The 57671-nt window shown below is 41.4% G+C and carries 50 protein-coding genes and 1 pseudogene (1 of these 51 running past the window's edge); 17 read left to right on the top strand and 34 right to left on the bottom strand.

Features of this window, described 5'->3' with window-relative positions:
• From AOC35_RS00240 to AOC35_RS15450, 12 genes are all read right to left on the bottom strand, one after another.
• Positions 1-118: the start of a polysaccharide pyruvyl transferase family protein gene (locus AOC35_RS00240; RefSeq protein WP_108645217.1), read on the bottom strand. It extends 1010 nt beyond the left edge of the window; 118 of the gene's 1128 nt are visible here — the first part of the coding sequence; the start codon lies at positions 116-118; the stop codon falls past the left edge of the window.
• Positions 115-834: a transaldolase gene (locus tag AOC35_RS00235; RefSeq protein ID WP_108645216.1), complete on the bottom strand. Its 720-nt coding sequence runs from the start codon at positions 832-834 to the stop codon at positions 115-117. Before AOC35_RS00235 ends, AOC35_RS00240 begins: the two co-directional genes overlap by 4 nt.
• Positions 831-1397: a D-glycero-alpha-D-manno-heptose-1,7-bisphosphate 7-phosphatase gene (locus AOC35_RS00230; protein WP_108648641.1), complete on the bottom strand. Its 567-nt coding sequence runs from the start codon at positions 1395-1397 to the stop codon at positions 831-833. Before AOC35_RS00230 ends, AOC35_RS00235 begins: the two co-directional genes overlap by 4 nt.
• Positions 1398-1402: 5 nt before the next feature.
• Positions 1403-2092: an SIS domain-containing protein gene (locus AOC35_RS00225; protein ID WP_108645215.1), complete on the bottom strand. Its 690-nt coding sequence runs from the start codon at positions 2090-2092 to the stop codon at positions 1403-1405.
• A gap of 444 nt (positions 2093-2536) precedes the next feature.
• The gene (locus AOC35_RS00220) at positions 2537-3229 is read right to left on the bottom strand and encodes a nucleotidyltransferase family protein (protein WP_108645214.1); all 693 of its coding nucleotides are present in this window, start codon (positions 3227-3229) and stop codon (positions 2537-2539) included.
• 5 nt (positions 3230-3234) lie between these two features.
• Positions 3235-4215: a GHMP family kinase ATP-binding protein gene (locus AOC35_RS00215; protein ID WP_108645213.1), complete on the bottom strand. Its 981-nt coding sequence runs from the start codon at positions 4213-4215 to the stop codon at positions 3235-3237.
• Positions 4199-5194: a Gfo/Idh/MocA family protein gene (locus tag AOC35_RS00210; protein WP_108645212.1), complete on the bottom strand. Its 996-nt coding sequence runs from the start codon at positions 5192-5194 to the stop codon at positions 4199-4201. The genes AOC35_RS00215 and AOC35_RS00210 overlap by 17 nt, the downstream gene beginning before the upstream one ends.
• A complete protein-coding gene (locus AOC35_RS00205) occupies positions 5191-6069 on the bottom strand; it encodes an SDR family NAD(P)-dependent oxidoreductase (protein ID WP_108645211.1) in 879 nt (292 codons plus the stop codon). Before AOC35_RS00205 ends, AOC35_RS00210 begins: the two co-directional genes overlap by 4 nt.
• Entirely contained in the window at positions 6066-7028 is a 963-nt protein-coding gene (locus AOC35_RS00200; RefSeq protein WP_108645210.1) for an NAD-dependent epimerase/dehydratase family protein, read from the bottom strand. Before AOC35_RS00200 ends, AOC35_RS00205 begins: the two co-directional genes overlap by 4 nt.
• Positions 7021-7398 (bottom strand): GtrA family protein, encoded by a 378-nt coding sequence (locus AOC35_RS00195; RefSeq protein WP_159077396.1) that lies wholly within the window; start codon positions 7396-7398, stop codon positions 7021-7023. The genes AOC35_RS00200 and AOC35_RS00195 overlap by 8 nt, the downstream gene beginning before the upstream one ends.
• Positions 7399-7442: 44 nt before the next feature.
• A complete protein-coding gene (locus AOC35_RS00190) occupies positions 7443-8417 on the bottom strand; it encodes a glycosyltransferase family 2 protein (protein ID WP_108645208.1) in 975 nt (324 codons plus the stop codon).
• Positions 8414-9301 (bottom strand): hypothetical protein, encoded by an 888-nt coding sequence (locus AOC35_RS15450; protein ID WP_159077395.1) that lies wholly within the window; start codon positions 9299-9301, stop codon positions 8414-8416. The genes AOC35_RS00190 and AOC35_RS15450 overlap by 4 nt, the downstream gene beginning before the upstream one ends.
• A gap of 679 nt (positions 9302-9980) precedes the next feature.
• Here AOC35_RS15450 and AOC35_RS15445 point away from each other — a divergent pair.
• On the top strand, positions 9981-10136 hold the full coding sequence (locus AOC35_RS15445; RefSeq protein ID WP_159077394.1) for a hypothetical protein: 156 nt from the start codon (positions 9981-9983) through the stop codon (positions 10134-10136).
• Positions 10137-10220: 84 nt separating this feature from the next.
• A complete protein-coding gene (locus AOC35_RS15440; protein WP_159077393.1) occupies positions 10221-10445 on the top strand; it encodes a hypothetical protein in 225 nt (74 codons plus the stop codon).
• Between the two features lie 36 nt (positions 10446-10481).
• Here the strand turns inward: AOC35_RS15440 and AOC35_RS15435 are convergent, their stop codons facing one another.
• The 6 genes from AOC35_RS15435 to AOC35_RS00160 all read right to left on the bottom strand — a co-directional run bounded on the left by AOC35_RS15435 (position 10482) and on the right by AOC35_RS00160 (position 19575).
• Positions 10482-10757, bottom strand: a complete 276-nt coding sequence (locus AOC35_RS15435; protein WP_159077392.1) for a hypothetical protein — start codon at positions 10755-10757, stop codon at positions 10482-10484.
• A gap of 551 nt (positions 10758-11308) precedes the next feature.
• Positions 11309-11713, bottom strand: a complete 405-nt coding sequence (locus AOC35_RS00180) for a toxin-antitoxin system YwqK family antitoxin (protein WP_108645206.1) — start codon at positions 11711-11713, stop codon at positions 11309-11311.
• Positions 11710-13446, bottom strand: a complete 1737-nt coding sequence (locus AOC35_RS15885; RefSeq protein ID WP_425440635.1) for a glycosyltransferase — start codon at positions 13444-13446, stop codon at positions 11710-11712. The genes AOC35_RS00180 and AOC35_RS15885 overlap by 4 nt, the downstream gene beginning before the upstream one ends.
• Before the next feature lie 385 nt (positions 13447-13831).
• The gene (locus tag AOC35_RS00170; protein ID WP_108645205.1) at positions 13832-15253 is read right to left on the bottom strand and encodes an efflux transporter outer membrane subunit; all 1422 of its coding nucleotides are present in this window, start codon (positions 15251-15253) and stop codon (positions 13832-13834) included.
• A complete protein-coding gene (locus AOC35_RS00165; protein WP_108645204.1) occupies positions 15250-16389 on the bottom strand; it encodes an efflux RND transporter periplasmic adaptor subunit in 1140 nt (379 codons plus the stop codon). The genes AOC35_RS00170 and AOC35_RS00165 overlap by 4 nt, the downstream gene beginning before the upstream one ends.
• A 21-nt stretch (positions 16390-16410) precedes the next feature.
• Complete coding sequence (locus tag AOC35_RS00160) at positions 16411-19575, bottom strand: efflux RND transporter permease subunit (RefSeq protein ID WP_108645203.1); 3165 nt, start codon at positions 19573-19575, stop codon at positions 16411-16413.
• Between the two features lie 1159 nt (positions 19576-20734).
• On the opposite strand from AOC35_RS00160, the gene AOC35_RS00155 reads away from it, so the two are divergent.
• Both AOC35_RS00155 and AOC35_RS00150 read left to right on the top strand, forming a co-directional pair.
• On the top strand, positions 20735-21106 hold the full coding sequence (locus AOC35_RS00155; RefSeq protein WP_245898376.1) for a type II toxin-antitoxin system RelB/DinJ family antitoxin: 372 nt from the start codon (positions 20735-20737) through the stop codon (positions 21104-21106).
• Positions 21093-21374, top strand: a complete 282-nt coding sequence (locus AOC35_RS00150) for a type II toxin-antitoxin system YafQ family toxin (RefSeq protein ID WP_108645201.1) — start codon at positions 21093-21095, stop codon at positions 21372-21374. Before AOC35_RS00155 ends, AOC35_RS00150 begins: the two co-directional genes overlap by 14 nt.
• A 322-nt stretch (positions 21375-21696) precedes the next feature.
• Here the strand turns inward: AOC35_RS00150 and AOC35_RS00145 are convergent, their stop codons facing one another.
• Complete coding sequence (locus tag AOC35_RS00145; protein WP_108645200.1) at positions 21697-22671, bottom strand: Bug family tripartite tricarboxylate transporter substrate binding protein; 975 nt, start codon at positions 22669-22671, stop codon at positions 21697-21699.
• A gap of 32 nt (positions 22672-22703) precedes the next feature.
• The gene (locus tag AOC35_RS00140; RefSeq protein ID WP_108645199.1) at positions 22704-23681 is read right to left on the bottom strand and encodes a Bug family tripartite tricarboxylate transporter substrate binding protein; all 978 of its coding nucleotides are present in this window, start codon (positions 23679-23681) and stop codon (positions 22704-22706) included.
• 222 nt (positions 23682-23903) lie between these two features.
• Here AOC35_RS00140 and AOC35_RS00135 point away from each other — a divergent pair, with 222 nt between their 5' ends.
• Positions 23904-25583, top strand: a complete 1680-nt coding sequence (locus AOC35_RS00135; protein WP_159077390.1) for a GMC family oxidoreductase — start codon at positions 23904-23906, stop codon at positions 25581-25583.
• A 16-nt stretch (positions 25584-25599) separates the two neighbouring features.
• On the opposite strand, the gene AOC35_RS00130 is transcribed toward AOC35_RS00135, so the two are convergent.
• Positions 25600-26711 (bottom strand): IS3 family transposase gene (locus tag AOC35_RS00130; RefSeq protein ID WP_108645197.1). Its coding sequence is split into 2 segments (ribosomal slippage): positions 25600-26450 and positions 26450-26711, totalling 1113 coding nucleotides; the frame shifts between segments, so codons are not numbered across the junction.
• A gap of 283 nt (positions 26712-26994) precedes the next feature.
• Between AOC35_RS00130 and AOC35_RS00125 the strand changes: the two genes are divergently transcribed.
• The 4 genes from AOC35_RS00125 to AOC35_RS00110 all read left to right on the top strand — a co-directional run bounded on the left by AOC35_RS00125 (position 26995) and on the right by AOC35_RS00110 (position 29540).
• On the top strand, positions 26995-28176 hold the full coding sequence (locus tag AOC35_RS00125) for an IS481 family transposase (RefSeq protein WP_108645196.1): 1182 nt from the start codon (positions 26995-26997) through the stop codon (positions 28174-28176).
• 731 nt (positions 28177-28907) lie between these two features.
• Complete coding sequence (locus AOC35_RS00120) at positions 28908-29162, top strand: DUF4258 domain-containing protein (protein WP_108645195.1); 255 nt, start codon at positions 28908-28910, stop codon at positions 29160-29162.
• 3 nt (positions 29163-29165) lie between these two features.
• Positions 29166-29357, top strand: coding sequence for a DUF2283 domain-containing protein (locus AOC35_RS00115; RefSeq protein ID WP_108645194.1), 192 nt, complete (start codon positions 29166-29168; stop codon positions 29355-29357).
• 6 nt (positions 29358-29363) lie between these two features.
• On the top strand, positions 29364-29540 hold the full coding sequence (locus tag AOC35_RS00110; protein ID WP_108645193.1) for a BrnA antitoxin family protein: 177 nt from the start codon (positions 29364-29366) through the stop codon (positions 29538-29540).
• A 456-nt stretch (positions 29541-29996) separates the two neighbouring features.
• Here the strand turns inward: AOC35_RS00110 and AOC35_RS00105 are convergent, their stop codons facing one another.
• Together AOC35_RS00105 and AOC35_RS00100 are read right to left on the bottom strand one after the other, a co-directional pair.
• Positions 29997-30863, bottom strand: a complete 867-nt coding sequence (locus AOC35_RS00105; RefSeq protein ID WP_108645192.1) for an N-acyl homoserine lactonase family protein — start codon at positions 30861-30863, stop codon at positions 29997-29999.
• Between the two features lie 21 nt (positions 30864-30884).
• The gene (locus tag AOC35_RS00100; RefSeq protein WP_108645191.1) at positions 30885-31283 is read right to left on the bottom strand and encodes a cupin domain-containing protein; all 399 of its coding nucleotides are present in this window, start codon (positions 31281-31283) and stop codon (positions 30885-30887) included.
• 227 nt (positions 31284-31510) lie between these two features.
• Between AOC35_RS00100 and AOC35_RS00095 the strand changes: the two genes are divergently transcribed.
• Positions 31511-32947: an MBL fold metallo-hydrolase gene (locus tag AOC35_RS00095; protein ID WP_108645190.1), complete on the top strand. Its 1437-nt coding sequence runs from the start codon at positions 31511-31513 to the stop codon at positions 32945-32947.
• Positions 32948-33069: 122 nt separating this feature from the next.
• Here AOC35_RS00095 and AOC35_RS00090 read toward each other — a convergent pair whose 3' ends face one another.
• Genes AOC35_RS00090 through AOC35_RS00080 form a run of 3 tightly spaced genes read right to left on the bottom strand, consistent with a single transcriptional unit; the run spans position 33070 to position 35349 of the window.
• Entirely contained in the window at positions 33070-33330 is a 261-nt protein-coding gene (locus tag AOC35_RS00090) for a cupin domain-containing protein (protein ID WP_108645189.1), read from the bottom strand.
• Positions 33321-33809, bottom strand: a complete 489-nt coding sequence (locus AOC35_RS00085; protein ID WP_108645188.1) for a cupin domain-containing protein — start codon at positions 33807-33809, stop codon at positions 33321-33323. The genes AOC35_RS00090 and AOC35_RS00085 overlap by 10 nt, the downstream gene beginning before the upstream one ends.
• A gap of 37 nt (positions 33810-33846) precedes the next feature.
• Positions 33847-35349: an MmgE/PrpD family protein gene (locus AOC35_RS00080; protein ID WP_245898375.1), complete on the bottom strand. Its 1503-nt coding sequence runs from the start codon at positions 35347-35349 to the stop codon at positions 33847-33849.
• 140 nt (positions 35350-35489) lie between these two features.
• Here AOC35_RS00080 and AOC35_RS00075 point away from each other — a divergent pair, with 140 nt between their 5' ends.
• Genes AOC35_RS00075 through AOC35_RS00065 form a run of 3 tightly spaced genes read left to right on the top strand, consistent with a single transcriptional unit; the run spans position 35490 to position 38630 of the window.
• On the top strand, positions 35490-36443 hold the full coding sequence (locus AOC35_RS00075) for an IS30 family transposase (protein WP_108645187.1): 954 nt from the start codon (positions 35490-35492) through the stop codon (positions 36441-36443).
• 38 nt (positions 36444-36481) lie between these two features.
• Positions 36482-37336 carry an ABC transporter permease gene (locus AOC35_RS00070; protein ID WP_108645186.1) on the top strand — a complete coding sequence of 285 codons (855 nt, stop codon included), beginning with the start codon at positions 36482-36484 and terminating at the stop codon, positions 37334-37336.
• Positions 37326-38630: an ABC transporter ATP-binding protein gene (locus AOC35_RS00065; protein WP_108645185.1), complete on the top strand. Its 1305-nt coding sequence runs from the start codon at positions 37326-37328 to the stop codon at positions 38628-38630. Before AOC35_RS00070 ends, AOC35_RS00065 begins: the two co-directional genes overlap by 11 nt.
• Before the next feature lie 75 nt (positions 38631-38705).
• On the opposite strand, the gene AOC35_RS00060 is transcribed toward AOC35_RS00065, so the two are convergent.
• Complete coding sequence (locus tag AOC35_RS00060; RefSeq protein WP_108645184.1) at positions 38706-39638, bottom strand: glycosyltransferase family 2 protein; 933 nt, start codon at positions 39636-39638, stop codon at positions 38706-38708.
• 6 nt (positions 39639-39644) lie between these two features.
• On the bottom strand, positions 39645-41747 hold the full coding sequence (locus AOC35_RS00055) for a methyltransferase domain-containing protein (protein ID WP_108645183.1): 2103 nt from the start codon (positions 41745-41747) through the stop codon (positions 39645-39647).
• Between the two features lie 227 nt (positions 41748-41974).
• Here AOC35_RS00055 and AOC35_RS00050 point away from each other — a divergent pair.
• Positions 41975-43182, top strand: a protein-coding gene (locus tag AOC35_RS00050) for an IS3 family transposase (RefSeq protein WP_425440617.1) whose coding sequence is annotated in 2 segments (ribosomal slippage) — positions 41975-42299 and positions 42299-43182 — 1209 coding nt in all. Because the reading frame shifts where the segments join, the coding sequence is not laid out codon by codon here.
• A 151-nt stretch (positions 43183-43333) separates the two neighbouring features.
• Positions 43334-44287 (top strand): IS30 family transposase, encoded by a 954-nt coding sequence (locus AOC35_RS00045; protein WP_108645181.1) that lies wholly within the window; start codon positions 43334-43336, stop codon positions 44285-44287.
• A 184-nt stretch (positions 44288-44471) separates the two neighbouring features.
• Here the strand turns inward: AOC35_RS00045 and AOC35_RS00040 are convergent, their stop codons facing one another.
• Positions 44472-47969: a rhamnosyltransferase WsaF family glycosyltransferase gene (locus AOC35_RS00040; protein WP_159077389.1), complete on the bottom strand. Its 3498-nt coding sequence runs from the start codon at positions 47967-47969 to the stop codon at positions 44472-44474.
• 249 nt (positions 47970-48218) lie between these two features.
• Here AOC35_RS00040 and AOC35_RS00035 point away from each other — a divergent pair, with 249 nt between their 5' ends.
• On the top strand, positions 48219-49313 hold the full coding sequence (locus AOC35_RS00035; RefSeq protein WP_159077388.1) for an acyltransferase family protein: 1095 nt from the start codon (positions 48219-48221) through the stop codon (positions 49311-49313).
• Positions 49314-49527: 214 nt separating this feature from the next.
• Here AOC35_RS00035 and tnpC read toward each other — a convergent pair whose 3' ends face one another.
• Both tnpC and AOC35_RS00025 read right to left on the bottom strand, forming a co-directional pair.
• Entirely contained in the window at positions 49528-51099 is a 1572-nt protein-coding gene (tnpC, locus tag AOC35_RS00030; RefSeq protein WP_108645178.1) for an IS66 family transposase, read from the bottom strand.
• A gap of 42 nt (positions 51100-51141) precedes the next feature.
• Positions 51142-52209 (bottom strand): IS30 family transposase, encoded by a 1068-nt coding sequence (locus AOC35_RS00025; protein ID WP_108645177.1) that lies wholly within the window; start codon positions 52207-52209, stop codon positions 51142-51144.
• Between the two features lie 146 nt (positions 52210-52355).
• Here AOC35_RS00025 and AOC35_RS00020 point away from each other — a divergent pair, with 146 nt between their 5' ends.
• Positions 52356-53150 (top strand): class I SAM-dependent methyltransferase, encoded by a 795-nt coding sequence (locus AOC35_RS00020; protein ID WP_108645176.1) that lies wholly within the window; start codon positions 52356-52358, stop codon positions 53148-53150.
• Positions 53151-53176: 26 nt separating this feature from the next.
• Here the strand turns inward: AOC35_RS00020 and AOC35_RS00015 are convergent, their stop codons facing one another.
• The 3 genes and pseudogenes from AOC35_RS00015 to AOC35_RS00005 all read right to left on the bottom strand — a co-directional run.
• Positions 53177-54754, bottom strand: a complete 1578-nt coding sequence (locus AOC35_RS00015; RefSeq protein ID WP_108645175.1) for a methyltransferase domain-containing protein — start codon at positions 54752-54754, stop codon at positions 53177-53179.
• Between the two features lie 33 nt (positions 54755-54787).
• Entirely contained in the window at positions 54788-56983 is a 2196-nt protein-coding gene (locus tag AOC35_RS00010) for a beta strand repeat-containing protein (RefSeq protein WP_108645174.1), read from the bottom strand.
• Positions 56984-57365: 382 nt separating this feature from the next.
• Positions 57366-57671, bottom strand: a pseudogene (locus tag AOC35_RS00005) (hypothetical protein); the annotation flags it as partial.

The raw sequence follows: 57671 nt of genomic DNA, 5'->3' as shown, positions 1-57671 counted from the left end.
AGTCATCACCCAAATTACCAGCACCCCAGAAGTCAGTTCCTATTAGAATTTTGCATGGGCGAAATTTATCCCTGCACAGGGCATCATCGGTCCTACGCATGATCGATGTTGCAGTCATAAGGAATAGCCAGCAGTGACAGCATCTCGGTGGAACATGCGCACAGTTTCCAAGGAGTATTCATCTAAATCAAGTCCAAGTAGATTGAGCTTCTGGAGAATGTCATTAGTAGCTGTGATGGCATGACAGCCTATCGCTCCTGCCTGGAAGATATTGAGTAATTCTCGGGGGCTTGCCCAGATCAGTTCGCATTCGGGGCGCTTGCGCATAATCTCAAGCGCTTCTTCCATCAAGGGAACTGGATCTCGACCTGTGTCGGCGATCCTTCCCGCAAAGATTGAAATAAAGCTCGGCACGCCAGGAACAAGTGCCGCCACAATATCGCGGACCTGATTTAGCGTCATCACAGCAGTGATATTTAACCGAATTCCTGCATCAGAGAGTTCGTTCACCAAGTTTGCCGTGGACTCGCGTCGGGTATTAGTCACAGGAATTTTAACGAAAACGTTTGATCCCCAACTCGCGATTTCAAGCGCCTGTCGCTTCATTTCGCTAAAGTCGTCGGCAAAAACCTCAATAGAAAGAGGCTTATCCCGGATCGTTAACAGTATCTCCTGACAAAACGCCCGGTAGTCTGTGACGCCCGCTTTTTTCATTAGGGTCGGATTAGTGGTCAGGCCCTGAATGGACGGTCTCGCATACATCGCGAGCATTTGCTCCTTATCGGCACCGTCGGCAAACAGCTTTAGAGGAATTTTTGAGGTTAGGTCAATCATTGGTGGTTAATTATGAAGTGTGCGGCTTCCAACAGAGAGGTGGTCCGCCAATCCCAGGATTTTGGCTGTTCTTCGTCGTAGCCATAGTCAATAAAAATAGTACGACACCCAGCAGCCTGGCCTGCTGCTATATCGCGCCAACGATCACCCACCATGAAGCTTTGGAGTAAATAGATGTTATGGTCCTGAGCAGCCTGACGCAGTAGACCCCAGCCGGGCTTGCGGCAATCGCAGCCATCCGCGGTATCGTGAAAGCAAATGCAAAAGTCGTCAAGTGGCAATTGCCGACCCAACTGTTCATGAATAGCTTCGACCATTGAACGGGATTGATTACCTCGCGCCACATCCGGCTGGTTAGTTACTACTATCAACAGGAAACCAGCTGCCTTAAGCTGCGATAGTGCCTCAGCGACCCCAGGAAGCACCGAGACTTCCGTCAAGTTTTTTGGTGGGTAGGGTTTACCCTGAAGTACAAAGGCCTTGTTAATCACTCCGTCCCGGTCCAGAAAAACCGCCCTGCGGCCTCCACCAACATTTACATTTGAAAAGTCAGTTTGTCGCACAATCGTCAAACCGTTGGCCCCTGTTTAGAGGGTGATCCGGGCGATACCGTTATTTTTATCTCTTCTGACATCCTAGGAGTCAATTCTGTGCTGAGAGACGTGTTTACACTTTCCCACTTGCCATGGATTAATCTCAATTCAGGGTGAGTTACTAATAGATGCCAGACAACCGCCTGGAAGGCCTCCGAATGAGCCGTAACAGTCTCCGGATTGACCGTCGGGATAATCACACAAACATCAGCAACGGTGGCTGCAAATCCGCCATCGCGGCCAAGCACGCCCGTAATACGAGCCTGCACGGATTTAGCATATTGCAATGCAAGCACTATATTGGGACTGATGTTTTGCTCTAGACTGCCTCCGCCCACAGACATCACGAAGATCGCGTCTCTCGGCCCTAGACGACTGATCTTGAGCCACTCTACAAAAACGCTAGACCAACCTTCATCGTTAGTGCGCGCGGTTAGCTCAGCAACGTTATCAGTCGGTGTGTATGCTTCGATACCAGCTATTTTTCGGAAGTCATTGACCGCATGCGAGCAGTTTGCTGCACTGCCTCCAACTCCAATAAAGAAAACTCGACCACCTTGGTCACGTACCTCTCGCAACAACAACGCCATTGCCTCGATACATTGGACGTCAAGTTGCCGAGTGATAGCAAGAGCCTCTTCGAGGTATTGTTGTACATAGCTCATTGTGCGTATGAAGTCTGAAAGATAATCGATTATATTCTTATTTATGCCATTTTATTGAAAAATTGAGTAGTAAAAAAGAAGTTTATTTTTCTCAATAGTTGTGATTTTTATTTTTTTCGAGTTTATCTAGTAATGTTATCTTCTCGATATACGTACCGATTTAAGCCTACAAAAAATATAAACAACTTCGAGTGAAACCGCCATTAAGATTAATCAGCAGGAGGGTTAAAAGCGTGTTGCGTTGAAACTTTTTGATATTGCACAATAATCAAGTATTGATGAATGTATTCATTGGGCAAGCCAAAAAATGTTCGGATCCCCAGCAAACTCAACCAAACCTTTTTATTCAATTAGCAGTCAAGTCTATCGACCTAACGAACACTAGAATGACGAATATCACAAGAGCCTCTCCGAAGAATTGTTGAAGATAGCTCATTGTGCATTTCAAGTCTGAAAATAATTGATTGTATCTTGCAGCCCGTTCGGTGAGCCGATCTCATAAAAGCGGGTACTTACTTCGTGGCCGGCCAGCTTCCCCTCAAGTGACAGGTTGTGAAATAAATCGGCGAGGTCGAATGGCTCACCCGGTTGCCGATCAATGAAAAGCTCGGAAGATAATACGGATAGACCGTAGTCGATATGGCGCATATGAGGATTGGTAGCGTTTTTGCGGTAGGCAACTAGCTTACTACCGGAAAATTCGACATTACTGCGATCCCAGCGACCTGCATTTTCTAGCACAGTCATGAGCGCTGGCTGCCGGGCCTGCATAAATGCTTGCGCCACTTGTTTGTAATCGATGGGTAAAAAGGAGTCGCCATACTGCACAAAAAAACACTCCCCCAGTAATGGCAGGGCCTGATTCAGCGCGCCACCTGTCCCAAGGAGATGATTACCGTCCGAGGAGTAAAGAATCTCAAGACCGAAGGCGCTGCCATCCCCTACGACATCGCGGATTTGCTCGCCCAGATGACCAACACAAAGTACCACCCGTTCGATGCCCTGATTCCGAAAATAGTCAAGCTGATGCAAAATGAAGGGGCGCCCAGCCACATCCAGTAAAGACTTAGGACAACGGTCGGTTAATGGGGCCATGCGAGTTGCTAGACCACCCGCTAACAATGCGACATTAAACATCGGATTTAGGACAGTACAATCTTCGTGCCCTCGAAATCGAATCGGAAGCGGACCTCCTCAAGGCCTGCGCCCTGCATCGCAAGACGAAGCCGTAGGGTATCCTCAGCGTAGAACATTAGGAACCCACCTCCACCCGCACCCACCAGCTTGCCACCAATGGCTCCATTTGCACAACCTAGTTCGTACCAAGCGTCAATCTGTGGATTGCTCATGCCCCCGAAGCGCTTCTTCTTGTGCTCCCAGTGCTCACTCATCAACTTGCCAAATAGCAAAGGGTCTCCCGCCTCTAGGGCTACCTTGGAGCGAAGACCGAGCTCCTTGGTGAAGTGAAGATTTTCAAGTATTTCTGTATCTTGCTGCGTGGTACGTTCAAGTTGGTCACTGAGGATCGAGCCTGCGCGACGAGAGAACCCAGTGAAGAACAGAAGCAATCGATCTTCAAGCTCGTGGACGGTACTTTCACTAATGCCAAGGGGCGTGGCAAGAACTTGACCCTGACGGTTGAATTCAAAGCAAGTTAAACCACCTAAAGCTGCGATGTACTGATCTTGCTTGCCAACCGGTTCTGCCAGACGCTCAATTTCGATATGACAGGCCTGTTCCGCCAATTCAAGCGGATGGATATAGTGCTTACGGTGCGCATAAAGAGCCTTCAGCAGGGCAGTTGTGAAGCTGCCAGATGACCCCAACCCAGTACCGGCCGGGATATCTGCGAGCGTAGTAATTTCTATCTGCTGAGTGTCCATGCCGGCTACAACCAAAGCCTCACGGATGATGGGATGACGTACTTCATTTATAAACTGAACGTGCTCCATCTGCGAGTACTTTAGGTAAATTCCCGGCTGAAAGGGACGCATGACCGTGGCATAGACATACTTATCGATTGCAGCAGAGATGACCAGCCCACCATATTCGCTGTAGTAAGAGGGTAGGTCGGTACCACCACCGCCCAAGGTGATTCGCAATGGGCTACGGGCGATAATCATAACCAGACTCTCTATAAATAGACTCGATGATGGAAAGACATGCTTGTGCATCGTGCAACGAAGCTGAAGGATCCCGTCCAGTGTTTATGTCTTCATAAAACTCACGCATTTCAATAGCCCAGGAGTCGTCCTGCATAGGGTACTCCCAGGCGGTTGTTTCTGGAGGCCCCATCTGAGCTAGCATACGATACCAGGTAATACGTTCCACTCCGTAACTTCCACCCAGTCCAGATAGATCGAGCTTCCCCATGCGTCCGTAAATTTCCATGGAGAAAAGGTTCTTCCACTCTGTGCATGAAGCGTGAAGGAAGGCAGTTTTGTCGGAGTCTGTCCGTAGTAGGAGGAATGCATTGTCATCCACCGGCATATCCCAGAAGAATGTATGTGCGAAACCGCTAACGCGTGTGAAGTCTCCCAAGAAGTATCGGGATAAATCAATCAGGTGTGGCCCCTGATCGATCAGCTCGCCTCCACCTGACAAGGCAGGGTCCGCCCGCCATTCCTTTTCGTAACCGAGTCGGCCGCCGTGACCATAGCGGGCACGAATGAACATTAACTCACCAATAGCATCGCTATCGATGAGTTCACGAGCTTTTCGCATTGAGCGGTGATACCGGTGATTAAAGCCAACACGAACCTTGACACGGGTATTCTTAAGTGCCGCCAGAACCGTCTCTATTTCTAAGACTGAACGGGCAACTGGCTTTTCGACGAGGACATGCTTTCCTGCGGCAATCGCTGCTAGGGTTATCTCGCTAAGTCCGTCGTGCCGTGTTGAGACGATGACTATATCCACCTCAGCTAATTCTAGGACTTGACGCCAGTCATCAACTGCAAGCGCGCCATGTAATGAAGCTAGCTCGATGGCACGCTTCAGATCTAAGTCAGCGCAAGCGACCAATCTACCTTCTGGTCCAAGAACTGCTGCCCGCTTTGCACCGATTAATCCGCAACCCACGATGGCAACACCAAATGTCATCGGTCCCCCCAATCTAAACCACGGTCTTTTGCAATGATTCGACGAAGGGTGTAGACATCGCTTTCAGCCAAGGTCGACACATGTTCGGGCAAGTTACGCCAGTTGTCCCACACGGCGCTAATTAGGCGACCTGAGATCCCTCGACTAGCATCCGAGCCAAGAAAAACAGCTAGTTCTGCCGCCTCTCGCAAGTCGGCACCGCCTGTATCTTTCTGCTGTCTGGCTCGAGCGAAATAGGCTGCCCCTACTTTCTCTGGACCTGCGGCAATGACTTCGTCGAGCATGCGCGTGTTTAAGGCTCCAGGCGCCAAGGCGTTGATCTCAACCCCAGTCCCCTCCAACTCACGTGCAAGAGTCTCCACGAAACGCACTATGGCAGCTTTGGACACTGCGTAGGCACTGATTCCGGGCATAGGGCTGTTAGCTCCTCCACCAGACAATTGAACAATCCTACCCCAACCCTGTATTTTCATTGCTGGAACAACCGCTCTAGTCAACAACACTGACCCCATTAAATTAATCTCGAGTGCATGAACCCACTCATGCCAATCTACCGACTCAATTGGACCCATTGGGCCTTGTATAGCTGCGTTGTTTACCAAAACATCGATGCGACCAAAACGTTGCAGGACTTCCGTCTGCAGACGTGTAACGTCAGCCTGTTGCGCTACATCTGCGACGATGCCTATAACATCTTGGTAGTCGTCCAAGTTCGAGCGAAGTACCTCGGTAGCGGCTACCGTCAGATCGAAGGTTCGTGCGCACAAAGCCACTGATGCGCCAGCTGCAAGGTATTGGCGGGCGATTTCAAACCCTAGCCCGCGGCTTCCACCAGTGATCAGAGCTATCCTTCCACGTAATGGCTTCTCTATCATAGCCGGGACTCCAACACCCATTCGTTAGCACGCAGGAATTCTACAGTCCGAATTACACCCAAGCTGATGCTAATCGAAGGAGACCAGCCCAATGCTCGGATGCGCTGTGTATCAAGGTAGATAAATGGGTTATCGCCGACCCAACCACGAGAACCGCCAGTGTAATGGCGAGTTGGCTGGACGCCAAGGGTATTGCAGATCCAATCAATCGAGTCGTTGACCTCGCAATAGTCGTCAACTCCCAAATTAAAGATATTGACCTTTTCAGTCGCTTTATTCATTCCTAGCAGAATAGCGTCTATGCAGTCCTGCACGTAAAGATAACTTTTTCGTTGCCGACCATCACCCAAGATACGCAAGTTAGTAGGATCAGTTTTTAATTGTCTGTAGAAGTCGAACACGTGACCGTGAGTGTAACGCTCACCGAGGATTGATACAAAACGATAAATCCATGACTGAAACCCATAGGCCTCGCAGTAAGCGGCAATCATTCCTTCGCAAGCGAGTTTAGAGGCACCATATAGCGAGGTCTGGACTGGAAAAGGAGCATCCTCTGGTGTTGGAATGATCTGTGCCTCCCCATATACAGAGCCTGTTGAGGAGAATGCAATTCGCTGAATTTTCTGGGCCCGCATTGCTTCCAAGACATTGAATGTAGCAATCGTATTTTGATGGAGGTCGCGACCAGGGTGGCTGGGACCGAATCGGACGTCTGCATTAGCGGCTAGATGAACGACGCAGTCTCCTCCTTTGAAGGCTGCTTGCGTTGCAGCGGCGTCCAACAGGTCGATTTCGCAAAGGTGGAAATTTGGAAAGCTCAAGGCGCCCTCCAGGAAGCGACGCTGACCAGTAGAAAAATTATCAATTCCAGTGACCCGGTGGCCTGTGGCGAGAAGGCGGTCGACAAGTTGGCTACCAATGAAGCCTGCACAACCAGTGATGATATAGTGCTTACTCATGGCAACTCCTTGAGGACCTGAAAATCCAGTAACGCGAGGCCAAAAATCCGAAACTCGTCGTAGTGAGAATCGCACAGGCCACCACAAGGTTCAGACCAATTGTTGTGTTCTGTGTGAGCAGGCTCACCACTACAACTGTGAGGACATAATTCAACACAGCGACAGTCATGTATCGTAAAAGTTCGGTCACTGACCAATTGCCTTTTTGACCGAAGGTGTAGCGACGATTGACAAGAAAGTGGAATACTACCGAGCAGATATAGCCAACAGAAATTGAGAGCATAACGGGCAACTTGACCCAGATGGTCAATGTATGGACTATCGCGAAATAGATTCCAGCTGCCGAGCCGCCGACACATAAAAAACGCATCAGTTGCCCACTGATTATTTGACCTGAGGATGCTAGAGGAAATGTCATCTTTCAGATTCATCGCGGGTCGGTCCCTGACCGATGTTAAGCTTCTTATCCACGATATACATGGGCCTACGCTTAACCTCATCATAAATACGGCCTATGTATTCACCAATTAGACCAAGCGAAAGAAGCTGAACTCCAGAAAAAAAAGTTACCACTAAAACCGTGGTCGGAAGTCCAGCTGTCAGCGGAACTCCAATGAAGTGCTGGAATACGTACCAAGCGCCGAGCAGAAAACTAAAGCTCGCCAGAATGAAACCAGCAACCGACATCAATTGCAAAGGCCTACTACTAAAACTGATAATCCCATTGAGACCGATTTTCACCGAACCCGTAAGCCGGTTGTACTTACCATGCCCGCTAAAACGGGGATCGCGGTCATATTCGATTGAGGTTTGTCGGAAACCGATATGGGCGACCAAGCCACGCAGGAACCCATGTGACTCAGGCATCAAACGTAGTTCTTCAATTACTCTCCGGGTCATGATACGAAAATCACCGGCATTCCTTGGAATCTGAACGTCACTTAGGCTATTAATTACTTTGTAACCTAGATGAGCAATCAATCGCTTTACGATAGTCTCTCCTGCACGCGATCGCCTCACCGCGTAGACGACTTCATAACCCTCTGCGAGCTTTGCATACATGGGTTCAATTGTCTCTGGAGGGTCTTGCAGGTCAACGTCGATCACCACGCAATGACGTCCCAAACAATGAAGAATTCCTCCGATTGTCGCTGCAGGTTGTCCGAAACGACGTGAATATGTGATCAGCTTTATCCGTGGATTGCGTAATATTTCACGACCGATTACTTCCTCCGTTCGGTCAGGACTAGGGTCAAGTGAGAAAATAATCTCATAGCTAACACTCATTTTTTCGAGGACCGCCTCAGTCCGTTGAAGGAACGGCAGAATATTAGCCTCTTCAGCGTAGACCGGAACAACAATGGAAATATCTACTTCTGTCTGTGTCATGGTAATTGGTCCTTGGAAAATCCGATGTACTTGATCAACCCACTTGTAGGACGACTGTCGCCATTAGGCAGAATCTGCCATTGATCAAAAATCAATTCAATCCGGCGACTCCCGCTTCCCGCTTTAATCTGAGCACTCAACTCATAATCACCCAGACCAAGCTTCTTCTGCGCTACGATTTCACCATCTACTCGAATGGTAAGTAGGCACTCGAAACTCTGATCATTGATCATTGGAATCATACCACGGAGGGTGAGCTTATTCTTGACCTTCACGTCAGCAGGGGCGAGTACAACAAAGACATGCTCAGAAGCCCAACCATCCTCGTAGATACCGGAGTACTGTAATCCTGAGTGCCCAAGATCAGAGGGGAACCTAGACAGTGAAGTCGGTGGTACCATCGCTGCCGCTTGCTCCTTAGATATCAGTGAGACATCCCGCGCAAAAGCGGTTAGGTAGCGACTGTCTAACGCGACATCCTTACCATACAGCCCAGAAATTAGGTTGGTAGGCGGGTGCGGAAACTTAAGACCATCACGCCCCATATCTAGATGAAAAAAAGCTAAGTCATCAACCATTATCGGTTCCAACGGTTCTGTCAAGATTCGTCCACTTCCCCGACCAACGAATCGAACTACCTGCTGGCTCTGTCCATGAACAATCGGCTCAGGCAACGCCGAGTCATACTGCCTGAGTACACTGTCGGTCAACTCAATCAATAGTCTCGGCCGATCGGTTACCCCCATGGCTAGTAAGAGCATGTGACGACCCACACCCGCCATTTGACGGCCTGGAAACATCGGGTCGGCTTCCATTTGATAAAAAGCAATCGAGTTCTTACGCTTTCTCGCTAAATAGTAGTGAGCCCCGAGCGAGGAATCCACGAAAATTAGGTGGTTATTAGGTTGAGTCTCGATTCGAAAAGCCTCCGACGAGCTCGGCTTTCCGAACCGGTTGAAGAGGCTGAATTCTGGTGAATTCATAATGAGGGTACGACCATGGAGCGATGCAGCCGCCTGTGGCAAAGAAAATTGGTTAGTCAGACCATCAGTCAATGTAATCTGGCGGCGGGCGACAAGTTTTGCATGCTCCTCCAGGCTTTTACTCCAGAAATCACCGTATCCATTAGCCCTGGCGAACTCTCCTAATCGGTCACCGCCCCAATAATATTCCTTCGATGGAAAAATTAGACTAGTGTTCTGGGTATAGAGAGATTGAATCTTGGCAAGTACCACGTTTGAAGAGTCGGAATAAAATCCCTCTGGGTGTGCACCTTCATGGTCTTTCATGAAGGTATTGAATTGACTAGCTAGAGCGTTCTGCGAGGCGAAGGGAATCTCAGTCAGCGTACCTGTAGTATTACCCGTACTTCGGAGGACGTATGCATATTGGCTTGGTATCTGCGCCACAAAAATCAGGCTAATGGCGGCCAAACTTTTACGGACTGGCGCACTGGCTATCGCGCAGGCAATAACTCCAGCGATGACAGGCTGTAGATACATCGCTAGTTTGTAGAGCCCAAAATCGTTACCGCGGTAAAACAATATACCGCCTAGAAGTAACATGACCATAGCCATGAAAGCTACAGACGAAGATTGCCGCAGTTGGCGAACGATGCACAAAATTAGACCAATGCAGAGCACAATGCCAACTAAGATAGCCGCTGACATCCAAGGCTCAGGAACCAGAAAGCCGATCGGGAGCAAGCCCCAAAAATAACCAATGCCACTTGGTATCAAGTAGAACGGAAAATACAGTGTACCTGGGTCGTTCGCCTCTAGTCCTTGAATAGACTGTCCCAGCATGAAACGCAGAACAATAAGTAAGTACCGATTGAACACCAAGATGAGGCATGCTAGCGCCAGTGCAGTTAGCCACATGCGTTGTAACGTAACGGTAGCGCCCACTCGTCTAGCCCACCAAACAGCAGCCCCGGCCCAGCAAAGCCAACTCAGTAGCAGAAAAGGCAGTACCTCTGGGTACCATATAAGCAAACCCGCAACCAACAGTCCAATCCCAACGTGCTGAGCAGTTTCACGGCGCCAACGAGTGCTAGCAGATTGGCTAAGTAGCGTCAGCGCTGACATCATCAACCCTAGCCCTCCAACTTGAGCGATCAGCTGATAAAGGGTTCCTAGTGATGACAGCGGGGAGAAAACCATCCATGCCATGGTAAGGTAGACGGCTAAGCGTCGCTTGCGGCGTATCCGCATTGAGAGCATACCTTTCAGGCCGGTTACGCCAGCTACAACAGCCCCTGATGAAGCAATCAGCACCAGATGTAATGCGAGGATGAGAGGCATAAAAATCTGATGACCATTGAGGCCGGTGACACCCCAAACTGTGGCTAGCATCAACTCAGATCCTGGACGAGCACCCGCCGCCACATGCATGTACCAATAGGCTAGGGAGTAGTTCTTACCAGTCAGATAGGTCGGCAGGTCAGGCAGGTTTGTATATCCGTTTTGTAGGAATCGTTGGGCAGCTAAGACATAGTTGGCCATGTCATCATTACCAAAACTGATCCAGTTAAAACCGAACCGTACTATCGGCCAGCCGGTAAGCGCCAAGGCGACTAACATTAGAATCCCCGGTACCCGCAAGTCGCGCCAAGGCACATTGGGTCGGCGCCATGCCAGAAAGACAATCGCCATAAGAGCTAGGCACACTACAAGGGGCAGTGCAAAGGAGACGACAGGCAGGCCCGACCGACTGAGAAAAAAAACGGACAACAGTAATACAACAAGGCCCAATGAAGGACTAAGTAGGGTGCGCTGCAAACCAGCTCGGCCAAGACCCAGAGCACTTGAAACCGCAAAACCAAGCAGGCTCCAATACAGTAGAACTGCCAGCGTGAGAGAAAATGCAATCATTAAACAGTATCAAGCGAATTATTTGGGGGTTCCGCTCGAATGCCATTCGTTGACCTTGCCCATCAAGCTCCCCATCACAAAGGTGGCTTCACTCATTTTTTTGCCATTCTCGTACCAGTTAGTGCTGACACCGTTGAGAACGCCCGAGGTATAACTTGCCTCGGATTTTGGTTGGCCATTTTCAAAATAGGAAATACTTTTACCATCTAGCAACCCAGCCTTGTAAATTGCCTCGCCTTTTCTATTGCCATTTTGATAATTTTCTATGGATTGACCATCAAGTAAGCCGTCCTTGATCTTTGCTTCGCTGCGCAGTTGGCCCATCAGGTAATATGTGCGGACTGTTTCTGTAGTCTGCTCTCTCCCTTTGCAACCAAAAAGAATCAGTGCGGCCAAGCACAGGATGAGGGCGAGCTTTTTCATTGTTTTAATCCTAGTCGGTTTCTCAGTCGGTATAGTATATCGTGCAGGATGTGATGGAGCAAGAATCGAGCGAGCGCAGCTCGAATTTCGGTGTAACCTGGTGTTCGCCCGTGTAGACGATTTCTAATTCGAGTCATTTCCTTGAAGCCGAGATCATCGATGGAGGCAGAAGTCTTTTGCTCAGAGTGAACTCGGAAAGCGCCTAGAAAACGGGGCAGATGTGCGAACTTAGCTCCAACCTCTTGGAACCTAACTAGCAGGTCCCAGTCCATTGCGAATTGAAAAGATTCATCCACATTAGCACCTACCCGATCCCATAGTTCGCGCCGCCAAAAAAGAGTTTCCTGTGGAACGTAGTCCGCCCATTGTAGCGCTCGACCGTCGTGCCCAGGAAGAATCCAACGCCCTATTTCCTGACCATTTTCATCGATTAGCAAACGGTTACCGTAAACCACATCCACATCCGGATGGCGGGTAAAGTAATCACCGACATACGCCAGCGATCCAGGTAAGAGAAGATCATCTGAGTTAAGCCACCCCATAATCTCGCCATCGGCACGAGCAAATCCAAGATTGATTGCATGGGCCTGACCGCGGTCAGGAGCCGATATCCAACCCGCAAGCTTTTGTTCATACTTGCGGAGGATTTCCAAGGTGTTATCTGTCGAGCCACCATCTTGAACAAAGTAGCTTAACGCAGGATACCCTTGGTCTAGGACGCTACGCATCGTGAACTCAATGAACTGGCCCTGCTGGTAGCTGGGTGTTATCAAGAGTATACGGGGAGGAGATATCGGCCGAGAACTCTTAAAGTAATGAGGAGGCACCGACAGATCGCGAGGTTGGTATTGGCGCAGATTACCTAGTCGAGGTCGTAGGAGGTCTTTTGCTCTTTTACACCAAGCGACTCCAGTTCGCAAAGCGGGAAGTACCAAACTTAATGGATAGTATGCTTGCCGGTAGGCATCCAAAGCGCGCCCTTGCTCGAGGATAGTTCGTTCCTTATCAAAAAGCCCTGCTTCGAGAAGCTCAATTTCCCTCTGATGTGCAAGGCGTAGCCTATTCGACTCCTCCAAATGTGCCTGCTCCAAACGTGCAGTCTCTGACAGGATCCACTTACGTATATAGAAAGTGGGGCAATGTGAACTGCCGGCATAATCGAGCTCTTGCACCGGTAGGTTCTGGAAATCATCTCGAACATAGAAGCGATCGATCCCGTTCGAGTAGGTTAAGCGATACCCACTTGATAGTAACAAATACTCCCATCGTTCGTACCCATCAGTCGCCCATGGCCCTGGAGTGACCAGCTTAAGTGAGCGCATCGCATCGACGATCACTACTTTAGGCTTATAGAGCCTAAGATCCATGGACCGCAGTACTTCCTCTTCAAATCCATCGGCGTGAACCACCAGCAAATCAACGGGACCTGATGCCTTCGCAAGAACCTCATTTCCAGTAAGGATCTCGACTAAACGCTTTTCTATCGTTGCGTCGCTATCCTGTAGAACAGATTGACCACTTTCCAGAAACTCCGGCTTAGCGTGCATAGCTCCTACCGCACAATGTAGATTAGTATCTTCAGGTCGCGCCTCCAAGAAAAGCTGATATCTATCGTATCTAGGCTCAACGTTTATACCCCGCCAACCGGACAGGTATAAAGCATTAGTATGGGATAGGATGACTGGATGGGCGGCACCAATGTCGATATATTGACCTTGATGTGAGGGGCCCATTATCCTGCTCAGGATCGCATCCAACATAGAGCACTCACTCCCGCCCATTGCTCCATAATGCATACAATTTTTCCTCTTAAGAGCGGCCAACTAAGCCACAGTAGTCAACTCAATTTAAACTCAATGACCATCAAGTTTATTTTCCACTGATAAACGATGAATTTTAGACTCGCGAATTTTACTGGTCAAGTTCGTATTTTAAACGACCAAATTGTCCCCTCACTAGGATATTAAATGGGTCATAGCACTTTGAACTGACCCATAAAGGTTGGACAGTTTAATTAGGATAGCAGAAGGGATTGATTTCGGTAATTAACCCGACTCAATCCCTAGAGTATTAGATTATACGATGGCTAATTATCTTATAAGGCAAAGATGAGGAATTTTACCACCCACCACCAAGAGCTTTAACCAAGCCAACCGAACTAATTAATTGCGAGGCTTTAAGTTGTGTGGCGGCTCTGGCAATACTTAATTGGTTTTGTTCAGTTAAAAGAAGATTGTTAACATTGTCTAAGCCGGCTTGATAGCGGATTTGAGAAATTTTCAAGGCTCGATTTTGACTAGCTAGTGCCTCCTCTTGTAATGCTCTGGCTTTAGTTATTTGCTCAAGATTGCCAAGAGCATCCTGAGTTTCTTGAAAGGCGGACAGTATTGTCTGACGATAAGTAGCGACTGAAGTTCGGTAATTTGCTTTAGCTAAATTTACACCCCCCTCTAAACGACCGCCATCAAATAATGTTTGGGTAGCCTGAAGTCCAATGGACCAAATCATAGAAGGGATACTCAAAAGATCCTGAATAGCTGTGGCCTCATAGCCCAAATAAGTGGGCGCTAGTATTAAACTAGGATAATAGGCGGCTTTAGACACACCTATTTGGGCATTAGCGGATATCATCGCTCTCTCTGCAGAAGCAATATCTGGCCTTCTTTCAAGAAGAACACTTGGTAAAACAGCTGGTATGACTGGTACGACTGAAGGTAATTTTCCACTTGGAAGTTGGAAAGATGGTGCAGGGACACCAACCATGGTTGCAATGGCGTCTTCTTGAACTCTTCGCTGTCCATTAAGTAATTCAATCTGCGCCATGGTCACTTTAAGTGTACTATTTTGCAAATTAACCTCGGCTGAATTTGCTAGTCCTTCCTCATGACGTTTTTTAATGAAGTTTAAACTTTTTAATTGAATTTGCTGTATCTCATTAAGAACTTGTAACTCCTCATCCGATTGTCGAATAGCAAAATAGAGTTGGGCTAATTGAGCAGTCATTACAAGTTTGACATTTTCAAAGTCATATTGAGATTGTTCTGCGACTGCTTTAGCAGACTCAACATCGCGACGAATTTTTCCTAGCCAATCAAACTCATAGGAAACGGAAACGATTGGCTTTAAATCCCATTGGGTCGTTGTTTGATTTGGGGTTGCATAATTTGTCAATGGGCGATTGGCGGAGATTTTTCCATCCGACCCAACCACCCCAATTTGTACAACCGGTAATCTAGCAGCCGATCTTGTCTCTAGTCCTGCACTCGCCTGATCAATACGATTTAAAGCAATTGCGATGGTTTGATTACTAACAAGTGCTTGCTGTTCTAACTGATTTAATGTTGTGTCATTGTAAATTTCCCACCAAGAACTTTTTGCGACATTATCTTTCGGCTGCGCTAGCTGCCATGAAATGTCTTTTTTTTCACTAATCGTTTTCCAATTACTGGGTGGTACAAACTCAGGTCGAACATAATCAGGGCCGATTGTACAAGCACCCAACACAATTGATAATAAACTGACGCTAGTGAGACGTTTCATTTCACAGATTTATTTTCTGATGTATTTTGTACAACAACTTTTTGACCATCTAGTATGGAATCAGGTGGATTCATAATGATTTCATCCTCAGGGCTGATACCACTTTTAATCTCAACATTTTGTCCATAATCAATTCCTAATACAACTTTTTTTCGTTTTACAACACCATTATTCACTACAGCAACATTAATACCATTCACAGCAAATAATAATGTTTTTGTTGGTATAACGATGCGATGGTCGTTGCGAAGTTTAAAGTTCACCTCTACATAAAGTCCAGGAAGGAGAGATGTTTTTTCAGGCAATAATATTTCTACTTGCATCGTGCGCGTAGATGTATCAACTGCTGATGCAATTTTTGACACTATAGCTTTAATTTTTGCATCAGGATTTTCATTTAGTGAGACTTCAACCGGCGTACCAACGGTGACGAGGTCTGACATGTTCTGTGGAACATAGGCATACAGTTTTAATTGCTTATTTTGCGAAATGGAAAAAAGGGAAGATGCCACACCCGAATTTCCTGAATTTACTAAGTCACCAACATTGATATTTCGTTTTGTAATGATGCCATCAAAAGGGGCTCTGACCTCTCGGAATTCAAACTGCTTTTGAAGTCTTTTTAGAACCGCATCTGTTTGTCGAAAGGCATTTAGTTTTTCATCAAATTCTTGCTGTGAGACAGCGTCCTGTTCACGCAAATTTTTCCAACGTTCGTAGGCTTTTTTTGCTAATTCATAGTTCGTGCTAGCTTCCTCTACTTGTTTTTCTACCTCTGGAATATCAAGTTCGGCCAGTAAATCGCCTTTTTTCACGGTAGTACCAATATCTTTGAACCATTTTTTTACGTAACCATTGGCGCGTGCATAGATTTGTGCCTCATTAATACCTTGAACAGTACTAGGTAGAGTAATACCAAAATTATTTGCATCTTTATTGATTTTGGTTGTTTGTACATAAACGATTGAATTCGTTTCTGCACGTATAACCAGTTGTTTTTGGTGCTGAGCTTTTAAAAAGAAATGGATCATTAGTCCAGCTATAAGAAGAAGTATTACACCGAATAAGGTGACTTTTACTTTTCTAAAGGAGGATTTGTGATCTTGGGGATTGATCTCAAATTGATTTGGTTGCATATCGTTAATGTAAAGGTCTATTTAAGGTTGTTTCTTTAAAGCGAAACGGTTGTGGATAGCTCCAAATACAACAGGAACAAAAAATAAGGTGGATATGGTTGCGAATAATAATCCTCCAATGACAGCACGACCCAGTGGCGCATTCTGTTCGGAACCTTCTCCAAAGCCAATTGCCATCGGAATCATGCCTAGAATCATTGCAATTGCCGTCATAAGAACGGGTCTTAAGCGCGTTCTACCTGCCTCTAATGCAGCTTCTAATGGAGCGTATCCTTCATCTAATTTTTGTTTAGCGAAGGAGACTACTAGAATACTGTTAGCTGTAGCTACACCCATTGTCATAATGGCACCTGTCAGCGCAGGAACACTTAAGTTTGTTCCACTGAGAAGAAGCATCCAAGCAATCCCAGCCAATGCAGCAGGTAATGCACTAATAATAATTAACGGATCAATCCACGACTGAAAATTAACAACAATCAGTAGATAAACTAAAACCATCGCACCAATAATACCAACCATCAAACCAAGGTAGGATGTTTCCATTGTTTTAATTTGGCCACGAATAATAATTTTTGTACCTTTTGGCAATTGACCTGATTCTTCATCCACAATTTTTTGTACATCCCGTGCGACGGAACCTAAATCCCTTCCACGTGTGTTTACATATAAGTTTATGACCGGAAGAATATCGTAACGATCTACCACCATAAATTCTTGTTCTGGAATTGGTGTTACCAAATTACCCAATAATTGTGGAGAACCAATTGCTTTCTGAGTTACTGAGGCATTGGCAACATTTCCCACTGGTAATTGAAGTAAATCATCCATGGACTGAATTTTATGCTGAGGAGTTTGAAGTGATAAGACATAAGCAATTTGGTTGGCTGGGTTTAGCCAAAAAATAGGTGCGGTTGAGGTATTACCTGCAAGCGGTAACAGAATGCCTTGAGCAACATCAGTGGGGCTGATTCCAACATTTTGTAATCTGGTTCGATTCATAACCATTTTGATCGTTGGGGCATCCCCACGTTCTTGAATATGCACATCTGCTGCACCAGGTACCGCATTAATCTTACTTTGAAGACGGGCTGCAATGAGGGCATTTTCTCGTAAACTTTTACCTTTAATTTGTATATCGATCGCAGCAGGAATACCAAAGTTAAGAATTTGTGTCACGATGTCTGCGGATAAAATATAAAATTCATTGCCAGGAAATCGTTGGCGAAGCTCCGGTAACAACTTAACTACATACTCTTCAGTTGGGCGATGCCCATCTTTTAATGAAATTAAAATATCTGCATCAAGAGGTCCAATGGTGCCGGAGTTACTATAGGATAAATTAATGCCACTATATGGCAATCCTATGTTGTCAATGGTTACATCGAGGTCACTTGGTGGAATCACTTCTTTGATAACATCCCTGACCTCAGCCACAATCGCTGAAGTTTTTTCAATTCGCGTTCCGCTGGTTGCACGCATATGCAATTTAATTTGTCCGGAATCAATTTGAGGAAATAAGTCACGACCTAAAATAAAGAAAATTCCAAAAGATAAAACACAGAAACTTAAAAATGCCACGGCAAATTGAGTTCGATGAGCCAATACGGAACTCAAGACATTTGAGTATGCATTGCGGAAAATCTCAAATTGATCATTAAATTTGTGGTGCAATTTTGTAATGAATCTGCTGATAAGACCCTCATTCTCTGACTTGGCGAGCATCATAATCGCTAAAGTAGGTACTAATGTTCTTGATAAGAAATAAGAAGCCAACATCGCAAAGATGACAGCCTCTGCTAATGGAACAAATAAGAATTTTGCTACACCCTGTAAAAAAAACATAGGTACAAATACGATGCAAATACAAATGGTTGAAACAAAAGCCGGAATTGCAATTTCACCAGCTCCATCCAAAATTGCCTGGTAAAGTTCTTTGCCCATATGTAGATGACGTTCAATATTTTCGATGGTGACTGTTGCATCATCGACGAGAATACCTACCGCTAAAGCTAAACCACCCAAAGTCATAATATTGATGGTTTCACCAAGACTGTGAAGAATAATGATTGATGTGAAAATAGATAATGGAATCGAAATAGAAATGATAGCGGTAGTACGCCAATTTCCTAGGAAAAGCAACAACATCAAGGCTGTTAAACCTGCAGCAATCAAGGCTTCATGAATCACTCCATTAATAGCGGTATTCACAAAAATGGACTGGTCAAATAGATATTTCACATCAATATTAGGGGGGGCAAGATCCATTACTGAAGGTAAGAAGGCCTTAATACCACTTACTACTGAAAGTGTGGAAGCACCACCATTTTTTAAAATAGAAATAATGACCCCAGATTGCCCATCTTGATGAACAATATTCGTTTGTGGTGAATAACCATCTCGAACATGAGCTACTTCTTTTAAAAAGGTTGTGGAACCATTTAGTGTTTTTACTGGGATATCGTTTAATTCTTTTACAGTACTGGGAGAGGCATTCAATCCAATCGAAAATTCACTTTCACCAAATTTAACGGTACCTGAAGGAAGGGTTAAATTTTGAAGATTAACTGCATTAATAATATCGTTAGGGATTAAACCTTTTGCTGTAAGTGCTAATGGGTCAATATCCACCGAAACTAATCGAACTTTGCCGCCATAAGGATTTGGAATGGAAGTACCCGGAATAGTGACTAATTGAGGACGAATTACGTTAACTGCGGTATCGTAGAGTTTTTCATCTGGCAGGTCTTTACTAGATATGCCAATTTGTAATACAGGGATACTCGATGCCGTATATTTAATAATCAACGGAGATTGAACACCTGGAGGCATATTTTTGATGACCGATTGACTTACGGCTGTGATTTGAGAAATCGCCAAATCAATATTTACATTCGGTTGAAAATACACTTTAACAATCGACAAACCTGCCAAAGATTGCGATTCTATATGCTCTATATCATTAACGGTAGTGGTAATAGCTCGCTCATGCGTTTGAGCTATTCGATTCGCCATTAATTCTGCTGGTAAGCCGTTATAGGACCAAATAATACTGACTACAGGGATATTGATATCAGGCAAAACGTCAACGGCGGTTCGCATCACGGCTAGAGGGGTTGCTATTAGGATGAGAATAGACATCACAATAAATGTGTAACGTCTTTCAAGGGCTAATCTTACAATCCACATAGTTAATTTTCGCTAAATTTCTATCATCGCAAATTAAATTCTGACGTACTTAATACGTTTGTTGAATTTTCTCTGTATTTTAAGTATTCAATTACAACTTGCGACAGTTTACTCTTTTTAAACTGCTATTTATAAAATTAGCTTTTTTCTTAGGATTGGCAAGCCTTGAATCCACCCTGTTCAAACGACGTTGAATGATGAGTTATCCCACGAATCAGAATTAGTACGGCTCAATGAAAATTATCTTCTAATTGCAAGCGCAAGATTTGAGCACGGTGTTGATAGCTAACTGACCAAATTATTTGTTCAACGAAATTTGTACCTAGAACAACAAAACTTACTCAATCTTCAGCTTGCAAAAATCATCAATTTAATCAACTTGTATAAATCTCTTTGTGGCGACATTTACTTAGAAGAAACCACTAAAGAATAATTTTCATCACCGTATTATTACGATATACCCGGTTGGCACTGGCACTCTTTAAAAGATTAACTAAATGATCACCCATCAATATCAGCAACTGGATATTGTCGAACAACTTTGAAATTTGATTGTGATGGTGTAAAGCTTGTTGATTATCAAGATTATTACTAAATAAATAGAAATTTTGATGCCTAAAATGTATTCCCCCCTCTGACACGAATAGAAGATACTCTTCCAGTGTTAGCACTGACCGTTACAGAAGCCTCAGAACAAAGTCTAAAGTATATGCCCGGTACATTGTGTAATCAATGCACCGGGCCATACCATTTTTTATTGGTGGGCCGTCAGGGACTTGAACCCCGGACCAAAGGATTATGCTTACTACTACAGCTTTCACTGCCTGTTTCCAGTTTGTAGTCTGGACTGTCTCTTGTCTTTACGACCTACCCGTACAGTCTCTACACCTTCCTCTTATCGCTAAGAGGCTTGGCTCGGGATTACCACGCTTTACAGCACAGGCTTCCCCGAATTTGAGTAGTTCTACATGCCAGCAGAGCTAACTTGCTCACATGCAACCCATTCACTGTCGACCATGGCTTGTGCTTTAGGTCGACCGTACTTAAGTCCTCTGCTCTAACCAACTGAGCTAACGGCCCGAAACTTTTCGGGTAATACGCAATACTAAACTACTTTTTTACAACTAAAACCACACAAAAGCGCCATTTACTACACACCATGAAAAACCCTTCGGTGTGGAGTTGGTATGTAGTGATTTTTTATATTAATTTATTCTGTTTGTGCTACAATGTAGCTCAGATAGATAGTAATCAAAAGGATAAGCACATGACTGCAAACGCTGTTGTACGAGCCAGAATTAGCGAAGATATCAAAGAGGAAGCGACTGCTGTTTTAGCTGCCATGGGCCTTACTCCGTCTGATGCCTTTCGAATCATGATGACCAAAGTAGCTAAAGAAAAATCTTTACCTTTTGAGCCACTTATCCCAAATGAAGAAACTATTGAAGCCATGAAAGAAGCGAGAAAAGGAAAACTTAAATCCTTTACTTCTATTAATGACTTGATGGCTGACCTGAATGAGAAAGATTGAAAATACCGGGCAGTTTAAACGGGACTATAAAAGAGAAGCAAAAGGTAATCATAGAAAGACCTTAGCCAGCGACTTAGAAGCTGTTCTCAAATTATTAATTGCTGACGAGAAACTTCCTGCAAAATATTTTGATCACCCCCTGGTCGGTGATTGTAAAGATCACAGAGATTGCCATATCAAACCTGATCTCGTGCTTATCTATAGAATACCGGACGAAGACACATTACAACTAGTTCGCTTAGGATCTCATAGCGAACTAGGCATTTAAGAGTCGAGGGTTAATTTCGTGGTTTTGCATTTGGACTAACAGGTTAGTATTAATTTGTACTTAAATAAAATAAAACCCTCACCATTTCTAGTGACGGTTTATTTACTGGTGGGCCGTCAGGGAGTTGAACCTATCAATTCTTCTAGTTATATACTTTGACCTATAGGCATTTTTAATCCTTTTAGAGATAGACTATCAAAAATTTCTCTCTTTGAAAGGGATACTGAAAATTAGGTCAGCTCACTTTTTGCAAACAAGTTCAAAACTAACGTTTCAGCATAAACAACCTAAGTCACCCAATAAATTAGGGTGGCTAAATTCTTTATTCTGGCTTCATCGATGTGTCATTTACTAATTTTCCCCATTTAGCAATGTCACTGATCCAAAAATTATGGAAATCGAGGTTATGACGACTATCTGGAATTAATCCTAATTCTTCTAGCTTTTTACTTACATTTGGCATCTTAATAATATTAGATATTTCACTACCTAACTTTTGTGCGATTGCAGCATCTGTTCCAATGGGTGCAAAGATCGCATGCCAAGTTACCATTTCATAATCCTGTATCCCTAATTCTGAAATTGGCTTCACTCCTGGTAAGGCGTTCATTTCAGTTTTACTACTTACTCCTAGCGCTTTTAATCTTCCTGCTTGTATTATTTGCTGAGCAGGTGGAATGAGTTCAAATGCAAAATCTAATTGGCCACCAACTAAATCTGTTAATACAGGTGCCCCACCTTTATAGGAAATGTGTTGTGCTTTAGTTTTTGTGGTGTTTAACAAAATTTCAGCTGCGAGATGCCCAACACTCCCGGTTCCACTGCTCCCATAATTTAATAAGCCGGGTCTGGCTTTCAATTCTTTTACTATATCTAATACCGAGTTAAAACGACTATTCGAAGGCACCAAGAGAACAGTTGGGCCAATATCAATTAATGAAATTGCAACAAAGTCTTTCGTTGGGTTATACCCCATGTTTTTTGTTAAATATATATTGGTTGCATGTGTAGTCGTATTGCCTAAAAGCAGGGTATAGCCATCAGGCGGTGCTTTAGCAACGTATTGAGAGCCTATTGATCCTGATACTCCGGGTTTATTTTCAATAAAAACTTTCTGGCCTAAGCGCTCTGAAAGAATTGGGGCAATGATTCTTGCTACAGTATCTACACCACCCCCTGGGGGATAAGGAACTATGAGAGAAATAGGCCTACTTGGATAGGTATTCTGTGTATATGCACTAAAGGAAAATATTGAAAATAAAGTAGCAATCAATATTTTTAAGATTTTTCTCTTCATAGGATATTCCTCCTAGTCAATTGATCAATTACTTAGTCAGCCTTAATCGCCGAATCTCGAACAACTTTTAGCAAGCTAGATTGATTTTCTTTAAAAAAAGTAGTTAACTCTTCAGCGGAACTACCGATAGCAATTTGTCCATATTGGTCATAGGTGAATTTAGCTTGTTGGTTATTAACTGACTGAATAAAAGCATTTTGTAATTTATCAATGACTTGCTTTGGTGTATTAACTGGTGCAACAATCGCCACAAAAGTTTGCACATTAATTTGTGGATATCCTAGTTCCTCAAACGTTGGTACATTCGGAAGGCTTTCTAATCTTTTCTTACCCGTAATGGCTATCGCTTTAAGCTTGCCACTTTGTACCATGGGAATTAATGCTGATCCAGACATCATGGCACTGACTTCATTACTCAAAATCGCCGTAGTGCTCGGCACTGAACCTTTATAGGGGACATGCGTAATTTGCATACCTAATACTGTTCGCATTTGCTCAAATGCTATATGTCCTGCACTCGCCATACCAGGTGACCCATAATTGGCTTGATTAGGGTGCGTTTTAATGAACTGGATAAATTCTGGTAAATTTTTAACGGGTAAAGCGCTTGGTATAGCTAAAATCATTGGTGTAACGCTAATCAATGACACGGGTAAAAAATCCTTGAAAACATCGTAGTTTGATGATGGATTTAAAACTGGATTAACTAAAAAAGCCGGGTCAACCATTCCTAGGGTGTAACCATCTGGCTTTGCGTTGGCGGTGGCTTTCGTGGCAATCAGAGTGCCTCCCCCAGCTTGATTCTCAACTAATACTGACTGCCCTAGAATATCTGACATTCTTTTTTGTATTGCTCTTACAGCTAAATCAGCACCTCCGCCAGGTGGGTAGGGAACAATAATTTTAATAGAGCGGCTTGGAAATTCATCTGCAAAAGTTGATGTACCTATGAGCGATAAAAAACCGCTACAAAGAATTTTAATTAGGGAATAAGTAAAAGTTGTCTTCATAGGCTATTTCATTTTTATAGTCAATCAATCTCAATACAAGACAAGCATAATATCAACAATGCGTATTGGGAAAGTTTGTATTTAGTCTCATTTTATAAAGAATACTACTTGTTTTGAAGGAATTTCCAAACTATCATTAAATACTCTATTTATCTTATCATTACAATAAAAAATCAGTAGTTATACCGATGAGAAATAATGAAAGAGACAAGGCTGCACCATATGAATACATTTGACTATATTATTGTCGGCGGCGGAGCTTCTGGCTGTGTGCTCGCTAATCGACTCTCTGAACAATCTCGTCACAACATATTACTCATTGAAGCTGGTGATGATATTTATCCAGGTAAAGAACCAGCAGATATTTTGTCTATTTATCCAATGTCGTACTTCAATCCCAACTATAAATGGCAAAACATAAGGGGGTACTGGAAAACTCCATCTACATCACAGCCATCTTTTATTGAACAAGGTAAAGTTTTAGGGGGAAGCTCATCCATCATGGGGATGGTCGCACTCCGAGGTGTACCAGATGATTTTAATGAATGGAAAAAATATGGCTTAAAGAACTGGGGCTGGGATGACGTTCTCCCTTATTTTAATAAATCTGAAAATGATCTCGATTTTAAAAATGAATTCCACGGTAATCATGGTCCCACCAATATCTTTAGAAATGAAATGGATGACTGGCCACCACTTGCGAAAGCAGGTCTTCATTTTGCTAATGCAAATGGAATCCCTTATATAGCTGATGCAAATGGTGATTTTCGAGATGGTTATTGCTCCGTTCCCATTGCTGCTAGTCACAACCAGAGATCTTCCACTGCTATATGTTATCTCAATTCAAGTGTTAGAAAAAGAAATAATCTAACCGTTCTTTGTAACACAAGCGTTCTGGAATTGGTTTTTGAGGGTAAAAAAGTAAAGGGGGTTAAAGCCCTCAAAGACAAAAATACGCTCGAGTTTTTTGCTCATGAAACGATTCTTACTTTGGGTGCGCTCCAAAGTCCAACACTCTTATTAAAATCAGGAATTGGCCCTTCCGCAGTTGTAGAAGCAGCAGGTATAGAAGTCCGCCATCATCTTCCAGGTGTTGGACAAAATCTTCAAAACCATCCTGCAGTATATATTTGCGGACTTTTACTTCCTAACTCTCGCCAAAAAATTAAAGGGCAAAGTCACAACAACACGGCGTTTCGATTTTCTTCAAATTATGAGGATTGTGATCAATCAGACATGTATATTACTATCCAGAGTAAATCTGCCTGGCACTCTTTAGGTCAACAAGTAGCGAATTTCTCAACAGCACTTCATAAGCCGAAATCTAGGGGCACGATAGAGTTATCCAAGGATGGAAATAGGAATCCAATCATTAGCTTTAACTTCTTAAATGACCCTAGGGATCTTCAAAGAATGTCATTTGGCCTACAAAAATGTTTAAGCATTATTTTCTCGAAAGATATTTTTCCTCATTTACGCCATGTTTTTCCAGTCAATAGAAATGCATTCATTCGTCAATTAAATCAAAAAAATACCAAGAATTACTGGATAACTTCTTTATTCGCAAACCTCCTTGATATTGCTCCTTTTGCGACAAAAATAATCTGCAGTCAACTTTCAGCGGATAAGGTAGATTTTCAAGAGTTAATGAGAAATAGTTCCCTTTTAAAAGAGTTTGCTCTTAAAAATGTTGGTGGGTTAGCGCACAATGTTGGCACCTGTAGGATGGGCGTTCAGAATGATCAAAATGCTGTAGTCGATGAAGCTGGAAAAGTTTTCGGTATCCAAGGGTTAAGAATTGCGGATGCTTCTATTATGCCCACAGTTCCATCAGGTAATACTTTTTTATCCACCATCATGCTTGCTGAAAAAATTGCTGATGGAATAAAATCGAATAATTAGGATGTAATACCCCCAATTAAGTAGACAATCCTCGATGAGAAAATTCTGCTTGTTGTCGATATTGTATAGGTGACAACTTCCCTAGTGCTGCATGAGGACGATCCTCGTTATAAATCTTGATCCATTGCTCAGTGATGTCCTTGACTTGGTTAAGATTTTCAAACAAGTGGGCACTGAGTACTTCATGACGATAGGTGCGGTTAAATCGTTCTATAAATGCATTTTGCTGTGGCTTTCCTGGTTGGATAAATTTCAGTTCAATCCCTTTCGATTCGCACCAACCCATAAAGACGGCAGATCTTAATTCACTTCCGTTATCTAAACGAATGGCTTTGGGGAGTCCATAAATCTCTTCTAATTGTTCAAGAGTTCGGACAACGCGAGCTGCCGGTAAACTCAAATCAATCTCGATTGCTAATACTTCTCGGTTAGATTCATCAATAACATTCAAGGTTCTAAAGGCCCTGCCGTAATACAAGGTGTCATACATAAAATCTAGCGCCCAAATGGTGTTAGCCTCAGTCGGCGCAACAAGAGGTTCCTTGATGATCTTAGGAAGCCTCTTCTTTGTTCTTCTGGGTAAGTTCAAGCCCATCTCCTTGTAAACACGCCATACACGTTTATGATTCCAGGTAACACCTTGATTACGAAGATAGGCAAAACATAGCCCAAAACCCCAACGGCCATTTTTACCAACTACTTGATTTAAGCAGTCGATGATCGGCTGATCCTTCTCGTGGCTCGTTTGAGGTCGTTTATAAAACGTAGCCCGCGACAGACCAACGGCCGAGCATGCCACACGAACCGGTAAACCTTCTTCGCCAACTAAGTAATCTGCAGCTTCTCTTTTACCCGTTGGCGTTAGAGCTTTTTTTCAATAAGATTCTTGAGTGCTCGGTTATCTCTAGAAAGCTCAGCAACCATCGTTTTATATTCAGATAACTGCTGCTCTAAATCTTTCATCCGCTTCAACTCAGACGCCTCTAGGCCACTGTATTTTGAGCGCCACTTATAAAAGGTGCCTTGACTGATCCCATGTGTTCTTAAAATATCTGCAATCGGAATGCCGCCTTCAGACTCTTTCAAGATACTTACTATTTGGCTTTCGCTAAACCTTGATTTCTTCATACAACCTCCTGTTATTAATATGCCATAAATAACAGAAAATTCAACTTCTAAATGGTTTACTTTTTAGGGGGTACTACAGGTCAGCCTATGAGATATCATCAAATTTAATCCCAAGCATGTCACCCCCTTATATTTCAATAATAATTTATCAACCACTTCTTTAGATTATCAGTAAAACCAAAACCCCCACTATTTCTAGTGAGGGTTTGTATGACCTGAGACATACTTTACACTTTATACCGGACACATACTTTACAGTTTTAGGCATAAGGAGGGCCAACTTATGCCATGGAATGAAAGTACGAAGATGGATGAAAAGCTTAAATTTGTGTCTCGTTTTTTAGATGGGGAGAAGATTTCTCGACTGTGTGAAGAGTTTGGTATTTCTCGAGTGACCGGTCATAAAATAATTGATCGTTATAAAGAGTCAGGGTTAGATGGGTTTAATGACCGCAGTCGAAAACCTTCTCGACAAGCAAATCGACTGCCATTTCAAGTCGAACAATTGATAGTTAATCTCAAAAAAGAGTTTCCAAACTGGGGTGCCCCAAAGATTAGAGAACGAATCCACACCCATTACTCAGAGATAACTTTACCCGCAAAAAGTACCGTCCATGCAGTACTTGACCGACATGGATTAGTAAGGAAGAAGCGTCAAAGGCGCCATCCTAAGTTAGAAGGAACAGCCCTGTTTGATGCTCAGCTACCCAATGCTTTGTGGTGTACCGATTACAAAGGTGAGTTCATGATGGGTAATAAGAAGTACTGCTACCCTCTGACCGTCACGGATTATTCCACCAGGTTCTTGATCTGCTGCGAGGGGTTAGAGAGTACTCAACAAGATCAAGCTTTTACCGTGTTTGAACGATTATTTATAGAATATGGCTTACCAAATAGTATTCGCTCCGATAATGGCGTGCCGTTTGCTAGCGCAAACGCACTCTATGGTCTGAGCAGTTTGTCGGTATGGTGGTTGCGTTTAGGAATTGGTATTGAACGCATTAAGCCTGGTAATCCCCAGCAAAATGGGCGACATGAGCGGATGCATCTGACGCTGAAACAAGCTACCACCAAACCACCTGGGATGAACCTTCTCCAACAACAAGATAAATTCGAAGACTTCATCCAAGAGTACAACTATGAACGCCCCCATCATGCCCTAGGGATGAAGAGACCGGCTGATTTATATCAGCCATCCACTAGAAAATATGAAGGACTGCCAGATGTTGCCTATCCCTTCCATGACAAGACCGTTACGGTAACAACGTGTGGTCGAATCTGTTTAGATAACAAGAAGATCCATCTCAGTACCGTCTTTGCCGGACATGATGTAGGACTTCGACAGGTGGAAGAAGAAGTATGGTTGGTGAGTTTTATGGATTACGATATAGGTTACTTTGATATGGAATCTCGAAAAGTGAGTGCTATTGAGAATCCTTTTGGTCCCAAAGTAATCGGGATGTGATCGGAAAAAGTGTAAAGTATGTGCCCGGTACATTGTGTAAACAATGTGACCGGGTCATACCGTTTTTTATTGGTGGGCCGTCAGGGACTTGAACCCCGGACCAAAGGATTATGCTTACTACTACAGTTTTCACTGCCTGTTTCCAGTTTGTAGTCTGGACTGTCTCTTGTCTTTACGACCTACCCGTACAGTCTCTACACCTTCCTCTTATCGCTAAGAGGCTTGGCTCGGGATTACCACGCTTTACAGCACAGGCTTCCCCGAATTTGAGTAGTTCTACATGCCAGCAGAGCTAACTTGCTCACATGCAACCCATTCACTGTCGACCATGGCTTGTGCTTTAGGTCGACCGTACTTAAGTCCTCTGCTCTAACCAACTGAGCTAACGGCCCGAAACTTTTCGGGTAATACGCAATTCTCAACTTCTTTTTTACTTCAAAACCACACAAAACCGCTATTTACTACACACCATGAAAAACCTTACGGTGTGTAGTTGGTGTGTAGTGTTTTTTCAGCACCTCTACCACCACTAAACTATTGAAATCATTAAGATTTCTACTTCAAGACCCCATGGTTAAGTCCATTATGAGAGCAGAAGTCCTAAATAGAACTCCATAGTATGGAGCGCTATAAGCGGTCATTACTGGTGTGTAAGTAAATGTGCAAGCAAAGTCTATATCCACTTAAAAAGTAGGTTTGCATTAGTAATTATTGTTGTTACAATAATTGCTATGTTCAGCAATCGGTTTAACCGCGCCATCGTTATTACAAAACACGCCCAACTGAGAATGGTCGAACGTGGAATTTCAGATGCTGATCTATTTGACATTGTTGAGACTGGCTCGACAAAATTCAGAGATGAAAATCATCTGTGGGTGTACAAGCTCATGGCTAATAGATATGATAACTTAATTTGTGCAGTACTTGTACTTGAACATTCTGTCATTATTAAAACCGTAATGCATCACTTTACCGTAGAGGAATAAATCATGAAGGCTACTTATTTTGATGATGATGACACGTTAGTAATTCATTTATCAGAAAAACCCATAACTAGGGAAGTTTCCCAGGACTGGAATACACATATTAGTTATGCTGCAGATGGAACTACTGTTGAAATAGTAATTTTGGAAGCGAAAGCACATGGTATGCTTCCCGCAGAAATGATTCGTGCAGCTTAAAATTGTATGGAACTTAAAAACAAAAGGCGAGTTGGCAGACCTGCATTGGAGTCTACTAAAATTTCTACCACCATTCGTCTTTCTCCCGAAGTTATAGAAAACTTTAAGGCTGCAGGTGATGGATGGCAAACACGGATTGATTTAGCCCTCAAGGATTGGATTAAAAATAATAATCCGAATTAAATACTTTTATTTAAAAAAATACCAACCCGAAGGTTGGTATTTTTCATTTCTGGTGGGCCGTCAGGGACTTGAACCCCGGACCAAAGGATTCCGATTGGTGTGAGTTTCCCCACTCTCTGGACTATGCCTTCACCATATGCCAACTACTCGCACTTAGGCGGGCGCCGTCTAGTCTCTACACCTTCAACTGATAAACATCATCAGAAGCTTGGCTCGGCATTGCCTTATGTAACTATCGAAATAATCACACTTAGGTTTCACCGAATTTGACGCCATTCACACAGCGACTTTCGTCATCTGGTGCATAGCACAGGTTAACTAAACACCGGCAATGAAATAATTACCGCCGATCTATAGTTAGGATTTATTGAATAAAAACCACTATGAAACGTCAAGCGAACAATCATTTAAAAATAAAATTGTTCGCCATCCAACTTGATTTAAATATAAATCATCTTATTCAATATATTGAGGAAATCTTGGCATCGTGGCGGTTTGATCAGCATCATGATTAATCCACAATTCAGCATGATATTTATTCATTAAGTTTGCAATCTTATCCATGGATTCAATCGTTTGCTCTTTACTGAAATTTTGAACTGGCGAACGACGATTTATAAAATTATCTTTAAAATGGGCCGCATCTCCTATGATGAGGATAGCACCCCTTTTACGAAATTCCACAAGTAATGATTGATGCCCCTGCGTATGCCCCGGTGTACTAAATAAAATAAGGGAACCATCGCCAAAAATATCGTAATCGCCAACTATTTTAGTAACTTGATTCTTTACTAAATTTTGATAGTTTGCTGGAGCTGGCCATTTTTTTGCAAACGGCCCTACGGCATACTCATATTCACTTTGTTGAATGAGTAAGTTAGCCGTTGGAAATAAATTAGCATTACCAATGTGATCAGGGTGTCCATGAGAAAAAGCTATATATTTAATATCTTTTGGAGCTACTCCAATTTGCGCAAGTTGTTCAGTCAACGTTAGGGGGTAATTCCACTGCCACACAATTGGACCAGCATCCAAGCCTTTAGGCATCATTTTGCTAAGATCTTCTCCGAAACCTGTTTCCCATAATACCCAACCTTTAGCATGTTGAATTAGGTAGCAACTATTAGTCAAAGTCATTGGTTTGCCCACATTAACGCCCGGCGACCATCTAGACTGGTCCATAGAGTGGCCTTCACCACAATATAAAACATACATCTTAACAACTGTATTAGGCTGTTGAGATGGAGGTATATTTGAGCAACTCACAACACTCACTGCAACAGTTATCAAAAAAATCAGCTTGGCTAAGGAAAAACGATTCATGGTTTTTACTCTCTAAAAAGGTTATTGCGGAGTGATAGTAGCAACCATCAGAACTGCTGGTTCTTGGAAACTATTTTCCATCCAATGCTTAGTATCTTTATTGGCAATAAACGACTCCCCAGGGCCATAGACTCTAGCCACGTCGCCTTGATGTTCTATGACTTTCCCAGAAACCATGTATACCACTTCTGGTTTATCTTTATGACTATGAATCTGACTGGCAGATCCTGGAGCGTATGTGGTGAATTGTAATTTAAGAATACGTCCCTCAGTTGCTGCAAACTCGGGGCCTAAATTAAGTGCAGCTAGTACACGGGCAGTGGCGCCCTTCGCATCTTTTGGAGGTGTGGCTGATTGCGCCATAATTCCCATGGAAAAAAAGATCAAAATACCAGCAAGATAATTCTTTGAAATCTTCATGGTTGTCTCCTTGTAGATAGGATTTAATATACTACAAATACTTACTTCTAAGTTTAGGGCTTACCCTTAAATTGAATCGTTAAATACATTATCACCCGATAAATATTGATCAAACTTCAAGTACATCATTGCTTAAGCAATTGGTGGATTCCTCATCTGTGAAATCATCTCTGATAGAATCAATCCATAAATAAAAATTATTATCACGCCTAATTAAGGGGCTAGTTATGCGTATCAAATTTGTCTTGGGTGTTTTAATAACTCTTACGGTTTTTTTGGTGCAAGCCCAAAATAATCCACTCAATGAAATAGCTAACGCTATGGGATCTCAATACATAAATTCAATTGAGTTTTCTGGAAATGGCAATGTCTTTAGTTTTGGTCAGTCCTTTGAACCAGACGAACGCTGGCCTCGATTTATTCAACGTGAATATACAGCAATAATTAATTACCAAACCCCAAGCATGAGGCTAACTCAAATTCGATCTCAGGGAGAACATCCTCCTCGCGGTGGAGGCGCACAAGCCGTGGCTGCAGACCAAAAAACTGTTCAACTGGTCAATGAAAACTACGCTTGGCAAGAGGTCGATGGTCAAATTATTCCAAATAATGGTGCTGTTAAAGATAGGAAACTTCAATTATGGTTGTCGCCACAAGGTGTGATTAAAGCTGCAATCGATAATTCCGGCAAGATGAGTGGAAATATTTTAATATTTAAAGTGAATAGTACTGAAATTAAAGCCACTATTAACTCTAAAAATATCGTAGAAAAAGTCGAGTATCTAACTAGTAATGAAGTCATTGGAGACTACCTTGTAGAGGTTTTCTACAAGGATTATCAAAACTTCTCTGGTGTAGTATTCCCAAAACATATAGAACAAAAAGAGGATGGATTTCCAACCTTATCAATTGAAATTCAATCCGTTAAAGCTAATCCTCAAACTTCCAATCTGATTCCTGAAATCGTCAAAAACTCTGTAGTTCAACCCATTAAAATTGCTACTGAAAAAATAAGCGATGGAATTTGGTATCTCACAACTCCTAATGCAAGAAATTGGGTAGTCGATTTAGGTAATGAAGTGGCAGTAGTCGAAGGATTTACCAGTGAAGCTCGGTCTCTACTTGTTTTAGAAGAGATAAAAAAACTTTTCCCTACCAAGCCATTACGCTACGTTATTAATACCCACCACCACTACGATCATTCTGGTGGATTACGCACCTTTGTTGCTAATGGAACTACCATCGTTACCCAAGAAATGAATAAGCCGTTCTTTGAAAAAGCCTGGGCGAGGCCTAGAACCATTGCCCCAGATTTATTATCAAAACACCCTCAAGAAATTCATTTTGATACTGTTTCTGATAAAAAAGTTATTTCTGGTTCTGAAAGAAGTATAGAGCTTTACTATATGAAGGATACTAGTCATGCAAAATATAATTTGTTAGTTTTCATACCCAAAGAGGGGCTTATATATTGGGGTGATGGTTACAATCCTCCTGGAAATAGTCCTTTAGATATTGCTCGAACACCTGAACAAGGAATTGATATTTATCGTGTTATTAAGGCAAATAAACTCGATGTTAAAACTATTGCTCCCGCTCATGGTTCAGGTCCAAAGCCTTACAACTACTTTTTACAGGGGATGGGATTACCTTTAGAAAATTAACTTTTTTCAGATTCCTACAAGGGGTTTAGCGTTCTTAGTAGCTTTTCAAATAAAAGCTTTACTTTATTAAGGAGGCATTAGCCATATGACTAATACCTCCTAAGATTTATCTCAATTGATCCCTATTTAACCGGAGTAGCTACTGGTTTACCTTTTTCTACGACATAGGTTGCTAATACTTTTGTCGAGCCAGAATTTGTATTAATTCCATCATGAACCAGACCATTTGGAATAAAAAAGGTTTGTCCTGCTTGAATTATTTGGGATGGCTTTCCATCAATTTTGATTTCTAATTGACCTTCCATGACATAACCAATTTCCTCTCCAGGGTGGGTATGTCGACCAGCAGCAAGACTAGTGGCATACTTTTTTCTTAATCTAATTTGTGGGGCTTACCATACCTGCCTTCACTCGGATAAACATAAGTTGTCTTAACGGGCCCCATGCCGATGATTTGAACTTCGACGGGCTCTTTTAAAGAACCATCAAAGTGAACAGCATTTGCAGGATGAAACATGATACTTCCTTCTGGCATCACAATAGTACTCTTTGGATCCCAACTAGCATCCGTTCCGGAATACCAAGTTCCTTTAACCACAGTAACCCATCGATCCTGATCATGCGAGTGAGGAGTGCTCATTACTCCAGCTGGAAAAATATTTCTCACAACATAAAGACCTGGTTTATTGGGGTCCCCAAATAAAACCGTATTTTTAATCCCATTTTCAGCATCTTTCCATACAATTTCGCTAGTTGTCATTTTTATAAATCCGCCAGGTAGCGAAGTTTGAGCGTTAACAGCAGCTGCCATGACCCCAAGAATTATTGTTAAAAAAATTTGTGTTAATTTGTAGCTACGCATTACCTCTCTCCTTTATGGATTATCAAATTGAAGGCCACTATCTCGTTAATTGTTTTGCCAACTGATCAATTTTGCCGATAGTCTCAAAATTTCTTACCAGCGTAATGACACTCTCAGCCTTCTTATGTGGAAACTTTGCAAAATCTGTATTTTGCAAAAACTTTACCGCTACCTCGTCATAACTCATGGGGTCAGCTGGACTTCCCTTTCCAAAGTCTGCTCGCCCTGAGATTGTGCGACCATCCGTCATTTTGATATCAATGATGGTCGTCATCTTGTCGTATCCAGCCGCCTCAGCTACAGGGTCAACAACAAAATCAACTTTCTCAATCATAGCTTTCACATCTGGGCGATTGACCACCTGATCATTAAATTGTGCCAAGCCTGCTTGACCATCTAAGAGCAGGATTGCCATGCAAAATTCCATTGAGAATTTTGCTTGCAGCTCATTGGTCGGACGATGATGAATGAGTGCGTTTGGCATATTGCTATTTGTACCTACTCGCACCCTGACCACATCTTTTGCCTTAATGTTATTTGCTTTAATAAGCCTTTGCATCTCTGTCATACCAGGATGATTTAGAGAACCACACGGAAATGGCTTAATAGATATTCCAGGATCGTCGAATGTCCAAGGATTGCCAAGCTTTCCTTGAATCGCATTGACATCATATCCACCACCAGCGGCATTAAAAAATCCTCTTGGGGCTTCTAAGATTTTATCGGCTGCAGTCCAGCCTCCCTGGGCAAACTGCGCGGCAACCACTCCGCTCTCTGCGGCTCTTCCCGCATGAAAAGGTTTAGTCATCGTACCAAAGTTTTCCCTCAACCCAGCCGCCTCACTTGCTGCAATTGATAGAGCCCTAATAGTTGATGGAACATCTAGATGTAACAATTTTGCAGCGGCTGCGGCAGCCCCAATAGCACCTAAGGTACCCGTTGAATGAAATCCTGCTTGGTAGTGCCGCGGGTTAATTGCCTCAGCAACTTTACATGCAACTTCTACGCCAATTTGATAAGCTAGCATCACCTCTTTACCGCTTGATTTCGTCAATTGACCAATAGCTAAAGCGGATGGCAAGACAGGTGCGGTGGGATGGGTTAATAAACCATAAACACGATCTTTAGCTACGGCAAGCTGGGTATCGTCATAATCATCAGCATGTATATCAATACCATTTGCAAATGCAGCAAAGCGAGGAGCGGTGGTAATATTTGTGCCAATAATGATTGCCGGTCCAGAACGAATATTAAGGCTAGCAATTTGCTTGCGGGCAATGTCCCCCAATTCTGTGGCACTACCCGAAATTGCTAAGCCCAACCCATCCAGAAATGATTTTTTACCAAGAGCTAAGGTGGAAGCAGGAATATTATCAAATTGGGTATTACAGATAAATTCTGCTACGTAGCGAGTAAGGCCCTCACCCATAACACTAGCCTTGCTTTCGCCTGCTGCGAATACATTGCCGATCATGCCAGTTTGCGCTAAAAGTAATGTAGTTCCCTTTAAGAAAAGGCGACGATCGCTATTCTCATTCATTCCTGTCTCCTTATTGTTTTTATTAATTATGCATTCATTAAACAAGGTGAATTTTAATACGAAGTGCAACTTTGAACAATGAGAGGAGGCTAAGGATGATTTAGTATCTAAAGCTTCTAGACCGCCAAGTCAAAGCAGCCATGACCTATAAACACCTTAGCCAAGAAGAACGATATCAGATTTATATTTTAATGTCAGCCGGAAATAGTCAACAACAAATTGCCGAGTTGCTAGGTCGCCATAAGTCGACGATTAGCAGAGAGATTGCTCGTAATACGGGCGGTCGAGGTTATCGACCTCGACAAGCCTGTTTGTTGGCTGAGGAACGCTCCCTGGGGTCTCGTAATGCAGGGAGAATTAGCGCTGAACAGTGGTCTAAGACAGTAGATTATCTCCATGAGAAGTGGAGTCCTGAGCAAATAGCCAGCGAGGTTGGGATTAGTCATGAGACGATTTATCGTCATGTTTATGCAGATAAAGCTGCTGGTGGAAGCCTTTGGAAAGCATTACGTTGTCAAAAGAAGCGTCGGAAGCGGTATGCTGGTGGTCAAGATCGCCGTGGCCAGATCATTGGCCGAAGGCCGATTAGTGAGCGGCCTGCCCATATTGAAGAAAGAGCACAGGTTGGTCATTGGGAAGGCGATACAGTGATTGGATCGAACCACAAGCAAGCTATCGTTACGCTGGTTGAGCGTAAAAGTGGCTATGCCGTCCTCAGTAAGGTAACGAATAAAACATCAGATTTAGTAGGTAATGCCATCATTCATGAACTCAAGCCATTTGCCCCACTCGTAAAAACCATGACTTTTGATAATGGGAAAGAATTTGCAGAACATCAACGGATAGATGGTGAGCTTCAATCCACCACTTATTTTGCAGATCCCGTTGCAAGTTGGCAAAGGGGATCTAATGAAAACTTCAATGGACTACTCAGGCAATATATCCCAAAGAAACGACCATTATCTACAGTAACTCAAGAGGAGATTAAAATGATTCAACATCAATTAAATAACCGACCAAGAAAAAGATTAGGATTTAAAACACCCAACGAAGTTTTTATGCAGTCTATAAAGCGTGTTGCACTTCGTACTTGAATCCACGAAATGTTCTTATTGATAAATGTAGAATAATAATGACTAATAAATATAATAACTCCAATCATAAACCCCAAACCAATCCAATAGAACTCATTCGCTCAATATATGCCAATCGAGGTCTCATAGTGACGCTATCGAAAAGAGAGATTTCAGGGAGATATAAGGGATCCTATTTTGGAATTTTATGGTCTCTCTTAACACCCTTAATCATGTTAACCATATATACATTAGTATTTTCAGAAATATTCAAAGTAAAGTGGAACCCAATTGAGTCTGCTGCAAATGAAAAAAAAATCCAATTTGCTTTAATAATATTTTCCGGAATGATTATTTTTAATTTTTTCAGCGAAATCATTAGCCGTTCTACAAGCATAATTAGACTTCATACAAATTATGTAAAGAAAGTAATTTTTCCACTTGAAATATTGCCGATTATATTAATTTGTGATGCTGGGTTCCATGCGCTGATAAGCTTTTCTATATTAATTATCGGAATCATCACAACGGGTACATTGGAACCACTCAAGATTTTACTTTTACCTTTATTTCTATTTCCTTATGTAATTCTTTGTCTTGGAATATCGTTCTTCATTAGTTCTATTGCGGTTTATATAAGAGACTCTGGTCAAGCCGTCTCTTTACTTATTACAGCACTGATGTTTCTTTCACCCATTTTTTACCCCCTATCCGCCGTTCCCAAAAAATTTAATAACTTAATAGCCTTAAATCCCATCACGTATGTAATTGAAAAAATAAGAGGAGACTTATTTTTTAATTATTCCCATGATATTTACAGCTTAATAACTTACTATTTAGCCTCAATACTGGTACTTATAGTGGGATTTCATTTCTTTCAGAAAACTAGACTGGGCTTTGCTGATGTCCTCTAAAAAATATGCGCTTTTAGTAAAAGATTTAGGGAAAAAATACTCTATTTATGATTCGCCGATAAGTAGATTAAAAAATCTTATTGGGATTAATCTTGATTTTTTAGTAAGCAAACGTGCAGCTGGGTCAATAAAAAAAACAATATGGTCTCTTCAAGATATTAACCTTGAAATTGAGCATGGGAAGTCTCTGGGGATAATAGGAAGAAACGGCAGCGGAAAGTCAACGCTACTGCAATTACTTTGCGGCACACTAGATCCAACCACTGGCACAGTTATCCGCAATGGAAAAATTGCAGCCCTACTTGAATTGGGATCGGGATTTAATCTCGATTTTACTGGTAAAGAGAACATTTATATAAATGCATCGATCTTAGGTTTAAGTACTAGCGAAATTAATGATCGGTATAGCAAAATTGTAGAGTTCGCGGATATTGGAGATTTTATAGATCAACCAGCAAGAACTTATTCATCAGGCATGGTTATCCGTGTAGCTTTTGCTGTGATGGCTCATGTTGATGCCGATATCCTAGTTATTGATGAGGCTCTTGCAGTAGGGGACGCAATTTTCACACAAAAATGTATGCGGTTCATACGAGAATTTCAAAAAACAAAAACAATTGTTTTAGTAAGCCATGACATCTCAAGCATTCAAAGTCTATGTTCGGACACTTTGTGGCTAAAAAATGGTGCAATTGAATTATTTGGCGATACCAAATCAGTCACCGAAGCTTACCAAGATTTTGTGTTTAAAGAGCTCTATGGAAGTGCCAGTAAAAATTCTAATACTAGCAAGAATAAACTAGCAGGAATCCCAGGCACACTAATTTCTGAAACTAACAATCTATCTTCAGGTTGGAAAACGGGGCTTTGCGAAATCACTTCAAGCTCTCTAGTTTCACTTGAGCCAGACCAAATAAACCTTTACAAGGGGGGGGAGACGGTTAGACTCTCCATAACAATTCGAGCTCTTGAGGATTTACAAAACCCCATCATAGGCTTCATTATCAAAGATAAATTGGGTCAAATAATTGCGGGTGAAAATACAAGTTCATCAAAAATATTTAAAGACTTTGCCTTATTAAAATCGAATGAAGTGACCACAAATTTTGAATTTGGCTTGCCCCTACTTGCTTCTGGAGATTATGCAATTTCGATTTCAATTGCAACAGGAAATCTCATGAATTTAGTTCAACATCATTGGGTTCATGATGCACATATTATTAATGTCTACTCTCCCATTGAGCGTTATGGATTAGTTGGCCTTGATATTAAATCAATAAACAGCAATTCTTAAAGTGTTCGACAAATTTTGTCTATGTAGAGCACCTAAGAAACAGCCTTTACTCTAGAGTGCACACAACATATAAATTTAGATTCGATTAATGATCGCAGCGATAATAAGAGAAATGGTACCCTTCCAGGTTTGACGATACAAGCCCGCCACCTCCATTAGTCGCATTCGATCTTTTAAACTTCCCGCGCGCATTTTTTTTAAGATATTTAAAATTTCTACATTCGCGGAGGTAAGCAAAGGGGTTGCTTTATCTAGGGCATTTATAGACAAATCGCTCCAACCCTTAAAACGCCCATTAAGAATAAATTTCATTCTTTTAAATTTACTAAAAATTGATACATTTGCCCCCACCAATGAATGAGCGTGCTGTCGATATAAAACTTGTGGATCTTGATCATAAAAAACTTCACCACCACAGCCCGTTACAAGTTGATAAATCCACCAATCATGAGAGGAATGCTCAACCATCCCTACGCGCTCTAAAATACTCTTGGCGTCACGGTTGAAAACCATAGTATTACCTCCCGCTATACTCTGCACTAATGCATTTCGAAATGTTCGGGGGAATACGAATAAAGGTGAAATGCCAATTTTTTTTAGCCCCTCATCCACATAAGTTGTTCGTCCGCAATAAAGATAAGGAATTCCATCCCTTTGACGCCGCTTAATATTACTCAGGGCAATGGCTAGCTTTTCAGGCAACCAAACATCATCCTGATCACAAAAAGCATAAAAATCAGAGACAATACTGCAATCAACCGCCATAGATAGAAAGTTAGAACAAAAACCTCTACTTGGACCCTTGCGAATGAGTAACTTACCAGGAGACCATTTTTTTTGATACTTGTAAAGAATGTCCAAGGTGCCATCCACTGAACCATCATCGCTAACAATTAAATACCAATTGTTATGTGTCTGCAATGCTATTGATTCAAGTTGCTCAATAAGAAATTTTTGACCATTGTAAGTGGCCAATAATATTGCAACGCAGGAATTAGACATATTCATTTAGCGCTATAAATTTTTCCAAATACGCCTAAATTCATATTTTCCGTAATTATCAAAATGCAATCTACCACTAGACATATTACCCTCACTCACGGCCACTGCTACATCCGGGTTGGCTTCTAAGTACCCAGACTCATCAAAATTAAACTCTGTAGCCAAAGGTTTAATTAGATTTTCTAATTCGCAAATTAGTGATGAGTAATTTCGGCCAGCGTAATGAAAGTTTGAAAATAGGCTATTTTTTCTTTGAGCTATCTTTGATTTGGGCTCATCAATAAATATGGATAATCCTTCTGGAGATTCAGCATATGAATCTTCTTCAACGTTAGTGCAGCTAAATTCATGATTTTTAACTTTATCTGAAAAATGGGAAACATAAGTGCCATATGCCAAAAGAGAGAAATCATCTGATTTGACAATATCTAATGAAGAAAATAATTTATCCCATGCATCTCCAGAAATATCTGGTGAATAATTTTCAACTACAAATCGATGAGCATTTGTTGAAATTTTTTGAGAAAATTGAGGATTATTTATTAATCTCTCAATGCCTTCAACCCAGGCATTAGTTTCATTCTCAACAAGCAAGCCTGTTACGCTATCACTAACGATGTCAGAATAAGGGGGAACATTAGAGCAAATTACAGGGATTCTAGCCATCGAGTAATCGAAAAATTTCACCGGGCTTTTGCAAGAACTAAATAACGAATCATCCAAAGGAATAATTCCAATGGGATTTTGGAGGCTCGAGAGAAGTTGACCAAATTTCCGATAGGGCAAAATATCATATCGAATGACATCAATCCCAGCTGATTCAAAATGGTTTCCTGGCGGACCAATGACTATAAAATTAATTAAAGTACCAAAATTCAATTTTAGTTTCTTTAAAACAGGAATTAAAAAATCTACCTGAACAGAATCAGAGGATGCAATAACCAAACAAAATTGACCGCGAACTTTATCATTCATAGTTATTTCGGGGATAGACCAGGCGCAGTTAGGTGTACAGAAAATATTTTTATTAAACTTTTCAAATTCCCGAGCAAGCCTTGGGGTTGTTGTACTCAAAGTATCAGAACAAGTAAGAATGGTCTTTAATCGCTTTTTAGATAAATCGTCTAGCTTATGATGAGAGAGAAAATCAGGAGGATCCAGAAGAAGATCATCAATCTCAAATACTACTTTTTTGCCATGTTTCTGAAGCAATGACGCTAAATCAATAAAATCTTGACCAGACTCTCTATGAAAAATAAATACATCACCCCAGTAAAAATCATCAAAGATCAAATCTTCAAAAACGCGAAATCTAATAGCCCCATCGTATCTGGATGCCCAATTTTTTAGGGGGAAAATAAGCCTGAGATTAAGCAGCGAGGCGTTTTGAAATGCGCTATAAATGACAACGGCTTTAATTTTTGCCGGGCTAACGCTCAATCTAAACACATTCTGAAAAACCTTTCCATCATTCTCAGAATTATTAATTGACTCAACCATTCTCACCAAATCAGGCTTTAAGGTTAAAGAGCACATATTTGCTGCTAACTCTGTGGGTAGTTGGACAGACTTTACATCATCAACATGTAGACCAGCTTTGACAAATAGATCACAAGAACTTTCTTTCGTGAAAAACCGGAGATGCGTCCTATCCAATATTCCAAGATCAGCATATTCCCAACGACCATCCAATAACATTGCCCTGATAGCGTAATGGCTAACGTTTGGCAATGATATGATTATGAGACCATTTTCAAGCAACCTACTCTGACAAATTTCTAATATTTCTTGGGGATTTGCGGTGTGCTCCAATACGTCACCCAATAGAATTATGTCGAATCGGCTATAAATATCATGACTCAGATACTGAACAATATTTCCTAAGAAAACGTTATCAAGAACCTGCTTAGCCCTGCTTGCCGCTACTTTATTTACCTCTACACCAACAACAGTGTGACCACAAGATTTTAAGTGTCCTCCAAGGTAACCCTCAGAACAACCAAGGTCAAGAATCCGTAGTGGGCCATTTTTGGGGTGTGCACTTATAAAATCTATGGCTAGAGTATGCGAATTATTTTTATTGGTGGTATCTATAACAGCTTGATATGTACCCATATGAAAATGAAATCTACTTAATTAAAGATAAATGAGATGAGGAAATTTTTCTGGAATCGATAAAATTAATATGAGATTAAATATAAAAAATATATTAATATCGCTCCGTAACTCTAACTTATAGTAGCAATACTAACCTGTAATAGCCCCTATTTCAACCGAACATAGTTTTTAAAGTAAACGACTAGGCGTAAGCCTAGTCATATGACTATGTTTAAGGAAAGAAAATGGAAACAATTCATGTTGTAACGGAAGTCCAGCGAAGAAGGCGTTTTTCAGTAGAACAAAAGATTCGTTGTGTGCAAGAAACTAACCAACCAGGCATTTCAGTCTCGCATATTGCACGAAAGTATAGTATTTCTCCTAGTCTGTTATTTCTTAGGAGAAATCGTATGGCTGAAGGCGGAAAAAAAGCGATTGCGGTAGATGATGAGGTAGTAGCTGCTGCTGAAGTGAAGGAACTGAAGCAGCGTATTCGTGAATTAGAAAGAGTCTTGGGTAAAAAAACCTTAGAGAATGAGATCTTGAAGGATGCCGTAGATTTAGCTCGCCAAAAAAAACTGATCTCGCAGTTGCCCTCGTTGCCCGAGGACGACACTCTATGAAAATGATTGCACAAACACTCGGCATATCTAGATCGCATTTAAGCCAAAGGATGAAAGAGACTCCTAAGGCACGCAGTAACTATCAAATGACGAGCGATGCGGAGGTGTTGCCTCAAATCCGTACTTTAGTCGATCAAAGGCCGACTTATGGTTATCGTCGGATTGGAGCTTTACTCAACCGCCTCCGTAAAAGTTCAGGATTACCCGTTTTTAATCATAAAAAAGTCTATCGACTCATGAAGCAAAACAATCTGTTATTAACCAGACACACGGGCAAACCGATGCCCGAGAGGATCCACGAGGGGAAAGTAATTACCTTACGATCCAACTCACGTTGGTGTTCGGATGGCTTTGAGATTCGTTGTTGGAACCAAGAAGTGGTTCGGGTTACATTTGTATTGGATACCTGTGATCGAGAAGTCATTGCATGGGAAGCAACGACAGGAGGCTTTACGGATGAGACCATTCGAAACTTGATGTTGATGAGTGTAGAACAGCGTTTTGGTCAATATCAAACACCACATCCGGTGCAGTGGTTAACGGATAACGGCTCTGCTTATACAGCGAAAGAAACGATGGAGTTTGGTAAACAACTAGGTTTAATCCTGTGTTTTACGCCCGTTAGAAGCCCTCAATCGAATGGCATGGCAGAAGCATTTGTTAAAACGTTTAAACGGGATTATGCCTATATCAACGATCGTCCAGATGCAAAAACAGTGATGGGATGTCTCAATGATTGGTTTAATGATTACAATGAAAATCATCCTCACAAAGGATTAAAACTGAAATCTCCGAGAGAATTTATGCGGGAAGTAGCAGCGGCACTATGATCGGTTTTATAGGGGCAACTACAAACCTAATATTCAATAAAATTATTATTTAATATGGTGAATTCTAATACGAAGTGCAACTTTGAACAATGAGAGGAGGCTAAGGATGATTTAGTATCTAAAGCTTCTAGACCGCCAAGTCAAAGCAGCCATGACCTATAAACACCTTAGCCAAGAAGAACGATATCAGATTTATATTTTAATGTCAGCCGGAAATAGTCAACAACAAATTGCCGAGTTGCTAGGTCGCCATAAGTCGACGATTAGCAGAGAGATTGCTCGTAATACGGGCGGTCGAGGTTATCGACCTCGACAAGCCTGTTTGTTGGCTGAGGAACGCTCCCTGGGGTCTCGTAATGCAGGGAGAATTAGCGCTGAACAGTGGTCTAAGACAGTAGATTATCTCCATGAGAAGTGGAGTCCTGAGCAAATAGCCAGCGAGGTTGGGATTAGTCATGAGACGATTTATCGTCATGTTTATGCAGATAAAGCTGCTGGTGGAAGCCTTTGGAAAGCATTACGTTGTCAAAAGAAGCGTCGGAAGCGGTATGCTGGTGGTCAAGATCGCCGTGGCCAGATCATTGGCCGAAGGCCGATTAGTGAGCGGCCTGCCCATATTGAAGAAAGAGCACAGGTTGGTCATTGGGAAGGCGATACAGTGATTGGATCGAACCACAAGCAAGCTATCGTTACGCTGGTTGAGCGTAAAAGTGGCTATGCCGTCCTCAGTAAGGTAACGAATAAAACATCAGATTTAGTAGGTAATGCCATCATTCATGAACTCAAGCCATTCGCGCCACTCGTAAAAACCATGACTTTTGATAATGGGAAAGAATTTGCAGAACATCAACGGATAGATGGTGAGCTTCAATCCACCACTTATTTTGCAGATCCCTTTGCAAGTTGGCAAAGGGGATCTAATGAAAACTTCAATGGACTACTCAGACAGTACATCCCAAAAAAGCGACCATTATCTACAGTAACTCAAGAGGAGATTAAAATGATTCAACATCAATTAAATAACCGACCACGAAAAAGATTGGGCTTTAAAACACCCAACGAAGTTTTTATGCAGTCTGTAAAACGTGTTGCACTTCGTACTTGAATCCACGTATATTATGAAAGTGATGATGTTTATTTAGGCGGATGACATAAAAATTTCACCCCCTAAAACATACCACATATCAAAATTGATAAGGCCTATTTAGTACAGCAAAATATTAAAATTAATAGAATAAGTATCTATTTTTTAGCTAACCTGCAGGTTATATTTACTTCGAATCTTATTTTCAAGCATCAACGGACTTTAGGTTTTGGAGTAATATTTCATAGTAATCCTCAAGAGAGCCTGGCTTACCCCCTGAATATAGGGACTCCTTAAACGAGGGAACACCTTTTGGAATTTCCTCTATGGCAGATTCGATTAAATCCACTAGACTATCGCACACTGGGTTATACGGAATAAAATTATCTGAGAGATTTTTTAAAAGAGAAGCATCTCTATTTTCAAATATATTGGTGATAGTGGGTATTCCGGATGCAGCTGCTTGAAATGCAATAACGCCTGGGTGGGGTGCATAAATCATGGACACTACGAGATCACAGGAAGATAAAATTTCTGTATAGTCTTCCTTTGAAAGCTTGGTCACTACATATACTTGGTTTCCATTAATTCGATAGGAATAAGCAGTGTCAATAGTTCCAATCATGTATATCTCAAATCCACTATTTCTTCCACAAAACTCATTCACTGCAACCATAATCTCATGAGGAAGATTTCTACTATGAAATGATTCCGGACGGTAGTAGAAGAAGATCCGTTTTGATTTACCTGCTTGCAGTTTAATTACCTCAATTTCAGGCTTAGTAACAAAAATATTTTGCCCGTTGATTAATCCCTTATTTAAGAGAAAATTAGTGAGCAGTTGCGTGGAGATCACTAAATTACGCGTGGATGCAATGGCCCTCTCCCCCATGAGATAGGCGTCACCATATGGGTAAAATCCCGCTTCAAACTCTTGACAATAGTAGACAATACGATTTTCACGATTCGGAAGTATTTTTCGAGCCTCATGTACTAATTTAGCGTTGTATGCAATTATTAAATCTGGGCAGACGACAAATTTATTAATATCTTCAATATCAATCACTTCAATTTTTTTTATGTAGCGCTCAACAAGACTTTTGTCGTAACCTACATTTTCAACTGCAAGGACTATTCGGCTAAATTTTTCGAAAACTAATTTATGTTTTTTAAAAAATTCTGCATAACCCGCATAAAAGAACTCCTCCTTCAGATCGGAAAACAATATCAAGAGGAATAACCCAGCACCATTCGGCATCGCTACTAAATTTTTAAACCCTCTCAAAAGTACTGATTGCGAAGGCGCCAAGTATCCATGGGGATAATTTGGGGATATAGAAAATCTTGCATTCAGCTGTTGGTCACTATAAATCCGGTTTTCAAATTTACCGGCTATGCAGTAGTGCACGTAGCCACATGAAAGATGCCCTATTTTGACGGCCTCTGCGATGTCAGGATATATCTGCTTATAAAATTCTTCATCAAAGTCTATTTTGCTAACTTTACTTGCAATATGTTTTTTTAATTCGTCACAGAATTCTGAAAACTTTAAATCTTTTAACTCCGACTCTGAGTGGGCCATTCCCCAGAGGTGATTATCATGCCCGAACTTATTAGGATGGTTTTCTGAAATTGTTGAAAAAAATTGTCCGCCCCTCTGGAATAGCAAATTATATTGTGCCTCTTGTATTAAAGAGCCTAAAGTATTTTTATCTTCAACGAAAATAATGTTACTGTCATAACTGACTAATTTTGGCCTTCCGATCTTAATCCATCGATACCCAGACCTCTCGCAAACGTAGTAATAAAGTCTTTCGATAACATGCCCCAGAGAATTGTCCAATTGACCATCTTCTACCTGAAATTCATCGAGAGTTAGGCCTATATCCAATAGCGACTTTAATGCCGCTGATCTACCCCAAAACATTGACCCAGAAGGAAAATCTATTTTTCCATCGAGGGCAATATTAATATTCATTTTTTTGCAAAATCTTTTCGCTGCCTCGAAATTCCAACCCCAACCAATACTGTTTCGTATGATGTCAAAATGAGCAGGGCCTATAATTCCGAGTTGCTTATCTGCATAAAATGCATCAAAGATATTTCTGACAATATTTTCTGAACCTAACAAAGTTTCAAATAAGTACCGCCTCCAACTAGATAGCTCTGCAAGATGAGGGGATTTCTTTGAATGTAAATGTAGAAAAAACTCATAACGCTCATAAACATCTCTATATGAAATAAGCTTGGGGGCTATATCCCTTCCCCGGTTCTCAACTAGTCGAACCTCAACCGCTCCTTTCTTCCATCCAGCCAATTCGCGCAATATATAATTTTTTTTCTCCTCCGTATCGGTTGTTATGAATAAATCGAACTGATAAGGCACTCTTAATATGTAATCCATGATTTCAGACGCTAGGTCTACATAAAATATATGGCAAATTATTGCAATACTTGGGTTATTTGCTTCATCATCCATCTTATAGTTAAAGGGTATTGCAAAATTTGACTCGTCATATGGCGGTAAATAGTGTGGATTTTTTTTTGCATCACCTTTGAAAGGAGTGGGGATTAAGTCTTTCTTGTGGTTCTTTTTGCTTAAGCCCGTAAAGGAAGATAAAAATCGAAAAGGCTTAGTAAATTTCCATGAATTTGAACTCAAGATCTCATTGGTCACTTGGCGCTGAGCTAAAATTGACTGGTTAAGGGACGAGATATGGGTATCTTTATCCTCGATAGATAGTATTAGCGCTTCTAATTTTTTCTCTTGACCTATGAGTTTATCCCTCAACTCTGAGATTTCTGTATCGCGGGCAATGATCGATTCGTTAAGGGACGAGATATGGGTATCTTTATCCTCGATAGATAGTATTAGCGCTTCTAATTTTTTCTCTTGACCTATGAGTTTATCCCTCAACTCTGAGATTTCTGTATCGCGGGCAATGATCGACTGGTTAAATTGAGCTAATCGGTTATTTGAATCTAGTAGAGAATACTTTTCTTGGATCTTTTTACCCAATGAAGAAAAGTACCCTATGATCTTTTGTTGGCTGGCTCCATCAGCGAAAATCCAATCTAAGCTTGCGTTCTCCGCCCCTCCATCCAGTCTAATAACACCTAGACCATGAGAATGAAAGAACTCAAAGTTTTTTTGATATCTTTCTTTCAATTCTTCGAAAAGTTTCCATACGCCAAAGTTGTTATCTCTTACGTTTGTGTCGTGGAACAGTACAACTGCACCAACATTTAATTTGGGTAACCATTGCTCAAAATCATGTTTTACTGCCTCATAAGTATGAAGCCCATCAATATGAAGCAAATCAATGGAGGAATTTCTAAATGCATTAAATGCGTCATCAAAGGGCATTCTGATTAACTTAGAAAATAATTTGAAATTCTCTTGATTAAATGAATAAACATCTTGAAATACATCCTCTCCATATTCTCCCGAATGGGCATCACCTAACCACGTATCTACTGCAAAACATTTTGTTGGAAGACTGTGATCAGAAACGGCTTGACAAAAGCTAAAATAAGAATTTCCAGAATGCGTTCCCAATTCAACAAAAATTTTAGGTTTTTGCACCTGCATAATCCATGATGCAAAAGGAATATGGCCTATCCAACCGGCAGGAAATACAAGTCTTGATGGAAGAAATTCTGCTGCAGATAATAATTCCGTAAAAATACTTCCCCTATTCACGCTTACCACCTTTTAAAATACACAAATCTATCAATAGTTAAGACTCTTCCAGCTATTGAACATAGCTGATGGGATACTATAAAATTGCTTGTCATCAATTATACCAATTTCTACTAAAAAATAGTCTGGGAGGGTAATCTGGTTTAAGTCTAAATAGACATAGACAGAATTAAAGAACCAATCCGCAGACTCATAAAAATAGATACTACTCTATAGTATAGGTATTCTATTTTTATAATAAACAGCAAATTGCACAACACATCAAAAAATAATTTTGGACTAGATTTAGTTCGAACTATCGCTATTTTATTAGTCCTAGCCTCACATTTTTATAGCTTGTGGAAACCGCAAACACCACGCATCCAAATCTTAGAAGCAATCACTGGGCGTATTGGCGTTGAATTATTTTTTTCTCTAAGTGGTTTTTTAATTGGCAACATTCTCTTAAATATGGCGCAAGTTGAATACACATCAAAATCTCTAGTAAATTTTTATTTACGCCGGTGGTTTAGAACATTTCCAGCGTATTACGTTGTATTAATATTGCTATGTATATACTACTGGAGGTTTGATTACCCTTCATTTGTATTTGCACAAAACTTCTTTCCATTCAATACTTGGATTCCATACACATCACCCACCTGGACGATTGTTCTAGAGGAGTGGTTCTATTTTTTTATTCCACTTCTAACATTGATGGCTTGTAGCTTCATGAGAAAAATTGAACCAAAGAAAGTTATTTTGATGGTTTGTTTTTTTATTTCTATAACCTGTCTAACCTGTAGGTGGCTTTACTATCACACTTATAGTACTGGCATGTTGTGGGGGGCTGATATTGATATGAGTCCACTGTTTAGGTTGGATTGCTGTATTTATGGTTTGTTTGCAGCATACATCGCAAAATTCATTACACCCTCCTTAGGGAAAACTAAGTCTATCTCACTAATATTGATTGGGATATCAGGCATAGGCGTGGAGGGTTGGATATGGACTGAGTCATTTACTATTGACCATATATTAAGCTCCGTCAATTTCGCTCATTGGGTTTTTATTTGGTTAGCTGCCTTTCCAAATGTTCTTGAGATATTTTCTGCATTTATAGTGCTCGGCATTTATTTCTTGTTACCCTCATTTAATAATCCGATGAAGTGGATTATTACTAAAATTGCATCTATATCGTTTGGTTTATATCTTGTTCACATGCCAGTGCTGATGGTTCTTGACTCATATTCAATCAAAAATAAAGTCACTGAAATACTCTTAGTAACTTTGTCCGCAATTCTTCTAAGAAATTTCATTGAGATTCCCTTTTTAAGCATACGAGAAAAATATATAAAATCTTAGAGGTGAGTACAGCTTTCAAAAGATAGCTATTGACTTCATGACATTAAAAATCAATTAGATTTATACACCCCCCCCTAATGCACATTCAAATACCAATGCACCCCGGTACCAACATTATCGGTAGTCTGCCCTACGATAAAGTGACCATTTATGGCGGTATGCGGCAGGACCACATCAGGACCGTAAGCGTCCGGTCAGTACCGTCTTGACGTTCTTAAATCTTTAAGTTCCAAGGCAGAAGGTCATCAACTTGATTGACTGGATAATCGGCAATCACGTTTAATACATGACTCAGATAGGTTTCAGGATTAATACCATTCAACTTCACCGTGCCGAGCAAACTATACATGGTCGCTGCGCGCTCACCACCAGCATCAGAACCGAGGAACAAATAGTTCTTTCTACCTAAAGCAACTGTTCGTAAAGCACGCTCAGCAGCATTGTTATCTATTTCAATCTGGCCATCATCAAGATAACGGCATAATGCTTCCCACTGATTCATGGCATAGCCGATGGCATCGGCTGCCAACGATTTACGAGATACAGTGCCCAACTGTTCTTTGAGCCAAAGATGTAAAGCTTCAACGATTGGTTTAGCCAGCTCTTGTCGAACCTCTCGTCGTCGTTCCGGTGGACTACCTCTAATACCAGACTCAATTTGATAAAGTTCACCAATTTTCCTAAGAACATAGGTCGTAATCGGTGTCGGTCCAGTTTCATGGATATCATAAAACTTCCGTCTCGCATGTGCCCAACAAGCGGCCTCAATCACACGACCTGTTTCAAAGATGGCATTATAACCAGGATATGCATCTGCTTGAAGGATTCCTTGATATTCTTTGAGGTGGGTCTGCGGATGGATCCCTTTACGATCCGGTGAGTAGTTAAACCAAACGGCTGGTGCCGTTGTGTCACCAGCAGGACGATCATCTCGCGTATATACCCAAAGACGACCTTGTTTCGTTTTACCATTACCAGGAGCAAGAACATTAATCGGGGTATCGTCTGCATGCAACTTCCTTGCCGCAAACACATAACGCTGTAAAGCTGCCATCAGTGGCCGTAATAAATGATGCGTTCCACCCACCACATCGCCTAAGGTACTTTCGCTCAGCTCAACGCCTTCACGCAGTGCTTGTTGGCATTGACGATAAATCGGTAAGTGATCCATATACTTGGAGATGATCACATGACTCATCAGGCCAGGGCCAAATGAACTGCGCGCAATCGGACGGCTAGGTGCTGGTGCTTGTGCCATACGATCACAACAAGTACAACTTAATTTTGGTCGAATATGACGGATGACACGGTAGCTAGCTGGAACGTACTCGAGGACTTCGCTGACATCCTCACCAATCTTCTCCCAAGAACCACCACAATCCGGACAAGCAGCTTCGCTGGGTAAATGCTCTTCAATTTGCCGTGGCAAGTGATCTGGGAGAGGACGACGCTTTGGAGCACTACGTTCCCTTGGTTCAGCAATCTCAGTTAATTGGGGTTGAGTACCTTGGGTAATATGCAGCTCTTCTAGTTCAAGTTCAAACTGATCAATTTGGACACTGAGTTTTTCAGACTTTTGACCGAACATCGCCCGTCGAAGTTTGGCGATCAATTCGGTTAACCGTTTGATTTCTTCGCTGTCATGAACTCGACTAACTTTGAGAGCATTACGCTCAATTAAAATCGTATTTCGTTCCAACTCTAAAGCATCAATTTTTACCAATTGCGCCGACAACATCGCTTGTAATTCAGCAACATTATCAGGGAGTTGGCGACTTATTTCCATAACATTTATTTTATCAAATTAGTCATTTTTTATCAGGCGGTTTCAAGGTTGAAGTGCAAAAATTGCTGCATGATGCTGCCTAAAATCAAATGCCTCGGGAGTGAACAACTGGGCAGGACATTTGAACCCTAGTGATTTGCGTGGTCTCGTGTTTAGTTGCCATGCAATTCGATCTAAATCCTCCTGGCTAAAGATACTCAAATCTTCTCCTTTTGGCAAGTATTGTCTGAGTAAGCCATTGGTATTTTCATTGATGCCTCGTTGCCATGGACTATGAGGATCGGCAAAGTAAACCTTAACGCCAGTATTTTCTGTGATCTGGGCATGACGAGACATTTCTTTTCCTTGATCGTAGGTCATTGATAAACGCTTTTGACCTTCAATGCGATTCAGCACATGGCTAAACCCCGTTACTGCAGACTCCGCCGTAGCTTTTTCCAATTTAGCTAAAACCGTAAACAATGTCGTTCTCTCTACAATCGTACCTACCGCCGTACGGTTCCCTTTACCTTTGATTAAATCACCTTCCCAGTGTCCTGGTACGAGTCGTTCTTCCACCTCCGGTGGACGGTCATGGATACTGACCATATCCGGTATTTGACCACGACGATCTTCACCACGTGCTCTAGGTTTTCGTTTAGCATGACCAAATCTTAGCCAACCAATAACTTCTGTACGCAACTCACCACGCGGCATTAAGTAAATGGCGCTATAGATCGTCTCATGCGATACCTGTAGGCTAGGATAGTCTGCGTTCACAGTCTTTAGTGTGCCAGCAATTTGTTCTGGAGAGTAGCCTTGTTTTAAATAATTCATGACCACCTTCCAAAGTTCACTCCCCACTAGTAATCGACGAGCTACTCGTGGAACTACAGATAAACAATGTGCACGATCTTGGGCTAAAACGGCACGATATTTACCAGCGATCGGAGGTCTTCCACGAACAACGATGCCAGTCGATTTTACCCAATTATTTCTTTTTAACTCTCGAGTAATCGTTGAAACTGATCTACCAAGACTTAAGGCAATCCAGCTGGGTTTAAATCCCCAAATTAACTGCGTTTGAATTAAACTACGTTCTTCCATACTTAATTGTTTATATTTTTCCATGAAACATTTTCTTCCTAAAAATGTTGCACTTCAATTTAGAGCGCGCCTAGTAATTGATTGCATAGGATTTATAAGAACGCTACCCACAACTACCAAGAATTGATAATGTCATAAATCAATACATCAGAAGAATCATTTACCAAAATATGCAAAAAAATATCGTTGAATATGAAGCATTAATTGAAGCATTTCAATTATCACCCTATCCAACAGTTAAACTTAACAACTATTTTCAAATATATACCGATTTATTTCAACATTTAATAGATTCCCAATGTACGTTCATAGAAGTTGGGGTGCTAAGCGGTGGATCACTCTTTATGTGGAGAAAATGGCTTGGGAATAAGGCCCGAATAATCGGCATTGACTTAAATCCTGACGCGTTGAAATGGAGAGAATTTGGATTTGAGGTCTATATTGGAGACCAAGGAGACCCGTTATTCTGGCAAACAATATTGCCAGAAATAGGTACGTTTGACGTTATTTTGGACGATGGCGGTCACCAATCATTTCAACAAGTAACCACACTTAACGCAGCAATTGAATTTTCTAAAAACGATTGTCTGGTCGTTATAGAAGATACTTGCACTAGCTTTATGAAAGATTTTGCAAAGCATGGTGCCACCTCTTTCTTGGAATATGCTAAATCGGCAACTGATGTCATAACCGCTAAAGACTGTAACTTTTTTCCAGGCCAATTTCCAGATTTTAAAAATACTCAATCCATTAATTTATTCAAAAATGTTCATAGCATCCAATTTTTTTCGAATATCATTGCTTTTCATTTGAGAAAAAATACCCCGAATGAAGTGGATTTAATATGGAATAAAGAATCTAAGGATATGCCGACTGATTTTAGATATGTAGGCAAAAGCGAAACCTTGGTTAATTGGCCAGACCCAATGACAAATAAAATTATTAAAATAATGGGCGGCAAATAATTACAAGCATTGGTCAAATAGTTTTTTCAACTCTTTAAACTCCAGTGATCATAACTACCTAAATTATTTAGGTTAGTACTTTCACCAACTATTTTGCTTTTAGTAGCAAATTTTTTAGCTACAACCACTGTAAATAATGGTGCAGGAGCATATTGCATTCTCACTGAAATGTCTGGCGTTATGGCCGATGGCACGATTACAGCCGACCCAATTTCCCTTGCACTTAGGATTTCAAAGCCGGTAGTCTGATTAAGTAAGCCATTCCAACTATGAACACTCATTCTCCAATAGTCCCAGGGCTCGGCATGAAGAGGCCATGTTGTTGGGACTTTTGCAATAAAAAGGCCGCCTTGTTTAAGAACCTCATTAGCTTCAGATATGAAGGCAATAGGATTATTCAGGTGCTCTATCACATCATCTGAATAAATTACATCTATTGAATCGGGCTCCACTAACCTACTAAGCTGATGTGCATCACCAACAATATTTACGTTTTGATGTGGCGATATATCTATTCCGATATATTTAAACCTATGATCAACTTTTTTCCTGATACCGGCACTTCTCAAGCCTCTAGCTCCGATTTCACAAAAAATAGGCTTACTTGGCCAATCCTTATTTTTAAAATATTCTTCTATAAACTTGAATTCATATGAAAGCTCTAAAAATTTATCGCGTTGACTAGAAGCCAGGGATATTAATTCTATTGTGCCATCATTAAAATAAGCCTCTAATTGCAATTCCTCTATGAGTTTTTCAGGAGGTAATTGATCATTATCTTTTTCATCCTGAAAAGTAGCATATAGAGCGTTAATCTGATGTCCTTGAAATGAAAATTCAGGGCCTAATAAAGTCATAAGCATTGGAGAGGGCAATGGATAGCGAGTGGGTTGAGGTTTTAAAGATTGATCTTTAAGCCTAACTTCAGCATCTATTTGATTATTTGTCCACCACTGGATTGTTTCTAGCGGCACCGGGCTAATCAACTGCAAACCACAAAGTGTGGCGTTAGGTCGATGCATTTCAAATTCAAGATGAAGATAATTTCTAAATTGATATAAGCCATTTATGGCAACTAAAGTACCAAAGTTAGTTTCCTGTCTGCTAACATTTTCTTGATTTTTAGCTTGGTCAATTTTGAAATCAAGCATCAAAGGACTGCATAAAAATCTGAAATCAACTTCTTTCGAATCAATAGAGAGATTTTTTGAAAAAATGAATAAGTGTGAGCGATTAGTTCGATAAGGAGTAAATTTAATAAAAATGTTGAGCTGGTTATTCGCATCCAGATCTATAGAGCAGTCTTGAATCTCTTCTCCCAATACTTGAATTTTACCTAGATGATCAAACTCAAGGTAAGCCTTTTGCATCCGAGAAGTGAAACCACTAGCTTCTATTCGAAAATATGTAGAGCTTTTCGGAGAAATTGTGAGCTCAATTGAAGTGCTGCAACCACTATAAAAAGGCACTAAATACGCAATACCAAAATGGTCTAGCCTAGAGTCAGAAGCTAACACCTCTACAGACCCTAGATCACCTTCACTTAGTTGCGAATTAACAGCAGTCAACTCGCTTGAATACCCAAATTGCATCGATTGACTCATGACTTATTCGCACCACTATAGATGGTTTGACTTTTAATGCACATTCAAATACCAATGCACCCCGGTACCAACATTATCGGTAGTCTGCCCTACGATAAAGTGACCATTTATGGCGGTATGCGGCAGGACCACATCAGGACCGCTGTTATTAAGGGCTTCAGTGCTGAGAGTTTGAAGTTCGGTATTGAGCGCGGCAATACTATTAAAACCCAGATCTGCTAAGGTATGGCCCGATAAGGTAATCATATTTAGAGCACTGTTAACGTAACTCGTACTAGAACCATCAGGAGCGAGGTTGTTCATATACAGGGTAAGGCCGGTATAGTTAGTCGCGCCATTAATCACAGGATAAATGGTGTTTAAAGAACTATCGGTAGGGTTCCAGCCCCAAATGGTCAAACTATCCGAGCCAAAGCTAAAGTCGGTAATCGTAGACCAAGAGGTGCCTGCAGCCCTGCCATCTAAAAAGAAGGTATCAGCATGGCCTGTACCACCAGCAATAAAAGAAGATCCAATGCCACCAGCAATCACATCATGGCCACCATTGCCATTAATTGCCTTAGGGATTGAGGTATTGGTACTGGAGAGGTAGATAAAGTCATTCGTACCTAGCGAAGCGGTAATGACTGCACCATCAGTGCTGTCAATCAGCTGGTAATTTAAAGAGCTTACTGGGCCGGTATAGATACTGGGCAGAACATAGCCAGCACCACCACCAGTGGTGTCACTAAAGGCAGGAACTCCTAATTTACTCATCACAGAGCTATTACTAGAATATTGGTCTGCTGTTAGAGAGATCGGATTGCCATCGGTTACGGTAATCGAGCTAATCTTAGAAGCATCAGCTTGCAAGGTAGCAAGGTTGGCAGAGATATTAGCTGCGGTGTCGGTCACTGCCATGGAGCTGATGTGGCTATTACTATAGTTAGTAGCAACACTATTTGCCACTACGCCGCTGACATTTAAGGTGTAATTACCAGATATCTTGTTTAAGGTTGTAGCATCATTGGCTAACTGAGTAGGGGTAATGGCTAAGGCTGCAGGTGTTCCACTTTGGGTAATACTGGTGATCTTTGCAACATTGGTTTGCAGAGCATCTAAGTTACTTGCAATATTAGCTGAAGTATCAGAGAGGCTATATACAGAGGCCCCCAAGAAATCTAGGCTACTTAAAAAATTAGCCACTGAACCTGTAATAGTTGCCGCAATAGAATAATTTGAGCCTGCAAATTGCAGATAGCTGGCTAGATAGATTGTGGTTGTGCCTAAGGTAGAGCCAAGGTCGGTAACAGTGCAATTGCCTACGTTAACAGTTACCTTATAGTTGCTTAACACCCCTGAAAAGGCTACGGTATCGAAGCCACCGCCACCGTAGATAATATTGTTAGCGGATTGCACATAAAAAATATCGTTTCCACTCCCTCCGTTAGCGGTAATAGGCTTAGATCCCGTAATGTAAAAAGTATCTGAACCAGTGCTCAAGGATAAGTTTTTTAAGGGTGTATTTACGCTCCAACTATCAATACCAGTAATAACTACTGAATCTGTTATTTGGGACCCAATTGGGTTATTGAGATTGGCGTAAATCTCTTTAAGAGTTGTGATTGATCCGGAACCAACATTGACTGCATTAGTCGATATATTAAAACTTACCGGAATGCTCCCGGAAATGTAATATCCCACACCCAAGAGAGTATTTGGGTTGTAAACAATCTCAGTATATGAAGTGACTGTTCCAGAGTAAGTCGTTGCAGATGTACTTTGAAAATATCCACTAATAGTGTCTTGGACATACGCTGATGCTGAAATCTTAAAAGTCTGTACAAAATCTGTAATTGTCTGATTGCTAGAGGGGCTACTAAAAGAGGGGTAACCAGTCCAACCAAATGTCCCATAAATTTGAAGAACCGTGCCATTATTTTTATTGACAAAGGCCACTTCGGTTACTGAAGATCCGTAGGCGGATATAGTCCCATAATCATAGGCAGTGTAATTTGGACTATTTAAATAAAAAGAGCCGTCCAAAGCAAAGCCGTAGGATGTGTATCCGTAGTAATTTTTATAAAAATTATAGTCAGCCAATTGATTTGATGAGTAGCTGAGATAGTAGCCATAACCAGATTGAATAGCTTGTGCTAGCGTATTTGCAGAATTTGGAGCAGAAGTAGCAATGTCCTGATTTAGATTTATCAGTCCATTAGTATTATTTAAAACAGTAATGATGGCCATAATTTTTAATTAAGATTTTCTAAAATTAAAATGCGTTATTACTTAATTGGTACATTAGATGGCTACCGATTACTATTTGATTTATAAAATATTTTAATTTCTATAATGATTAATTCTATCAACATACCGTAGATCAGGCAATCTGTGAATGTCTACCTAATTAGCACCCTAAGAGCGAGGATTTTTTTATCAGATCCATCGGAGCAAAAAAACAGTGGCTAAGACTCTAAAACTCAATAATCGCTCAAAAATAGATAAAAATATACATACATCGGAAAATAAGACTACTCATCTCAAGGCCAAGATCAAGATCACGTTTACCATTCTTTGACTGGAAATAATTATTTGTGGCAGGCGTGTGAGGAAAGAAATTAAGAATTAGCTAATTTCTATAAGTATTTTTATAAGTTCGAGCTTTTTTAAGACGTGTTATCCAGCTTGAATTTACTATCAGCATTGGAATTAGAATGCTAACGATATACACAGGGGCCTCCATAACCCAGGCAACCAACATCACATCTACCAACCCAAATACAAAATAGCTAACAACAATCATGATTCCTAAAACAGCAGCACGCTGGATTTGTAAATCAGGGTCAGAAAGCGCTCTTATAAAATAAAGTAGCGGGCCAAAAAAGAGTGCCAGAACACCTATTAATCCGAAAATCCCAGACTCTACTTGAGCATA

Source organism: Polynucleobacter rarus (assembly GCF_003072505.1).
GTDB lineage: Bacteria > Pseudomonadota > Gammaproteobacteria > Burkholderiales > Burkholderiaceae > Polynucleobacter > Polynucleobacter rarus.
This window is presented reverse-complemented; position numbering and strand designations above follow the sequence as displayed.

What these genes read in the sequence shown, in the direction of transcription:
- AOC35_RS00210 (WP_108645212.1), bottom strand. Translation starts at nt 5,194, where the DNA reads ATGACATTTGGTGTTGCCATCGTGGGTTGCGGATTAATCGGTGCAAAG.
- AOC35_RS00085 (WP_108645188.1), bottom strand. Translation starts at nt 33,809, where the DNA reads ATGCGTAGCTACAAATTAACACAAATTTTTTTAACAATAATTCTTGGG.
- AOC35_RS15445 (WP_159077394.1), top strand. Translation starts at nt 9,981, where the DNA reads ATGACCATAGCCATGAAAGCTACAGACGAAGATTGCCGCAGTTGGCGA.
- AOC35_RS00055 (WP_108645183.1), bottom strand. Translation starts at nt 41,747, where the DNA reads ATGGGTACATATCAAGCTGTTATAGATACCACCAATAAAAATAATTCG.
- AOC35_RS15885 (WP_425440635.1), bottom strand. Translation starts at nt 13,446, where the DNA reads ATGGGCCCCTCACATCAAGGTCAATATATCGACATTGGTGCCGCCCAT.
- AOC35_RS00215 (WP_108645213.1), bottom strand. Translation starts at nt 4,215, where the DNA reads ATGATTATCGCCCGTAGCCCATTGCGAATCACCTTGGGCGGTGGTGGT.
- AOC35_RS00150 (WP_108645201.1), top strand. Translation starts at nt 21,093, where the DNA reads ATGAGAAAGATTGAAAATACCGGGCAGTTTAAACGGGACTATAAAAGA.
- AOC35_RS00080 (WP_245898375.1), bottom strand. Translation starts at nt 35,349, where the DNA reads ATGAATGAGAATAGCGATCGTCGCCTTTTCTTAAAGGGAACTACATTA.
- AOC35_RS00195 (WP_159077396.1), bottom strand. Translation starts at nt 7,398, where the DNA reads ATGCGTTTTTTATGTGTCGGCGGCTCGGCAGCTGGAATCTATTTCGCG.
- AOC35_RS00020 (WP_108645176.1), top strand. Translation starts at nt 52,356, where the DNA reads ATGCAAAAAAATATCGTTGAATATGAAGCATTAATTGAAGCATTTCAA.
- AOC35_RS00170 (WP_108645205.1), bottom strand. Translation starts at nt 15,253, where the DNA reads ATGAAACGTCTCACTAGCGTCAGTTTATTATCAATTGTGTTGGGTGCT.
- AOC35_RS00100 (WP_108645191.1), bottom strand. Translation starts at nt 31,283, where the DNA reads ATGAAGATTTCAAAGAATTATCTTGCTGGTATTTTGATCTTTTTTTCC.
- tnpC (WP_108645178.1), bottom strand. Translation starts at nt 51,099, where the DNA reads ATGGAAATAAGTCGCCAACTCCCTGATAATGTTGCTGAATTACAAGCG.
- AOC35_RS00145 (WP_108645200.1), bottom strand. Translation starts at nt 22,671, where the DNA reads ATGAAGAGAAAAATCTTAAAAATATTGATTGCTACTTTATTTTCAATA.
- AOC35_RS00015 (WP_108645175.1), bottom strand. Translation starts at nt 54,754, where the DNA reads ATGAGTCAATCGATGCAATTTGGGTATTCAAGCGAGTTGACTGCTGTT.
- AOC35_RS00010 (WP_108645174.1), bottom strand. Translation starts at nt 56,983, where the DNA reads ATGGCCATCATTACTGTTTTAAATAATACTAATGGACTGATAAATCTA.
- AOC35_RS00180 (WP_108645206.1), bottom strand. Translation starts at nt 11,713, where the DNA reads ATGAAAAAGCTCGCCCTCATCCTGTGCTTGGCCGCACTGATTCTTTTT.
- AOC35_RS00165 (WP_108645204.1), bottom strand. Translation starts at nt 16,389, where the DNA reads ATGCAACCAAATCAATTTGAGATCAATCCCCAAGATCACAAATCCTCC.
- AOC35_RS00075 (WP_108645187.1), top strand. Translation starts at nt 35,490, where the DNA reads ATGACCTATAAACACCTTAGCCAAGAAGAACGATATCAGATTTATATT.
- AOC35_RS00160 (WP_108645203.1), bottom strand. Translation starts at nt 19,575, where the DNA reads ATGTGGATTGTAAGATTAGCCCTTGAAAGACGTTACACATTTATTGTG.
- AOC35_RS00095 (WP_108645190.1), top strand. Translation starts at nt 31,511, where the DNA reads ATGCGTATCAAATTTGTCTTGGGTGTTTTAATAACTCTTACGGTTTTT.
- AOC35_RS00070 (WP_108645186.1), top strand. Translation starts at nt 36,482, where the DNA reads ATGACTAATAAATATAATAACTCCAATCATAAACCCCAAACCAATCCA.
- AOC35_RS00235 (WP_108645216.1), bottom strand. Translation starts at nt 834, where the DNA reads ATGATTGACCTAACCTCAAAAATTCCTCTAAAGCTGTTTGCCGACGGT.
- AOC35_RS00155 (WP_245898376.1), top strand. Translation starts at nt 20,735, where the DNA reads ATGAAAAACCCTTCGGTGTGGAGTTGGTATGTAGTGATTTTTTATATT.
- AOC35_RS00135 (WP_159077390.1), top strand. Translation starts at nt 23,904, where the DNA reads ATGAATACATTTGACTATATTATTGTCGGCGGCGGAGCTTCTGGCTGT.
- AOC35_RS00120 (WP_108645195.1), top strand. Translation starts at nt 28,908, where the DNA reads ATGTTCAGCAATCGGTTTAACCGCGCCATCGTTATTACAAAACACGCC.
- AOC35_RS00190 (WP_108645208.1), bottom strand. Translation starts at nt 8,417, where the DNA reads ATGACACAGACAGAAGTAGATATTTCCATTGTTGTTCCGGTCTACGCT.
- AOC35_RS00125 (WP_108645196.1), top strand. Translation starts at nt 26,995, where the DNA reads ATGCCATGGAATGAAAGTACGAAGATGGATGAAAAGCTTAAATTTGTG.
- AOC35_RS00110 (WP_108645193.1), top strand. Translation starts at nt 29,364, where the DNA reads ATGGAACTTAAAAACAAAAGGCGAGTTGGCAGACCTGCATTGGAGTCT.
- AOC35_RS15440 (WP_159077393.1), top strand. Translation starts at nt 10,221, where the DNA reads ATGAAACGCAGAACAATAAGTAAGTACCGATTGAACACCAAGATGAGG.
- AOC35_RS00105 (WP_108645192.1), bottom strand. Translation starts at nt 30,863, where the DNA reads ATGAATCGTTTTTCCTTAGCCAAGCTGATTTTTTTGATAACTGTTGCA.
- AOC35_RS00115 (WP_108645194.1), top strand. Translation starts at nt 29,166, where the DNA reads ATGAAGGCTACTTATTTTGATGATGATGACACGTTAGTAATTCATTTA.
- AOC35_RS00060 (WP_108645184.1), bottom strand. Translation starts at nt 39,638, where the DNA reads ATGAATATGTCTAATTCCTGCGTTGCAATATTATTGGCCACTTACAAT.
- AOC35_RS00225 (WP_108645215.1), bottom strand. Translation starts at nt 2,092, where the DNA reads ATGAGCTATGTACAACAATACCTCGAAGAGGCTCTTGCTATCACTCGG.
- AOC35_RS00205 (WP_108645211.1), bottom strand. Translation starts at nt 6,069, where the DNA reads ATGATAGAGAAGCCATTACGTGGAAGGATAGCTCTGATCACTGGTGGA.
- AOC35_RS00065 (WP_108645185.1), top strand. Translation starts at nt 37,326, where the DNA reads ATGTCCTCTAAAAAATATGCGCTTTTAGTAAAAGATTTAGGGAAAAAA.
- AOC35_RS00025 (WP_108645177.1), bottom strand. Translation starts at nt 52,209, where the DNA reads ATGGAAAAATATAAACAATTAAGTATGGAAGAACGTAGTTTAATTCAA.
- AOC35_RS00200 (WP_108645210.1), bottom strand. Translation starts at nt 7,028, where the DNA reads ATGAGTAAGCACTATATCATCACTGGTTGTGCAGGCTTCATTGGTAGC.
- AOC35_RS00220 (WP_108645214.1), bottom strand. Translation starts at nt 3,229, where the DNA reads ATGTTTAATGTCGCATTGTTAGCGGGTGGTCTAGCAACTCGCATGGCC.
- AOC35_RS00140 (WP_108645199.1), bottom strand. Translation starts at nt 23,681, where the DNA reads ATGAAGACAACTTTTACTTATTCCCTAATTAAAATTCTTTGTAGCGGT.
- AOC35_RS00045 (WP_108645181.1), top strand. Translation starts at nt 43,334, where the DNA reads ATGACCTATAAACACCTTAGCCAAGAAGAACGATATCAGATTTATATT.